This window comes from Frigoribacterium sp. PhB118 (genome assembly GCF_003751725.1).
Classification (GTDB): domain Bacteria; phylum Actinomycetota; class Actinomycetes; order Actinomycetales; family Microbacteriaceae; genus Frigoribacterium.
Window position 1 is genome coordinate 1 of record NZ_RKID01000007.1, and the last position, 57,387, is coordinate 57,387.

The following is a 57,387-nucleotide window of genomic DNA, read 5'->3' on the forward strand; positions in this document are numbered from 1 at the left end:
ACTCTCAGCGCCGATGGTACTGCAAGGGGGACCTTGTGGGAGAGTAGGACACCGCCGGACTCCTTTTAGTGCGAACAGCACACGAAACACCAGAAAGGCCCCTTCTTCGGAAGGGGCCTTTCTGCGTTTAACGCTGACCCACCCACCAACCCCGGTAAGATCGTCAGCGATGTCAGCTCCCTTCTCCACCGCTACCGGCACCGACGTGCGCGTGCGGTTCTGCCCCTCGCCCACCGGAACGCCGCATGTCGGCCTCATCCGCACCGCCCTCTTCAACTGGGCCTACGCCCGGCACACGGGTGGCAAGCTCGTGTTCCGCATCGAAGACACCGATGCGGCCCGAGACAGCGAAGAGAGTTACGAGCAGATCCTCGACGGGCTTCGTTGGCTCAACATCGACTGGGACGAGGGCATCGACGCAGGTGGGCCTCATGGCCCCTACCGTCAGTCTCAGCGCCATGACATCTATCGCGGGGTCATCGATCAGCTGCTCGAGCGGGGGCTTCTCTACGAGAGCTTCGCCACGGGTGAAGAGATCGAAGCTCGCAACATCGCCAACGGTCGCGACCCCAAGCAGGGTTACGACAACTTCGAGCGTGAGCTGAGCGACGCACAACGTGCGGCGTTCCGAGCCGAGGGGCGTCAGCCGGCACTCCGGTTGCGAGTGCCCGACCGCGACCTCAGCTTCGACGACCTCGTCCGCGGTGCGATCACGTTCCCGGCGGGATCGTTCAGCGACTTCGTCGTCGTCCGACCGAACGGAGTGCCTCTCTACACTTTCGTGAACCCGCTGGACGATGCTCTGATGGGCATCACCCACGTCCTGCGCGGTGAGGACCTCCTCTCGTCCACTCCCCGCCAGATCGCCCTCTACGAGGCGCTGGTCGAGCTCGGCATCACCACGTTCGTCCCTCGGTTCGGCCATCTGCCCTATGTCATGGGCGACGGCAACAAGAAGCTCTCGAAGCGCGATCCCGAGTCCAACCTGTTCCATCACCGAGACCGCGGCTTCATCCCCGAGGGCCTCGTCAACTACCTGGCGCTCCTGGGGTGGTCCTTGACTCACGATCGGGACGTGTTCTCGATCGACGAGATGGTCGCGGCGTTCGACGTCGTCGACGTGAACCCGAACCCCGCGCGATTCGACGTGAAGAAGGCCGAGTCGATCAACGGCGACCACATCCGACTGCTGTCCGTCGGGGACTTCACCGAGCGACTGCTGCCCTACCTCGACGGGGTCGTCAGCGTTCCGCCGACGGAGGCCGAGCGTGCCGTGCTCGTGCAGGCGGCGCCCCTCGTCCAAGAACGCATGACCCTCCTGTCCGAGGCTCGTGGCATGCTCGGCTTCTTGTTCGTCGCCGACGAAGACCTGGTCCACGAGGACGACGCGCTGGCCTCGCTGGGCGAGCGGTCCACCGAGGTGCTGCGCGCCTCCTTGGCTGCCCTCGAGGGCCTGGCCGACTGGACGCACGAGTCGATCCAGGCGGTCCTCAAGGAGGCGCTCGTCGACGGACTCGGCCTCAAGCCCCGCGTGGCCTACGGCCCGTTGCGGGTGGCGCTGTCCGGGCGTCGCGTGAGTCCGCCGTTGTTCGAGTCGATGGAGATCCTCGGCCGCGAGTCGACCCTTGCCCGACTCTCGGCTCTCGCCGACCGCTCATGACCGAGCGCTACGACGTCGCTGTCATCGGGGGCGGCCCCGCAGGGTTGAGCGCCGCGCTCAACCTCGTCCGCGCCCGCCGACGCGTCGTGCTGATCGACAGCAACCGGCCGCGGAACTCCGCCACGCTGCTCTCGCACGGGTACCTCACCCGCGACGGCATCTCGCCGCTCGAGCTCCGCAAGCTCGGACGCGACGAGTTCCTGGGGTACGAGGGGGCCGAACACCGGCAGACCCTGGCGACGAACGTCGTCCCGGTCGACGGCGGGTTCGAGATTTCGTGCGCGTTCCGTGGGCAGGAGTCGTCCGCGCTGGCAGGGACCGTGCTGGTGACGACGGGGCTGAGCGAGACCCTGCCTGAGATCGCCCAACTCCGAGCGTTCTACGGCACGTACGTCCACAGCTGCATCGAGTGCGACGGGTACGACAAGCGTGACCAGCCGCTCGCCCTGATCGGTGAGCACCCCGACCTCGTCGACCGCGCCCTGTTGCTCTCGCAGTGGACCGACGACCTCATCGTCTTCACGCACGGTTCGGACGTGGTGACCTCGGCGGACGAGGCTGCGTTGGCCGCCCGGGGGATCACCGTGGATCGTCGTCGCGTCATGAGCATCGACGGCGATCGTGACGGCATGCGTGGCGTCGTGCTCGAGGACGGCACGGTCGTGCCTCGGGCCGGTGGCTTCGTCCGCCCGGAGTGGTCGGCTGCGCTGGACTACGTCTCGGCGACGGGGGCCGACCTGGACGGCGACGGACTGCTCGTCGTGGACGACCATGGTCGCACGTCGGTTCCCGGGCTGTACGCCGCCGGCGAGAGCACCGCGCCCGGCCCCCAGCAACTCATCGTTGCCGCCGGCGACGGCGCCCGTGTCGCTGCCGTGATCAACCGGGACCTCATCGGTGGCCTCGAACACCTGGCAGATGCTGTACAGTAGACGTCGGTCCAGATGATGGGCCGACAGTGATGCAGACCTGACGGTTGTCATCATTGGGGTATGGTGTAATTGGCAACACGACTGATTCTGGTTCAGTTGTTCTTGGTTCGAGTCCAGGTACCCCAGCAATTTGATTCCCCCTGGCCTTGCGGCCCGGGGGAATTGCTGTTCGTGCCTGTCTCGCCGCCTCCGGCGGCGTGTTCGGCTTCGCCGAACGCGATCGTCCCCGCTTCGCGCCTCGGGGGCGAGTCGTCGGTGCGCGGTCGGGCGCCAGCAGCTAGGCCGGTTGGGGCTCTTCTGACTCGGAGCCGAGTGGGCGCCGTGGGCCGCGTCCTCGTCGGGCGAGAACCCTGGCGATGGGGCGCTCGACGCGACGGTGGATGACGAACGACAAAGCCACCAGGAGTGGAACCGACACGGCGACCGACAGCCAGCCGTCGATCCAACCCAGGCGCGCGAAGAGCTCGGGCACGGCCGGGGCCACCAAGGGGTGGAACAGGTAGAGCGCGTACGACGCGGCACCGCCGGTGAGCACCCAGGTCGGCGTCACGCGGCGAAGGGGACCTTCGGCCAGCACCGTCGCCGCCACGACAGCCGTGACGCCCGCGAATCGGGCTGGTGCGTTGCGCCCGAAGCCCCCGTCTCCGACGGACGTGGCGAGCACGACCGCCAGGGCCACCAGGGAGACCGCGAGCACGGCCCACAACCAGCCACGGCGGGCGGGACGCGTCAGCTCGGCGATCACCATGCCGATGAGGAAGAACAGGACGATGGGGTCGAAATAGACCGCCCATGCCGGGCGTGCGGCGTCGAAGGCCCACCACAGCGCCGAGCAGGTGACGAGCACCGCTCCGACGGTGGGCAGGACTCTGAGTCTGAGGGCCAGGCACAGGGCCACGAGGGCGTAGAACGCACACTCGAAGACGAGGGTCCAGCCGACGCCGAGGACGGGTTCGATGTTGCCTTCGGCGTTGCGGGTCGGGATGAAGAAGTACGACCCGAGCGTGTTGGCCGGCTCGAGGGTGGCGTGCAGCACGGCCGAAGGGACGAGTACCAACGTCAGCACCTTGAGGGTCGTCGCGAGCCAGTAGAGCGGGACGATGCGATCGAGTCGGCGACGCGCGAAGATGGCCCAGGCTCGCGGCGTGCCCTCGAGGCGACGGACGGTGTGCATCATGACGAACCCACTGATCGCGAAGAAGACGTCCACCCCGACCGATCCGTAGCTCCACGGGCGGAACGAGGGGTCGAGTCGTTCGTGGGCGTAGAACACGGTGTGGGTGACGACCACCAGGAGGGCCGCCACGAACCGGAGGCTCTGGATGCCCGAGAAGTGTTCGAGATCGCGGAGGGGTGCCTCAGGGGACAGGATCGGGGTCTGCACATGAGACATTTTACATGCGAATTATCCGAGACTCAGGGCTTGCCTCGCAAGACACCGGAGGCCCTCACCTGTGGTGAGGGCCTCCGGTGCCATGCAGGTTGGTGACTAGTCGCCGATGGTGGCTCCGAAGCGGGCCGGCAGAGTGCCACGGTGGGTGCTGCGCAGCTCGTCGATGGACACCGTGAAGACGTCCTGTACCTCGAGCGACCCCGACTCGCCGTCGGTCACGCCGATGCGGGCCACCGGGTAGCCACGGCCCTCGCAGAGGCCGCGGAAGCGGACGTCGTCCTCGCGGGGCACCGAGACGATCACGCGACCGGTCGACTCGCTGAAGAGCGCGGTCGCGACGTCGATGCCGTCCCGCTCGATGATCTCACCCAGCCAGACGCGAGCACCGACTCCGAAGCGCAGCACGGCCTCGGCCAACGCCTGTGCCAGGCCGCCGTCGCTCAGGTCGTGGGCCGCCGCGATCAACGACTGGTCGCCACCGGCGTGCAGGAGCTGCGCGAGCTGCGCCTCGGCCGCGAGGTCGACCGCCGGCGGTCGACCGCCGAGGTGGTCGTGGACCACGCCGGCCCAGGCCGATCCGTCGAGCTCGAGCGCCGTGGTGCCGAGCAGGTAGATGTTGTCGCCCTCGTCCTGCCAGCCGGACGGGATGCGTTTGGCGACGTCGTCGATCACACCGAGGACGCCCACCACGGGAGTGGGGTGGATCGGACGCGTGCCGGTCTGGTTGTAGAACGACACGTTGCCGCCCGTGACGGGGATCTCGAGCTCGAGGCAGCCGTCGGCCAGGCCCTCGACGGCCTGCGAGAACTGCCACATGACCTCGGGGTCCTCGGGACTGCCGAAGTTGAGGCAGTCGGTGACGGCGGCGGGCACGGCACCCGTGACAGCGACGTTGCGGTACGCCTCGGCCAGGGCGAGGCGTGCGCCCTGCTTGGGGTCGAGCTGGCAGTAGCGCCCGTTGGCGTCGGTCGCGATCGCGAAGCCGAGACCGGTCTCTTCGTCGACGCGGATCATGCCTCCGTCGTCGGGGAAGCTGAGCGCGGTGTTGCCCAGCACGTAGGTGTCGTACTGGTTCGTGACCCAGCTCTTGTCGGCCAGGTTGGGCGAGCCGAGCAGTTCGAGGAACTGCTCGCGCAGGACGGCGTTGCCCGTGGGGCGGGGCAGCGACGAGGCGCTGTCGGCCTGCAGGGCGTCGATCCACGTGGGGTAGGCGACGGGACGCTCGTACACCGGGCCGTCGACGGCGACCGTGCGGGGCTCGACGTTGACGATCTCTTCGCCGTGCCAGTTGATGACGAGACGGCCGGTGTCGGTGACCTCGCCGAGCACGCTCGTCTCGACGTCCCATTTCGCCACGACCGCGAGGAACGCGTCGAGCTTCTCGGGACGCACGACGGCCATCATGCGTTCTTGGCTCTCGCTCATCAGGATCTCTTCGGCGGTGAGCGACGGGTCGCGCAGCAGGACGTTGTCGAGTTCGATGAACATTCCGCCGTCGCCGTTCGAGGCGAGCTCGGACGTGGCGCAGCTGATGCCGGCTGCCCCGAGGTCTTGGATGCCCTCGACCAGTTCGTCGCGGAACAGCTCGAGGCAGCACTCGATGAGCACCTTCTCGGCGAACGGGTCGCCGACCTGGACGGCAGGACGCTTGGTGGGCCCGCCGGACGAGAACGTGTCGGAGGCGAGGATGGAGGCGCCGCCGATGCCGTCACCGCCGGTGCGCGCACCGAACAGGACCACCTTGTTGCCGACGCCCCGGGCGTTGGCCAGGTGGAGGTCTTCGTGGCGCAGGACGCCCACGGCCAGTGCGTTGACCAGGGGGTTGCCCTGGTAGACGGCGTCGAAGTAGGTCTCGCCGCCGATGTTGGGCAGGCCGAGGCAGTTGGCGTAGAAGCTGATGCCACCGACGACGCCGTCGACCACGCGGGCCGTGTCCGCCGCGTCGATGTCGCCGAAGCGCAGCTGGTCCATGACCGCGACGGGGCGGGCACCCATCGAGATGATGTCGCGGACGATGCCGCCCACGCCGGTGGCCGCCCCCTGGAACGGCTCGATGTAGCTCGGGTGGTTGTGCGACTCGACCTTGAAGGTGACGGCCCAGCCGCCCCCCACGTCGACCACTCCGGCGTTCTCGCCCATGCCGACCATGAGGTTCTTCTTCATGGCGGGCGAGACCTTCTGGCCGAACTGCCGGAGGTAGATCTTGCTCGACTTGTAGGAGCAGTGCTCGCTCCACATGACCGAGTACATGGCGAGCTCACCGCTCGTGGGGCGACGCCCCAGGATCTCGCGGATCTTCGCGTACTCGTCGGCCTTCAGGCCGAGGGCGCCGTAGGGCTGCTCGCGATCGGGCGTCGCCGCGGCGTTCGCCACGGTGTCGGGCACGTGGCCCTCGGGGCGGACGTCGATCATCTCGGCGTCGTGCGGGGCGCGGTCGGTCTGGTCGGTCACTTGGCGAGGGCCCTCTCGAGAACGGACGTGAAGAAGGTCAGGCCGTCGACGCCGCTCGACATCGCGGCGGGGGTGTCGGGGCCGAAGCCCTCTTCGACGGCGTGCTCGGGGTGCGGCATGAGGCCGACGACGTTGCCGCGCGCATTGGTGACGCCGGCGATGTCGTCCATCGACCCGTTCGGGTTCACGCCGACGTAGCGGAAGGCGACCTGCCCCTCGCCCTCGATGCGCTTGATGGTCTCGGCGTCGGCGATGAAGCGCCCGTCCGCGTTCTTGAGGGGGATGGTGATCTCTTGCCCCTCGGTGAAGCCGTTCGTCCAGTCGGTGCGGGCGTTCTCGACGACGAGACGCTGGTCGCGGCGGATGAACTGCTGGTGCGCGTTGCGGGTGTGCGCCCCCGGGATCAGGCGGGCCTCGGCGAGCATCTGGAAGCCGTTGCAGATGCCGAGGACGGGCATTCCCGCGTTCGCGGCGTCGACCACGTCGGCCATGATCGGCGAGAAGGAGGCGATCGCGCCGGCACGCAGGTAGTCGCCGTAGCTGAAGCCGCCGGGCAGGATGATCGCCTCGACGCCCTTCAGGTCGTGGTCGCCGTGCCAGAGGGCGACGGGCTCGCCGCCCGCGAGTCGGACCGCGCGCTGCGCGTCACGGTCGTCGAGGGAGCCTGGGAAGGTGACGACGCCGACGCGCATCAGAGGGCGGCGGGAGCGTCGGCGACGGTGATCGAGACGACGTCCTCGATGACCGAGTTCGAGAACATGTCGTCGGCGAGCTCGCGGACGTCCGCGAGGACGGCGTCGGTCACCTCGCCCTCGACCGTGACCTCGAAGCGCTTGCCGATGCGGACGTCGGTGAACGCCCCTTTGCCGAGACGGGAGAGGGCACCGGCGACGGCCTTGCCCTGGGGGTCGAGCAGTTCAGCCTTGGGCATGACCTCGACGACGATTGTGGGCACTGGTTTACTCCTGCAGAGGCGTCAACGGGTGGACGCGACGAGTCTACGGCAGCCGCGCGCGCCTCCTGGTGGTGCCGTTGTCGTGGAGGCATCGGCCGTCGCGGCGATGGTCAGCGGAATGCGGGCCACCTGTCAGCCGGATCATTGGTTCGCGCCGCAGAGTGTTCTCAGCGGACAGAGCGCGGGCCTCGTGATCGGGCCTTCTGTTCCGCGTCCGGTCCCGGGGTTCCTGATCCGCTCCGAGACCGCCGGACGCCCGGCCGAGCCCCCCGTCGGCCGGGCGTCTACCCCGTGTGGGCTGCGTCCGCGGGTCTGTCGGCGGCCCTCAGGGCGGACTCCGGGTCGACGTCGGGGCGCGACCGGCCGAGCAGCCAGACGGCCAGGGGCAGGCAGATCGCGCCCGCGATCGCGTTGCGCAGGTCGAGGCCCTCGTGCATCACGTCGAACGGCGGCCCGATGGCGAGCACCGCCGCCACCCCGATCGACCACCAGGAGGCGCGGCGCCGCCCCTCGGCGAACGCTCGCGGCGGCAGCTCGAACCGGGCGGTCGCCAGCGAGACCAGGCAGGTCAGCCCGATGACGAGGGCCCAGATCGGGAGGCGCGTCCACCACCAGGTGGCGGTCGAGGGTTGGGGGAGCGGCCCGCCCACGGCCAAGAGGACCCCGAGCACGGCGATCAACAGCGGGAGGTGCCAGAGGTAGATGGTCATGCCGCGGCTGCCGACGGCGAACACGACGGCGCGGGCCGCCGACGTGGACATGAGACGCGCCAGGGCGGGGTGCACGAGCGACAGGACGCAGATCTGCGCCACCCCGAGCACCATGAGCGGCACCGTCGGCGGGTTGAGGTTGCTCAGCATGTCGTCCGACCACGGCCCGGCCGTCGTCAGCGGGACCAGCGAGGCGTACGCCACGACGGCGACGACGAGCAGCACGGCCCGAGGGGTCCGACGGAACAGCCCGTCGGCGTAGGCGAAGCCGAGCTGCTGCACGAAGAGCCACACGAAGGCGAGGTTGAGGAGGCCGACGGCCGTGACGCCGGTGCCGTACCGCACCGCGTCGACCAGGACCGCGGCGACCACCAGGACGAACAGCGTCGCCCACGGGCGGGTCGTGTGCAGCCGGGCCATCACCGGCACGAGCAGCTGCGTGATGCCGTAGGCGGCGAGGAACCAGAACGGGGAGCCCACACCGGTCGCCACGACGTCGAGCAGTTCGGGATCGGCACCGAGCAGGGTCGCGACGGCGAGGGCGATCGCGAGGACGACGAAGACCGCGCTCGCGGGCCGGGCGAGGCGCAGGAGGCGACCGCGGACGAAGTCGCCGGCGTCGGCGCCGCGGCGCCGTGCCCCGGCCCAGGCCGTGGCGCTGGCGAACCCGCCCACCACGAAGAAGAGCGGCATGATCTGCCCGGTCCACGTCGAGAGCGGGAACCAGGACTGCTCTTGCAGGGGACGGTTCGCCACGACGGCGCCCGTCGCGTCGACGGCGACACCGACCATCATCACGTGGATCGCGACGACCAGCAGGACGCAGAAGACGCGGGCGAGATCCACCACGAGGTCGCGGCCCGGGGGGACGACGACGGACGGCGGTGTCGTGGCGGCGGTGCTCATGTCGACGACGGTAGCGACCCGTGGCCGCTCGGGTGTGGTTGTCCACAGGTGCGGCGCGTCCGAACCAGGGAACGTCCTCCGAGGTGGCCCGGATTGTTTTGATCTGATCAAAAGAGTGGTTCACTTGAGGCATGACCCATCCGACCGACGACCCCCGCGAGGCACTGCGCTCCGCCGGGTTGCGCGTGACCGAGCCCCGGCTCGCCGTGTTGCGCGCCCTCGAGCCGTCGCCCCACGCGGCCGCCGAGCAGGTCTTCGCCCGGGTCGCCCTCGACCTGCCCGGCACGTCGGTGCAGGCGGTCTACGGCGTCCTCAACGCGCTGACCGGTGCCGGGCTGGTGCGTCGCATCGAACCCGCGGGCTCGGCAGCGCTCTACGAGCTGAGGACGGGCGACAACCATCACCACGTGGTCTGCGGGGTGTGCGGCTCGGTCGCCGACGTGGACTGCGTCGTCGGCCACGCCCCCTGCCTCACCCCCTCGCACGACTCGGGGTACCTCGTGCAGACCGCCGAGGTGACCTTCTGGGGCCTGTGCCCGGCCTGTCGGGCGGCCGAGTCCGAGGGTGCGGAGGGCGACGAGCCGACCCGCGCCTCCTCGTCCGACCGCGTGGACGCGGCCGTCCCGGCGGTCTGATCGGCCCGCCCCCCTGATCTCACACGACGACGAACCACGAACGAAAGAGGACACATGACCGACGCCAAGAAGATCACCACCACCGACAACGGCGCCCCCGCCGCCAGCGACGAGTTCTCGCAGTCGGTCGGCGCCGACGGCCCGATCGTCCTGCACGACCACAAGCTGGTCGAGAAGCTCGCCAACTTCAACCGCGAGAAGGTGCCCGAGCGCATCGTCCACGCCAAGGGCGGCGGCGCCTTCGGCACGTTCGTCACGACGGCCGACGTCTCGCGCTACACCCGCGCCGCGCTCTTCCAGCCCGGCGTCGAGACCGAGATGCTCGCCCGCTTCTCGACCGTCGCCGGAGAACAGGGCAGCCCCGACACGTGGCGCGACCCCCGTGGCTTCGCGCTGAAGTTCTACACGAGCGAGGGCAACTACGACCTCGTGGGCAACAACACGCCCGTCTTCTTCATCCGCGACGGCATCAAGTTCCCCGACTTCATCCACTCGCAGAAGCGCCTGCCCGGCTCGCACCTGCGCGACCACGACATGCAGTGGGACTTCTGGACGCTCTCGCCCGAGTCGGCGCACCAGGTCACCTGGCTGATGGGCGACCGCGGCCTCCCCGCCTCGTGGCGCAACATGGACGGCTTCGGTTCGCACACCTACCAGTGGATCAACGCCGAGGGCGAGCGCTTCTGGGTCAAGTACCACTTCAAGACGAACCAGGGCAACAAGATCCTCACGCAGGACGACGCCGACCGCATCGCGGGAGAGGACGCCGACTTCCACATCCGCGACCTCTCCGAGGCCATCGACCGCGGCGACTTCCCCACCTGGACGCTGTCGGTGCAGGTCATGCCCTACGACGAGGCGGCCACGTACCGCTTCAACCCGTTCGACCTGACGAAGGTGTGGCCGCACGCGGACTACCCGCTCATCGAGGTCGGCACCATGACGCTGAACCGCAACCCCGAGAACTACTTCGCGCAGATCGAGCAGGCCGCGTTCGCCCCGTCGAACTTCGTCCCCGGCATCGCGACCAGCCCCGACAAGATGCTGCTCGCCCGCATCTTCAGCTACGCGGACGCCCACCGCTACCGCATCGGCGTCAACCACCAGCAGCTGCCGGTGAACACGCCCAAGACCGAGGTGCACTCGTACTCGAAGGACGGTGCCGCGCGGTACCACTTCAGCGAGGCGACGGCGCCGGTCTACGCACCGAACTCGGTCGGCGGTCCCGCGGCGGACCCGCAGGCCGCCGGTGACACCGGTGGCTGGGAGAGCGACGGCGAGCTCGTCCGCTCGTCCGTGACGTTGCACCCCGAGGACGACGACTTCGGCCAGGCCGGCACGCTCGTCCGCGAGGTGCTCGACGACGAGGAGCGCGACCGCCTGGTGCAGAACATCGTGGGCCACGTCTCGAAGGTCACCCAGCCCGCCCTGCGCGAGCGGGTCTACGAGTACTGGACCAACGTCGACCCCACCCTGGGCCTGCGCGTCCGCAAGGGCGTCGAGCCCGAGGCTCCCGGTTCGAACGAGGACCCGGCCGAGGTCGGCGTCCCGGCGTAGCCGCGAGTCGCGACAGACCGCAGGAGGCGCGGTGACCGTTCGTCGGTCACCGCGCCTCCTCGGCGTCTCCGGGCTTCGCGCGGTCTGGGGTGCCGCGCGGGTCAGACCATCTGGCCGTTCCAGTGCAGCTCGCCCTGCGGCCAGTCGGCGAGGGTGCGCGTGCCCTCCCGGAGCAGCCAGCCGTGGTCCTGGGTGACCAGCACGCCGGCGCCGTCGGCGCTGAACGCCGTGTAGTGCGCCGTGAGGCCGTCGAGCGGCAGCCACCCGCCGCGTCGGTAGAAGCCCTGGACGTCGTCCCCGGTCTCGAGCACGCCGAAGCCGCTGTCGAGCGACGTCAGCGCCGCGTCCACCCGGCGCAACAGCTCGCCCCCGAGGCCGGTGCCCTGGACGGCCGGTGAGACCGCGACCATGCCCACCGCGGTGACGAGCAGGTCGGCGTCGCCGACGGTGACGAACTGACGTCGCAGACCGGCGTGCGCGACCACGACGTCGCCCTGACGCGCGACGACCCGCAGCTCGGGTTGCATGCCCGCCCAGCTGCGGGCCCCGGCGTACCAGTGGTCGTAGCTCGGGAAGGCCCGGGCGAGCATCGCCGCGACGGCCTCGTGGTCGTCGAGCGTGAGGTCGCCCTCGGGGGTCGTGGAGAAGGTGGGGGAGTCGGCTGCAGGCATGCTCACCACCGTAGCCATCGGCGTCGCCGAGGGAGCCGCGCCAGCGGCTCTGCGACGCCAGCGCCGAGGGAGCCTGCGACCGAGGGCTAGGCCGACTGCGGTCGGACGGTCACCTGGAGCTGGTTCGACCAGGGATCGTCGAACCCGAGCACACGCCCGTCGTCGCGGGTGGTGACGCCGTGGTGCCCGAGGCGCTCGCCGAGGGCGCCCAGGTCGTCGGCCGTCGGCACCTCGATGCGCACCAGGCCGAGGCCCAGCGCCAGCTGACGGCGCCCGGCGCCGGCGCTGTTCCAGGTGTTCATCGCCATGTGGTGGTGGTAGCCGCCCGCGCTGACGAACAGTGCCTGCGGCCCGAAGCGCGTCGTCGTCTCGAAGCCGAGCTGCTCGACGTAGAACCGGTGGGCCGACTCGACGTCGCCCACGCTCAGGTGGACGTGGCCGACCGTGGCGGGACGGGATGCCGAGCCGGCCAGCGCCTCCTCGGTGACGTTCTGCTGCACGAACGCGTTCGGGTCGAGGGCGAGGGTGGCCATGTCGACCTGGCCGTGGGTCCAGGACCACTCGCTGCGGCTGCGGTCCCAGTAGAGCTCGATGCCGTTGCCCTCGGGATCGGTGAAGTAGAACGCCTTGCTGACGAGGTGGTCCGCACTGCCGGTGAACGTGCCGGGGTGACGGGTCGCGACGCTGTAGACGGCGGCGGCGAGGTCGGCCTCGGTCTCGAACAGGATCGCCGTGTGGAAGAGGCCGGCGTCACGCGGCCCGGCGTGTTTCAGCTCGGGAGCGTGCTCGAGGATGACGATCGGGGTCGCCCCTCGACCGAGCACCACGCGGCCCACGTCCGGCTCGGCGGTCAGCACCGTGAGGGTGACCGCGTCGCGGTAGTACGCGGTCATCGCGTCGAGGTCGGCGACCCGCAGGGTGACGGCTCCCATGCCGGTGTCGGCGGCGAGCAGGTCGGACGAGGAGGCGCGCGTCGCGTCGGTCGCGGAGGTGTCGGTCATGGGGGCCCTCGGTCTGGTCGGGTGGTCACCGGGTCGGTGACGTGTCATCGACAGGAACCGGCCGCTCGGGCCGGGCATTCCCGACCGACGGCGCACCGCGTTCCGTGCACGGCACCGGATCTCGACGCGGTGCCGTGCACGAAACGCGGTGTGGAGCCCGGGTCAGGACCCGGGATGCGGCCCGGGGGGTTGGCCCCGGGGCGTGGGGCCCGGGTCAGCGGGCGGTCAGGCGCTCGATCAGCTCGCGGTAGCGGGCGGAGGTGCGGGCGACGATGTCGTCGGGCAGGGCGGGGGCCTCGCCCGTGCCGTCCCAGTGCGCGGAGAGCCAGTCGCGGACGATCTGCTTGTCGAAGCTCTGGGTGCGGTCGCCCGAGGCGTCGACCTCGGCGTCCCAGAAGCGACTGCTGTCGCTCGTGAGGACCTCGTCGCCCAGGGTGATCTCGCCCGTGGCCCGGTCGGCGCCGAACTCGAACTTCGTGTCGGCGAGGACGACCCCCCGGGCCTCGGCCACGTCCGACGCCAGGCGGTAGATCTCGAGCGACCGGTCGCGCAGGGCCGCCGCGGTCCCGGCCCCCACGAGTTCGACGGTGCGCTCGAACGAGATGTTCTCGTCGTGCTCGCCGAGCGGAGCCTTGTACGCCGGGGTGTAGATCGGTTCGGGCAACCGGTCGCCGTTCGACAGCCCCTCGGGCAGCGGGATGCCGCAGACGGTGCCGTGCTCGCGGTACTCGGCCCAGCCGCTGCCGACCAGGTACCCGCGGACGACGCACTCGACGGGGAACATGTCGAGCGGCTTCACGAGCATGGCGCGGTCCCGGACCTGCGCGGGCAACGAGACGGAGGCGGTGGTCGGGTCGACCAGGTGGTTGGGCACGGTGGTGAGCTGGGCGAACCACCAGAGGCTGAGCTGCGTGAGCAGTGCTCCCTTGCCCGGGATGCCGGGCTCGAGCACGTGGTCGAAGGCGCTGACCCGATCGCTCGCGACGACGAGCACGTACTCGGTGTCGGCGAGGGTGGCGGCGTCGCCGACCGAGCCGGCGACCGGTGCCGGGACGTAGAGGTCGCGCACCTTGCCCGAGTACACCGGCGTCCACCCGTCGAGGTGGCGAGGGGCGGCGTCGAGGCCGGAGGCGGAGGGCGTCGTGCCGTCGGGGGCGGTCATCGGGCGACCCGCTCGGCGATGTCGTGGCGGTACTGGCCGCCCTCGAGCTCGATGCGGGAGAGGGCGTCGTAGACGCGACCCCGGGCCTCGGTGAAGTCGGCCCCCTCGGCGACGACGCTGAGCACGCGCCCTCCGGTGGCGATGAGCTGGTCGTCGAGTCGAGCCGTCGCGGCGTGCGCGACGTGGACCCCGGCGACGGCGGTCGCGTCGTCGAGACCCCGCAGCGGGCGACCGCTCACGGCGCCTTCGGGGTAGCCCTCGCTCGCGAGGACCACGGTCACCGCGACGTCGGACGAGAACCGCGGCGACTCGTGGTTGCCCAGCGATCCGGTCGCCGCGGCGAGCAGCAGCCCGCTGAGCGGCGTGACCAGACGGGGCAGGACGACCTGCGTCTCGGGGTCGCCGAACCGGGCGTTGAACTCGATGACGCGCACGCCCCGCTCGGTCAGGATGAGCCCGGCGTAGAGGAGACCGATGAACGGCGTTCCCTCGGACTCGAGCTGCCGCACCGTCGGGGTGGCGATGGCGTCGAGCACCTCGTCGACGAAGTCCTTCTCGCTGCCGAAGCGGTCGGCGAGCCAGGGCAGCGGCGAGTAGGCACCCATGCCGCCCGTGTTGGGACCGGCATCGCCGTCGAGCAGACGCTTGTAGTCCTGCGCGGGGCTGAGCGGCACGACCGTGTGGCCGTCGCTGAGGAAGAACAGGGAGACCTCGGGACCCTCGAGGAACTCCTCGACGAGGACGGGCCCGTGTTGCAGCCAGTAGGTGGTGTGCTCGACCGCCGCGTCGCGGTCGTCGGTGACGAGGACGCCCTTGCCGGCCGCCAGCCCGTCGGCCTTGACGACGTACGGGGAGCCGAAGTCGTCGAGCACGCCGAGGGCCTCGTCGAGGGTGCCCACGCGCGTGGCCCGCCCGGTCGGTACGCCGGCTTCGTCCATGATGCGTTTCGCGAAGGTCTTGCTGCCCTCGAGCGCCGCGGCCTTCTTGCCCGGCCCGAAGACCGGGATGCCCCGGGTGCGGAGGGCGTCGGCGACACCGGCGACGAGCGGTGCCTCGGGCCCGACGACGACCAGCTCGACGTCGTTCTCGAGGGCGTACTCGGTGACGACCGCGCCGTTCGACGGGTCGAGGTGCACGATGCCGACCTGGTCGGCGATGCCCGCGTTGCCGGGGGCCGCGGTGATCTCGTGGCCCGCGTCTTCGCGCAGCAGGGCGGTGATGATGGCGTGCTCGCGAGCACCGGAACCGAGGACGAGGATTCGCACGCGCCACAGCCTACCGAGGGCGTGCGGCGATGCCGAGTCCGTCATCCGGGCCGGGCCGGGGAGGGCTGGCGCGGGTGGGCCGGGCCGGGGCGAGACGAGGAGGCGCGGGTAGCGTGGGCGCATGGCCAGGGCACGGATCGAGGACGCGGCGGGATCGGCCGCGGTGGGCGAGGTGCGGGCGGCGCTCGCCGCCGACGAGACCGCGCCACGGCCGGTGACCGCCATGGCCGTCCGTTGGTTGCTGCAGGTGCTCGCCGACGGCGAACCCGGTGCGACGGTCGAGGTGCGCGTCCCACCGTTCGGCGCGGTGCAGTTCCGCGAAGGACTCAGTCACACGCGGGGCACGCCGCCGAACGTCGTCGAGACCGACGCCGCCACCTTCGTGCGACTCGCCACCGGCGATCTCAGCTGGCAGGAGGCGCGGGCCGGGGCCCTCGTGTCGGCCTCCGGCAGCAGGGCGGACCTGACCGGCTACGTGCCGATCGCCTGGCAGCGGGGCTGACCCGCGCCTCCTCGGCGGTGCCTCCGCCGTGGTCGCTCCTCGAGGGGCCCTGCTCGACGTCGAGAGGGGCGGCGGCGGTGGTCGGCCTCCTCTGGGATGATGGGCGGGTGACGAACGCACCCGACGACCAGCAGCGACCCGAGCCCGTCGTCGAGCCCTCGGCCGATCGCGCAGCGGAGTCGATCGTCGAACGCGACGAGGTCACCGTGCGTCGGGCACCCAAGGTGCCCGTGTTCTTGATCATGGGTGCGGCGCTCGGCGTGGTCGTGTCGCTGATCGTCACCTCGCTCTTCCCGTTCGACTCGGGCGAGGGCGTCGCGCAGACCTACGGGTACATCTCGCTCTGGGGGCTCACCATCGGCGGGGCCGTCGGTTGCGTCGTGGCCATCGTCGCCGAGCAGGTGACCAGCCGTGGGGCGAAGCGGGTCCAGGTCGAACGCGAACGGCTCGAGATGCCGATCGACGACGAGGTCGACACGGCGCCCCGCCAGGTCACCGACGGCGAACACGACCGCGACTGACCTCGCCTCGCCTCGCCGAGCCGATCCGAGCCAGGCCTCGCCGAGCCGAGCCAGGCCTCGCCGAGCCTCGCCAGGCCTCACCGAGCCGCGCCAGGCCCCGCCTACCTGCCGCGTGCCCGGCTGACGGCCCGGGTCAGGCCCCGCGAGCCCGCCGCAACCTGGTGAGCAGCTCGGGGCCGCGGGCGTCGAGGAGGCGGCCGCCGCGTCGGATGCCGATGATCGTCAGCACGAGACCCAGGACGACGCCGACGACGAGCGTCGCGAGCCCGAGGATCACCGAGCCCTGGACCAGCGCCACGACTCCGAGCACGAGCTCGGGCAGCGACAGCACGAAGACGATCGCCCACGAGGCGTAGAGCCCGAGGGTCGAGGTGACGTTGGCCCCGGGCGGTGACTTGAAGGGGCTCTCGCCCGCCGCCGGGACGGGCATCAGGTACAGCGCCGAGGCCACGCTCGACACGCCGAACCCGGTGAGCAGCAGCCCCAGGCCGATGCCGAGCAGGGCCGGGGCCACGTCGAATCGGCCCACCACGGCCAGGGGGACGAGCGTGGCGAGCACGACGGAGGGCACCGCGAACAGCGAGAGAGTGAGGACGCGACCTGCGCGGTCGGCCGCACCCGCCAAGCCGGTCGACAGGTGTGCGGCGAAGGCCGTGCCGTCGTACGAGACGTCGGCGGCCAGCGTGATGGCGAGGAGCGCGGCCACGGCCGGACCGATGGCGTACAGCGGCCAGGTCGTCTCGAGGGAGAACGACAGGAAGATCGCCAGGACCGGCATCAGCGGGACGACGATCAGCGACCCGCCGTACCGCGGGTCGCGCAGCCAGTAGACGGCCGTCCGGGCGGCGACCGCACCGGTCGGCGTCGCGGGGAACCGGGCGAAGGGCCCGAGGCCCTTGGACGCCGCGGTGGCCGTGACGGCCGGGGGAGCCACGAGCGCCGTCGCCAGTCCACGTCGCCAGAGCAGGAGGAGCACCCCCAGGGTGACCAGGGCGATGAGGGCCTTGAGGGCTGCCTCGCCCGGTCGGCCGAGGGCGACGTCGCCGGGGATCGACCAGGCGGCGCCGAGCGGGCTCCACGACAGGGCGTGAGCGACACGGGGCAGGTCGTCGCCGACGGAACTGATCCCCTGGCCGACCAGGCCGATCAGCGGCCCGGCCAGGATGAGGGGCACGAAGATCGCGACGCTCATCAACTCGCGGTAGCGACGTTTGGCACCTAGCGCGCTGGTGGCGGTCTCGACCGCGCGGGACGCCGCGACGCAGACGAAGACGCCGAGCACCCCGCAGAACGGCGCGAGGACGGCCGAGAGAGGGTGGTGCAGCCAGCTGAAGGTCGTCGCGAGGGCGGCGACGAGCGTGACGATGCCCGGGATGCCCAGCAACCCGGTGACGAACAGGGCGACGAGGAGCCTGTCGGCGGGCAGGGGGAACGGGCGCAGCTTCGAGACGCTGAGGGTCTGGTCGTAGCCCCGGGCGACGAAGGGCACGACGATCCAGCCGACGACGGCGAGGGACCCGCCGAGCACGCCGGCCGTCCAGGCCCAGCGCTCGGGCGCGAACGAGAGTGCGACGAGGCCGACCACGACGGCGGCGAGCACGCCGAGGCCGTAGAGCCCGCCGATGACGGCCGCGACGATCTGCCAGGTGCTGCGCTTGAAGCCGTTCAGCAGCACCCGCCAGCGCAGGCTCAGGAGGTGCGCAACCACGACGGCCCCTCGTTGTGCTGACGGCCGCCGACGAGTTCGACGAAGCGGTCTTCGAGGGTGGAGCCGGCGCGCACGTCGTCGGTCGTGCCGGCCGCGAGCACGCGCCCGGCCGCGATGACGGCGACGTGGTCGCACATGCGCTGGACGAGGTCCATCGAGTGGCTCGACACGATGACCGTGCCGCCGTTCTGCGTGTATCCGTGCAGGATGTCGCGGATGTTGGCGGCCGAGATCGGGTCGACCGACTCGAACGGCTCGTCGAGGACGAGGAGGCGCGGGGCATGGACGAGCGCGCAGGCGAGCGCCACCTTCTTGGTCATGCCCGCGGAGTAGTCGACGACGAGCGTGCCGCCGGCCGAGCGCAGGTCGAGCAGGTCGAGCAGGTCACCGACCCGCTGGGCCGTCGTCTCGCGGCTCATGCCGTTGAGCAGGCCGTGGTACGTGACGAGCTGCTCGCCGGTGAGGCGGTCGAACAGCGAGATGCCGTCGCTCAGCACGCCCACGAGCGACTTGGCGTGCGTCGGGTCGGACCAGACGTCGACGCCCAGGACCGCGATGCTGCCCGAGTCGGGACGCAGCAGACCGGTCGCCATCGAGAGCGTGGTCGTCTTGCCGGCGCCGTTCGGGCCGACGAGGCCGAAGAACGAGCCCGTCGGCACGGTCAGGTCGATTCCGTCGACGGCGACCTTGTCGCCGAACGCCTTGCGCAGACCGGTGATCTGCAGGGCGGACGCCGGGGGCGTCGCGGTCGGTTCGGGGCGGGGCATGCCGACGTCGCTCATGGCCCCCAGCCTAGGGACGCCTGCCGACACGGCACCTCCCCCGGCGGGTGGAAGCAGGGGCGAGGTGCGGGTGGCGACGGCGGCGCGACTCAGCTGAGTTGGTTGGCCTCGACCCAGGCGAGGTACTCGGGGCTGACGGTGCCGGTGACGTACTCGCCCGTGAAGCAGCTCATCTCGAGCTCGGTGACGTCGCTGCCCTCGGTGATGGCGGCCTGCATGTCGGCGACCTCTTGGTAGATGAGGTGGTCGGCACCCAGTTCGCGGGCGATCTCGGGGATCTTGCGGTCGTGGGCGACCAGCTCGTGCCGCGACGGCATGTTGATGCCGTAGACGTGGGGGAACCGGACCGGGGGAGCGGCCGAGGTGAACGTCACCTTGTTCGCTCCGGCGGCGCGGGCCATCTCGACGATCTCGCGCGAGGTCGTCCCGCGGACGATCGAGTCGTCGACGATCAGGATGTTCTTGCCCTTGAACTCGCTCGACATCGCGTTGAGCTTCTGGCGCACCGACCGCTTGCGCTCGGCCTGCCCCGGCATGATGAAGGTGCGGCCCACGTAACGGTTCTTGTAGAAGCCCTCGCGGTACTCGATGCCGAGCTTCTGGGCGACCTGCATGGCCGCGGGGCGTGACGAGTCGGGGATCGGCATGACCACGTCGATGTCGCCGATCGGCGAGTGCGCGGCGATCGTGTCGGCCAACCGGTTGCCGAGGCGCAGGCGGGCGTCGTAGACCGAGATGCCGTTCATGATCGAGTCGGGGCGGGCCAGGTAGACGTACTCGAACGAGCAGGGGATGAGGCGCGGACTGGCGTGGCACTGCTTCGACACCATCTGGCCGTCGAGCGAGATGAAGACGGCCTCGCCGGGGGCGACGTCGCGGACGATCTCGTAGCCGCCCGACTCGAGGACGAGCGACTCGGAGGCGGTGATCCACTCTTCGCGGACGCCGTCGGCGGCGAGACGGCGGCCCAGGACCAGCGGGCGGATGCCGAAGGGGTCGCGGAAGGCCAGCAGGCCGTGGCCCGCGATCATGGCGATCGCCGCGTAGGAGCCCTGCACCCGGTCGTGCACGCGGGAGACCGCGGCGAAGATCTGCTCGGGGTCGAGCTCGCTGCCGTTGACCTGCTCTTGCAGCTCGTGCGCCAGCACGTTGACCAGGAGCTCGGTGTCGCTGTTCGTGTTGAGGTGGCGACGGTCGACGTGGAAGAGCTCGCTGGTGAGCTCGCGGGTGTTCGTCAGGTTGCCGTTGTGGATCAGCACGATGCCGTAGGGCGCGTTCACGTAGAACGGCTGCGCCTCTTGCTCGTTGCTGGCCGCGCCCTTGGTGGCGTACCGCACGTGACCGAGGCCCATGTTGCCGAGCAGGGCGCGCATGTCGCGGGTGCGGAAGCCCTCGCGCACCTGCCCCTTGGTCTTGTGCACGTGGAAGATGCCGCCCTCGGCGGTCGCGATGCCGGTGCTGTCCTGCCCTCGGTGCTGCAACAGGAGGAGCGAGTCGTAGACGAGTTGATTTGCTGGCTCGTGCGCGACGAGACCGACGATGCCGCACATGCGGATCTGGCTCCAGACCGTAGAGTTGGGGTTACCGCGACAGTCTAGAGCGACACCGAACGGATGAACGAATGGCGACCTCCTCTGCCCACTCGACCAGCGCCTCCTACGCCGCAGCGGGGGTCGACACGGCCGCCGGCGACCGGGCGGTCGAGCTGATGAAGGCGGCCGTCGGCGCCACGCACGGCCCCGGTGTCGTCGGTGGCGTGGGCGGGTTCGCCGGGCTGTTCGACGTGTCGTTCCTCAAGGACTTCGACAAGCCGTTGCTCGCGACGTCGACCGACGGCGTCGGCACGAAGGTCGCCATCGCCCAGGCGCTCGACAAGCACGACACGATCGGGCAGGACCTCGTGGGCATGGTCGTCGACGACATCGTCGTCGTCGGCGCCCGGCCGCTGATCATGACCGACTACATCGCCTGCGGCCGCGTGGTGCCGACCCGCATCGCCTCGATCGTCGAGGGCATCGCCCGCGCGTGCAGCGCGACGGGGACCGCCCTCGTCGGCGGCGAGACGGCGGAGCACCCCGGCCTGCTCGGGCCCGACGACTACGACGTGGCCGGCGCCGCGGTGGGTGCGGTCGAGTCGGGGCGCCAGCTCGGCCCGCACCTCGTCGGCGACGGCGACGTCGTGCTCGCCCTCGCCTCGTCGGGCGTCCACTCGAACGGCTTCTCGCTCGTGCGCCACATCCTGGCCTCACGCGACGTCGGCTACGACGACACCCTGCCCGAGTTCTCGGGCACCGTCGGCGAGGCACTGCTCGAACCGACGCGCCTGTACACCTCGCCCCTGCTGCGCGTGCTCGACGACCCTGCGCTCGACGGCGCGATCCACTCGCTCAGCCACGTCACCGGGGGCGGCATCGCGGCCAACCTCGCCCGCGTGCTCCCCCTCGGGTCGTGGACCGAGGTCGACCGTTCGACCTGGTCGCCGCTGCCCGTCTTCCGGGTGCTGAGCGACCTGGCCGGCTCGACCCTCGAGTCGAGCGAGGGCACCTGGAACCTCGGCATCGGCATGATCGCCGTCGTGGCCGCCGGACAGGCCGACTCGGTCACCGCGGCCCTCGAGGCCGACGGCATCGCGACGTGGCCCGTCGGCACCGTCTCGACGCGGGCGCGTGACCTGTCCGGCTTCGAACAGGGCGCCAAGGGGGTCGACGGAGGCGCGGTGCGGCTCGTCGGGTCCTACGCGGGCTGATCGCCGGCGACGTCGCGTGGCGTTCGTCCGGCGGCGGACGTACCATGAACCCACGCCCCTGCCGGGCGTCCTGACGACGACGTCAGACCGGACGACGAAGGAGTCGACCCATGAGCACCACCCGCATCCCTCTCTCCACCGTCTCGCGCGCGGCGGTCGCCGCTCCGCGCAGCGCCCGGATCAGCCGCGTCCCCGCCCAGCCCGCGCCGCTGCGTTCGTCCGCGTCACCCGTCACCGGCGGGCGCAAGGTCGCTGCTCTCACGGCCGGCGGCATGATCCTGCTGTTGGTCGTGGGGCTGTTGCCCGCGGTCGCGACGCTCGTCGGCGGCTGAGCCGCGCCTCCTGACGGCGGTCCCGGCGCCCGGTCGGCCCGTCACCCGGTGAGCTGGTGACACACGACGACGGCCCCTCGAGATCGAGGGGCCGTCGTCGTGTGGCGTGCGTGGTGCGGACTCAGAGGACGCAGAACTCGTTGCCCTCGGGGTCGGCGAGGACGACCCACGACACGTCCGTGTCGTCTTGGCCGACCTGTGCGCGGACGGCCCCGAGCGACTCGAGCCGCGCGACCTCGTCGGCCTGCGTCGCCTCGCGGCTCTGGCCGTCGACCGGAGTCGGACGGAAGTCGAGGTGCAGACGGTTCTTGACCGTCTTGGCCTCGGGGACGCTCACGAAGAGGAGCCCCGGCAGCGTGTCGGCCGTCGGACGGATCTCGGGCTCGTCGTCGTCGACCGAGACGAACACCCACCCGAGGGCGTCGGCCCACCAACTGGCGAGCCCGGACGGGTCGCTCGCATCGACGACGACCTGCTCCCAGGCGAGGGACGAGGACGAAGAGGTCATCAGCCAGCCGGCCTCAGGCGCTCTTGTTCTGGTCGTGCTCGGTGTCGTATTCGTCGTCGAAGTCGTCGGCCCATTTGTCGACGTATTCGTCGCCGGAGTCGTTCTTCGTCGCCAACTCTTTTTCGAGTGCACCGTAGTTGGTGTCAGGGCTGAAGTACTTCAGCTCTCTGGCGACCTTGGTGTGCTTGGCTTTTTGACGGCCGCGCCCCATGCGTGACCCCCTCTGAACTCGGCCCGGAAACGGTGTCGGACGACCCGGGAACTGCCGACAGGATGCTGGTGAAAAACTGGACCGATCTTATCATGTACCCCTAGCCCCGGCTGCCGCCTCGGACGGGCATGATGGTCCGGATGACTGCAGGGGGCGAAGGCGAGCGGACGAGGGTCCTCGTGATCGGTGCGGGCCAGGCCGGGTTGTCGGTCTCGTGGTACCTGCGCCGGCTCGGACTCGAGGTGGGTCGCGATCTCGTCGTCCTCGACCGGGGCCCCGGAACCGGAGGCGCGTGGCAGCACCGCTGGGAGAGCCTGCGGCTGGGTGCCGCGCACCGGGTGCACGACCTGCCGGGCATGGCCGAGCTGGGGCTGGGGTTCGCCGACGCCGACCGGTCGGCCCCGGCGCGTGACGTCGTCGCCGACCGGTACGCCCGGTACGAGGACGCGCTCGGGCTCGACGTGCGGCGCCCGGTCGAGGTGACCGGGGTGACCGGGCTGGGCGACGGGTTCTCGGTGCGGTGGGCGGGGCGCGCCTCCTCGGGGGGCGCTCCGGCTGCGGCGACAGGGCCGGGGTTCGGCGCTCTGCGGGCCGAGGTCGTCGTGAACGCGACCGGCACCTGGGGCGCCCCGTTCGTGCCGTGGTACCCCGGGCGCGACACCTTCCGCGGGCGTCAGCTGCACACCTCGGACTACCGGGCGGCCTCCGAGCTCGAGGGGCTCGACGTCGTCGTCGTCGGCGGCGGCACGAGCGCGATCGGTTTCGTGTTGGAGCTCGACGGCGTCGCGGCCTCGACGACGTGGGTGACCCGCCGGCCGGTCGACTGGCTCGACCAGGGCGAGCTCGACGTCGAGTCGGCCGTCGCGGCGGTCGCCGCGCAGGACCGCGCGGCACGGGCGGGGCAGGCGCTGCCGAGCATCGTCAGCGGGACGGGCGTGCCCCGCACCCGGCGCTTCGTGTCGGGCATCGAGCGCGGCGTGCTGGTCGAGCGGCCGATGTTCGCGACCGTCGAACCCGACGGGGTGCGGTGGGCCGACGGCACCTCCGCCCACGCGGACGCGATCGTCTGGGCGACCGGGTTCCGTCCCGAGCTGCGGCACCTGGCGCCGCTCGGCCTGCGCTCGGCCGACGGGGGCGTGAGCGTCGAGGGCGGCGCCTCCACCCTCGACCCGCGGCTGTTCTTCGCGGGCTACGGGCCGCAGGCCTCGACGATCGGGGCGAACCGGGCCGGCCGGGCGATCGCCCGTCAGGTGGTCGCGCGGTTGTCGGAGAGCGACGCCGAGCGCCGACGGCAGGGGTGACGCAGGCGATGCCCGTGCGCGGGCTCGCCCGCGTTCGGCGGGAGGGTGCGCGCACCATCGGCGGCGGGGCGAGCGGTCATGGGTGGCGGGGCGGGCGCACGGCGTGCGTGGCGGACCAGACGGCGACGGCGGCTGCGGCGGACCAGGCCTGGGGGCGGCACGAGGCGGGGTACGGCACGGGCGACGGCATCTCGCGGGCCGGGTCGCCCGAGTGGAGCTCGGGCATCCGGTAGTCGAAGGTCGGCGCCGCCGCGAGCAGGCCCTCGGCGAGCACCGCGGCCTCGTCGGCGAACCCGGCCCGGGCGAGGCCCTGCACCGCGATGGCCGTGTCGTGGGTCCAGACGCTGCCCCCGTGGTAGCTCAGGGGCCAGTAGCCGGCGCTGTCGGTCGACATCGTGCGGAGGCCGAAACCGCTGGACAGCTCGGGCGAGACGAGGCGGGAGGCGACCAGCGCCTCCTCGTCCGGGTCGAGCAGACCCGTGCCGAGCAGGTGCCCGAGGTTGCTCGTGACCGTGTCGACCGGCCGCTTGGCCGCGTCGAGGGCGATCGCCGGGTAGGCGCCCGCGTCGTCGTCGACCCAGAAGGAGGCGCGGAACCGGTCGCGCAGGCGCCCCGCCCAGTCGCGCCACGCGTCGCCGCCCGCCCGACCGAAGGCGTCGAGCAGGTCGGCCCCGTGCACGGCCGCCTCGTACGCGTAGGCCTGCACCTCGCAGAGCGCGATCGGCCCCTCGGCGAGGGTTCCGTCGCGCCACTGGACGCTGTCCCCGGAGTCCTTCCAGCCCTGGTTCGCCAAGCCGTGACCGGTCTCGTCGACGTACTCGAGCAGCAGGTCGCCGTCGCTGTCGCCCGAGTCGCGCATCCAGGCGAGGGCTGCGTCGAGGTGCGGCAGCAGTGCCTCGACCTCGGCCTGCGGCAGGCCCCAGCGCCAGGCGTCGTGCAGCAGGCAGATCCAGAGCGCGGTCGCGTCGACGGTGCCGTAGTAGAGCGGGGGCAGGCTGACGTCCTCACCGGGGATCGTCAACGTCCGTTGACGGAGTTCGTGCATGATCTTGCCCGGCTGCTCGGCCGTCCCTGGCACGTGTCGAGTGCCCTGGAGGCCCGCGAGCACCCGCAGGGTGCCCCCCGCGACCGTGAGGTCGAGGGGCAGGGTGAAGCGGGCGGCCCAGAGCGAGTCGCGGCCGAAGAGCGTGAAGAACCAGGGCGCACCTGCGGCGTAGAACACGTCGTCGGGTGCCGTCGTCGTGGTCAGGCGGAGCGCCGCCAGGTCGTCGCGGGCACGGTCGACCCAGCGGGCGAGCCGGTCGTCACGCGGTGCCGGGTCGAGGTCGGCCCAGTGCGGCGGCGTCGGCACGCCCCGGACGACGGCGTCGGGGGCGGTCGCGACCAGGTCGAGACCGACCGTCACGGAACCCCGGGCGGGGACGACGGCGACCCACTCGACGACGAGGCCGGCGGGGGTGTCCCGCACCGCGCCTCCTCGGGCCTCGAGGTCGACCCGGACTCCTTCTGCCCGCCAGGAGGCGCGGGTGCCGTCGGACGTGAGCGTCGCGTCGCGCACGGGCGCGCCCACGATCCCGGCCTTCACGTGGTCCATGGGGGAGGCGTCGGGTCGGAGGGTCGCAGCCAGGGTGACCGTGAGCTCGCGGTCGAGCCGGGAGGTGACCGTGTGGCGCTCGTGGACGCCCGTGGTCGTGACGTCACGGAGCGAGCTCAGGCGGACGTCGGGGTCGGCTCCGGCGTCGTCGAGGCCACGCAGCAGCGACTCGAAGCGGACCGACGAGGCTCCGAGGGGCACCGTGGCCACGTGCTCGGGGACGAGACCGTCGACCGTGACGCCGTGCCCGGCGACGAGACGCACGTCGCCGAGGTAGACGCCGTGGATCGTCGCCGCGCCCATCGACCCGTCGGCGGCCGACCACGCCTGGACGGGAGCCCTCAGCACGACGGTCTCGGCGGCGAGGAACGGCTGGAGGCCGGGTGTCGGGGTCGACCGGTCGGCGTGGTCGGAATCGAGGGGGGAGGTCTGGGTCATCGGGGGCTCCTGGGGCTCCGGGTGGCGGGCGTGGGGTGCGACGGGGTGGGCGTCGCGGCGTGCATCACTCTTTGACGGCCCCGGCGCTGGCGTTCATGATGCGGCGCTGGAAGACGAAGAAGACGACGGCGACCGGGATCGTCATGACCGCGGCGGCCGCGAGCTTGATCGGGTACTTCGACCCCTGGCTCAGCTGCCCCGAGGCGAGGCTCGCGACGCCCTTGGTGAGGGTGGTCAGCTCGGGCGACTGGGTCGACACGATGAAGTGCGAGAGCTCGTTCCACGACCCCTGGAACGACAGGATGATGATCGTCACGAGGGCCGGGCGAGCCATGGGCAGGACGATCGACCAGAAGACCCGGAAGGTGCCGGCGCCGTCGATGCGCGCCTGCTCTTCGACGCTGCGGGGGATCGACTCGAAGAAGTTCTTCATGATGAAGACCCCGGCGGCGTCGGTCAGCAGCGGCACGATCATGCCCGAGTACGAGTCGTACATGCCGAGCTGGTTGATCACCAGGAACTTCGGGATGAGCAGCACGACCGTCGGCACCGCCATCACGCCGATCAGCAGCACGAAGATGACGTTGCGCCCCCGGAACTGCAGCCGCGCCAGGGCGTAGCCGGCCAGCGAGTTGAAGAAGACCCGCCCGAGCGTCACCACGATCGTCACGATCGCGGAGTTCTGGAACCAGGTCGGGAAGTCGCTGTTGAGGAACAGCTGGCGGTAGGCGGCGACCGTCGGCGTGATCGGGATCAACGCCAGCGGGTCGGAGGCCGCCTCGGGGTCGGTCTTGAACGACGTCGCCACGTTGATCAGGAACGGCAGGATGTAGATCGCCGCGATGACGATCAGCACGGCGTAGAGCACCGAGGTGCCGGCGATGCGTCGCGTGCTGCGCGGCTCGCGCCCGGCCGGGTGAGGTGGGGCCGGGGGAGGCGCGACCGGCGAGGAGGGGTTCGTCCGGTCGGCGATCGGTGCGGTCGTGGTCATCGCTCGACTCCTGTCGTGTAGAGCCGGGTGCGTCTCTTCGACACGGCCCGTTCGCGCAGCACGATGCGCTGCAGGATCGTCAAGGCGACGATGATGACGAACAGCACGAAGGCGATGGCCGCGCCGCGACCCCACTCCTGTTCGCCGAACGCCGAGGTGTACGAGAGGTAGGCGGGCGTCAGCGTGGTCTTCTGCGGGCCGCCCTGGGTGCCGGTGTAGATCTGGTCGAAGACCTGCCAGGTGCCGATGAGGCCGAGGGTGAGGACCGTGAAGAGCGTCGGTCGCAGTTGCGGCAGCGTGATGCGCCAGAAGCGCTGCCAGCCGCTCGCGCCGTCCATCATCGCGGCCTCTTGGACGTCGCCACCGAGGTTCTGCAGGGCCGCCAGGAAGAGCAGCATGAACGTGCCACTGGTGGTGAAGACGGCCATCAGGATGAACGCGGACATCGCGACCGACGGCCCGGCCAGCCAGTCCCACCAGCTGACGCCGAGGGCGGTGTGGTCGGCCAGCAGGGCCGGGGGCTGCGTGACGCCGACGACGGCGAGCAGGTTGTGCAGCACGCCGCTGGCGTCGTTGAACCACGCGGGCCCGGTGATGCCGACGAACGAGAGCAGCTTGTTCACCGCGCCGCTCTGCGAGAACAGGAACAGCCACAGGACGGTGATGGCGACCGAGCTGGTCACCGACGGGAAGTAGAACGCGGTGCGGAAGAACCCGCGGCCGCGCAGCACCTGGCGGTTCACCAACACGGCGAGCAGCAGGGCCACAGCGGTCTGGATCGGCACGACGAGGATCACGTACCAGGCGTTGTTGCGCAGGCTCAGGCCGAAGTCGCGCTCGGCCAGGCCGCCGCCGCCGAGCAGGTCTCGGTAGTTCTGCGCCCCGACGAAGCCGACGCCGGCCGCGAAGGGGGAGCCCCGGCCGGTCCAGTCCGAGACGCTGACCCAGAGGGCCATCAGGACGGGCACGGCCAGGAAGAGGCCCAGGACGATCAGCACGGGCGAGACGAACAGCCAGCCCGAGAGGCCCTCGCCGCGCGAGACGGCGCTGCGCCGGCGGGGGGCCTTGGTCGAGATCGCGGTCATGGGGACTGCCTTTCGTGCGCTGTCTCGGGTCGATGGGTCGCGCCTCCTCGGATGATCGCCGACGAGGCGCGGCCGCGGGGGAGGCGGGGAGCGGGACCGGGGAGGGACGGAGGCGCGACCGCCCTGGGGAGGACGCGTCGCGGCCCAGGCCGCCCCCGTCGGGTGGGGAGTGCGAGGCACCGCGCCGGGGGAGGCGCGGTGCCCCGAGGGTTACTGGAGGATCGCCTCGAAGTTCTTCTGCGCGGACTCGAGGATCGTCTTCGGGTCGCCGTCCTTCAGGCCGGAGAGCTGCGAGTTGAAGTCGCTGATCACGGCGGCGGACCCGTCCTGCGTGGGCGTGCCCTGGGCGAACTCGACCGAGTCGAGGAACGCGGCCTGGTCGGGGTTGTCGGACTTCCAGGTGTCGGCGGCCGACTGGATCGAGGGCATGACGCCGAACGCGTCGGCGAAGGCGAGCTGCTGGTCGGTGCTCGTCAGCTGCTCGACGAGGTCGACGGCGGCCTGCTGGTTGGGGCTGTCGGCGGCGATGCCCCAGCAGTTGGTGAACTGCAACGTGCCCTGGCCGCCGGGGCCGGCGGGCAGCTCGGCCACCTGGTACGACACGTCGGGGTAGTCGTTGGTGAGTGCGCCGGTGATCCAGTTGCCCTCGATGGTCATCGCCGCCTTGCCCGTGCCGAAGGCCTCGCCGCCCCAGCCCGCGCCGAGGTCGCTCGAGAACGCGGCGTCGCCGCTGGTCAGCAGGTCTTTCACGTAGGTCAGCGCCTCGACGTTCTCAGAGGAGTCGAGCGTCGCCTCGGTGCCGTCGGCGGTGGTCACCGCGCCGCCGGCCTGCGCCATGAACGCGCCCACCCGGGCGTACTCGGGGCTGAAGGCCAGGCCCACGTGATCGGCCGTCGTGAGCTTCGCGGCGACCGCCTTCAGCGAGTCCCAGTCGGTCGGGACGTCGGCGTCGGTCAGGCCGGCCGCGGCCCACATGTCGGTGTTGATGATCAGGCCGAGGGTCGAGAAGTCCTTGGGCGCGCAGTAGAACCGGTCGTCGAGCGTGAAACTGTCGACGAGGGTCGGGAAGAAGTCGCCCTCGTTGGCGAGCTGGTCGCCGTAGGCCAGCAGGCTGCCGTTGCCGGCGAAGCCCGCGAGCGTGTCGGTCGAGACGTAGAACACGTCGGCCGGCTCGCCCGAGGCGAAGCCCTGGCTGAGCTGCTGCGGCAGGTCGGAGGCCACGCTGACCTCGGCGCCGGTGCCCGAGTCGTCGGACCAGCTCGCGACGGCGTCGGTGACGGCCTTCGTCTCGGCGTCTCCGCTCGAGCCGATCAGCACGGTCAGCGAGTCGTCGCTGCTGGTGAGGGCGCCGTCGCTGGCGGCGCCCGACCCCTCGCTGAAGCCGGAGCCGCAGGCCGTGAGGGCCAGGGCCGAGATGGTGGTGAGGGCGGCTGCTGCCGCCAGGCGGGTCGTGCGTCGTCGCATGGTGGGCCTCTCGTCGCGTCGTTGCGATGGTGCGGGTGCTGTGGTCGGGGTGTGGTGCCGGGGTGGCGCCTCGGGATGGAGCGGGGGCGGACGTGCGATTTGATCGATCAAATCCGTGTCGTCAGAGTAGGCAGGCCGCCCCGTGGGTGTCAAGACCGGAGAGCCCAGAGGTACCCGGGCGCTGGGGTAACGTGACCCGAGGCCGCCGACCGGCGCCGGGGTGGAGGGCACGATGACTCGGGTTCCGACACCGCGCCTCCCGACCGTCAGCGACGTCGCCTCGGTCGCGGGGGTGTCGCGGCAGACCGTCTCGAACGTGCTGAACGCGCCCGACATCGTCCGACCCGACACGCGGGGCCGGGTCGAGCGGGCGATCGCGGACCTCGGCTACCGGCCGCACGCGTCGGCGCGACGATTGCGCACCCGCAAGAGCTCGACCATCGGCATCCGGCTCGACCCCGTGCAGAACGGCATCTCGGGCGCGGTGCTCGACCGGTTCCTGCACGCGGTCACCGAGCAGGCCGACGCTCGCGACCACCGCATCCTGCTGTACACGGCGGCCGGGCCCGACGACGAGATCGCCCAGTTCCGCCGCCTGCTCGACGGCGCCGACGTCGACGGGTTCGTGCTCACCTCGACGTTCTTCGACGACCCGCGCACCGAATGGCTGATCGACGCCGGCGCCGACTTCGTCACCTTCGGTCGGCCCTGGGGGATCGACGACATGGGCGACCCGCAACACCGCTGGGTCGACGTCGACGGACGCGCCGGCCTCGCCTCGACGACCGACGACCTGCTCGACCGGGGTGCGACGCACGTGGCCTTCCTCGGCTGGCCCGCCGGCTCGGGCGCCGGGGACGACCGGAGGCGCGGGTGGCGCGAGGCGCTCGCGTCACGGGGCACGCTCGATCCGGCCTCGATCGACGCGCTCGACCTGGCCGTCGAGGACTCGGTGCCGCTCGCCTCGGCTGCGGTCCGGTCGGTGCTCGACGCGGGAGTCGCGGTGGACGCCGTGGTGTGCGCGAGCGACACCCTCGCGCTCGGGGCATCGGTCGTGCTGGGATCGTCGGTGCCGGTCGTGGGCTACGACGACACCCCGGTCGCCTCGGCGCTCGGCCTGTCGAGCGTCGAGCAACCACTCGTCGACGTCGCAGGAGCCGTGCTCTCGCTGCTGCTCGACGACAGCGAGCCGCGGCACCGGCTGCTGCGGCCCCGCACCGTCTGGCGCTGACGCTCCCGGGCGCCGGCGCTACTTCTTCTTGCGGGGGGAGGTGCCGGTCGAGTTGCGGGCGGCCGAGCGGGCCTTGCGTGCGGCGGCGCCGCCTCCGCGGTTGCCGGCCGCCGAGCCCGGTGCGCGCGGGGTCTGCTTCGGGCCAGGTTTCGTGCCGTTCTGCGCGGGCTGGACGTCGAGGCCCCGCTGCACCGCGCCTCCTTCGACCGCCGCCCCGGCGCGGCCGTCCGGGCCCGCGTCGGCGCCCAGTGCCCCGCCGGCGGCGCCCGACCGGCGACCGGCCGGCTCGAGCACGCGGCGCGGCACGGGGCGGGGGCGGATCGGCTCGCCACGGCGGTCCTGGCCGGGGATCGGTCGCGATCGACGCCCGTAGAGCACCTCGGACGAGTCGAGCAGCCACGGCACGAGCGAGATCGTCACGCCGTGCACGAGCATGAGCTTCTGGCGGATGCGGCGGCTCTTGTGGTTGTGCAGCGCGGCCTCCCACCAGTGGCCGACGATGTAGATGGGCGTGTAGACGGTGACGACCTCGCTGCCGTGCTCTTCACGGTGGGCCTTGATGTACTTGATCAGCGGCATGCTGATGTCGCGGTACGGCGAGGCGACGATGCGCAGGGGCACCTCGATGTCCTGCTCGGCCCACTGACGCTGCAGGAGCGCCGTTGCTTCGTCGTCGATGCCCACGTGGATCGCCTCGAGCGACTCGTGGCGTGCGGCGATGGCGTAGTCGAGGGCCTTCAGCACGGGCTTCTGCATGGTGCCGACCAGCACGATCGCGTGGTCGCCGTGCGAGCCGAACTGCGTCGTGGCGTCGGGCTCGATCTCGACGAGCACGTCCCGGTAGTAGCGGTTCACGCCGAGCATCAGCACGAAGAGGATCGGCATGATGACGAACACCAGCCAGGCGCCGTGCGTGAACTTGGTCACCGTCACGACGATCAGCACCGACGCCGTGAGCAGGGCGCCGAAGGCGTTGATGCCGCGGGCGCGGTACACCGCTCCACGGTCGGCGCATCCCTCGCGCAGCATGCGGGTCCAGTGGACGACCATGCCGGTCTGGCCGAGCGTGAACGAGACGAAGACGCCGATGATGTACAGCTGGATCAGCCCGGTGACGCTGGCCTGGTAGACGAGCAGGATGGCGCAGGCCACCAGCGCCAGCACGATCACGCCGTTCGAGTAGATCAGTCGGTCGCCGCGCGTGTTGAGCGCCTTGGGGGCGTACTGGTCGCGGGCCAGGATCGACCCGAGCAAGGGGAACCCGTTGAAGGCCGTGTTCGCCGCCAGCAACAGCACCGCCGCGGTGCAGGCCTGGATCACGTAGAAGGGGATGCCGAACAGCGACCCGCCGAAGACCGCGCTCGCGATCTGCGCGACGAGGCTGCGCTGCGGCGTGGTGGCGCAGTCGACGAACCCCTGGAGGTCGCAGGCGTCCTCGGCGTAGTGCACCTTGGCGATCAAGGCGACGGCGACGAGGCCGGCGAACAGGACGATGGCGATGCTGCCCATCAGCACGAGGGTCTTCTGGGCGTTCTGCACCTTGGGCCGCCGGAACGCGGGCACGCCGTTGGCGATCGCCTCGACGCCGGTCAGGGCCGAGCAGCCGCTCGAGAACGCCCGCAGCAACAGCAGGATGAAGGCGGCCTGCGTCAGCTGGTCGGCCTGCACCGTGTACTCGGCGCTCTCGGCGACGGGCGGGTCGCCGAGGGCGGTGCGCACCAGGGCGATGACGATCATGACGAAGACGCTCGACACGAAGAGGTAGGTGGGGATCGCGAAGGCCTTGCTCGACTCGCGCACGCCCCGGAGGTTGACGGCCGCCAGCAGGACGACGAAGAAGATCGCGAGCTCGACGCGCACCGGCGCCAGTTCGGGCACGGCCGAGATGATGTTGTCCACGCCCGAGGCGACCGAGACGGCCACCGTCATGACGTAGTCGACGAGCAGCGCCGAGGCGACCACGAGCCCGGCCTTCTCGCCGAGGTTCTTGTGGGCGACCTCGTAGTCGCCGCCGCCCGACGGGTACGCCTTGATCAGCTGACGGTACGACGCCACCACGACCAGCAGCAGGACGACGACCGCGACGGCCACCCACGGCGCGAGGGTCAGGAACCCGAGGCCGCCGATCAGCAGGATCATCAGCAGTTCTTGCGGCGCGTAGGCCACCGAGCTGAGCGGGTCGCTGGCGAAGATCGGCAGTGCGAGGTGCTTCGGGAGCAGCTGCCCCTCGAGCTTCTCCGAGGGGAGGGGTTCACCGATCAGCCAACGCTTCGGCGACCGGGTGTCGTTGGTCACGAGCGGCGACTCTACTCCCGTGCGAGGGCCTGTCAACTTCGCTCGTGGACGATTTATTCCCGGTCAGCGCGGGTCGGTCCGAACTGGTTCGTACCGGCCGCGGCTCAGGCAGGCGAGGAGGCGCGGGCCGGGGCGACCACGGAGGTCGCCACCCGGCGCCGGGCGAAGAGCGGCAACGTGATCGCCACGAGCGGGCCGATGAGCAGGGCCTCGGCCGCCGTGCCGATGCCGACCTGCCCGCCGAGCAGCCACCCCGCCGCGAGGACCGTGAGTTCGATGACGGTGCGCGCGACGCCCACCCGCCAGCCCAACCGGGCGTGGAGGCCGAGCATGAGCCCGTCGCGAGGGCCCGGCCCGAAGTCGGCTCCGATGTAGAGGCCGCTCGCGACGGCGAGCAACAGCAGGCCGCCCGCGAAGGTCAGGCCTTGTGCCCACCACTCGGTCTGCTGCGGCAGGACGCGCAGGCCGAGGTCGGCGACCGGACCGATCATCAGGGTGTTGGCGATCGTGCCGAAGCGGGGTCGCTGGCGCAGGGGGATCCAGAGCAGGAGCACGACGAGGCTCGTGACGAACGTGACGGTGCCGAACGTCAGCCCGGTGTGGCGGACGAGCCCCTGTGACAGCACGTCCCACGGGGCGACGCCGATGCCCGCGCGGACCATGAGGGCGATGGCGAAGCCGTAGGCGGTGAGGCCGACGAACAACTGCAGCAGGCGACGCGAGAGGAGCATGGGGTCGATCCAATCGCTCGACTGGCCTGGTGGCAAGGGTCCAATCCGCCTAGGGTGGCCGCGTGACCAACCTCGACCACGGTGCCACCACGGTCTCGTCGCGGGCGCTCGGCGTCCTGCTCGACTCGTGGCGCGCCTCCTCGGTTCCCGGCTACCTGGCGCTCGCCGACCGCATCCGCCTGCTCGTGCTCGACGGCCGGCTGCCGGTCGGCACGCGCCTGCCGTCCGAACGCGACCTGTGCGCGCACCTCGGGGTCAGTCGCACGACCGTGGCCGCGGCCTACGCCGCCCTCCGCGACTCGGGGCACGTCGACAGCGTGCGGGGCAGCGGCAGCGTCGTCCGGCTGCCGGCCCGCGCCTCGGTGCCGCGTCCGACGACGACCGAGGGGCTGCTCGACCTGACGAAGGCGGCGCTGCCCGCGGTCGACGGCATCGCCGAGGCGGCGCAACGGGCGGCGGGGCGGCTCGGAGCGTACCTGGACGACCCGGGCTACGACCCGGTCGGGCGGCCGGTGCTGCGCGAGGCGATCGCCGAACGGTACCGACGGCGGGGGCTCGAGACGAGTGCCGACCAGATCGTCGTGACCCTCGGGGCGCAGCACGCGATCTCGCTGCTCGCCCGCGTGCTGGTCTCGCGCGGCGACCGGGCCGTCGTCGAGGCGCCCGGCTACCCGCACGCCTTCGAGGCCCTCCGCGGCGCCGGCGCCCGCCTGGTGCCGGTCAGCGTCACCGTCGACGACGGCTGGGACGAAGCGGCGCTGATGCAGACCCTGCGGCGCACGAGCCCGCCGGTGGCCTACCTGATGCCCGACTTCCACAACCCCACGGGCGCGACGATGCCCGCCGACCAGCGGGCGCGCGTGCTCGAGGCGGCGGCCGCCGAGGGCACCGTCGTGATCGCCGACGAGACCATGGCCGAGATGGCGATCGACGACCGTCGCGACGCCCCCTCGCCGATGGCCGCGTACGGACGCGCGGTCACGATCGGCTCGGTCGGCAAGTCGCTCTGGGGTGGGCTGCGCATCGGCTGGATCCGTGCCGAGCGTTCCCTCGTCGAGCGGCTCGTGCGCGCCCGCTCGGCGGGCGACCTGGGCACCCCCGTGCTCGAGCAGCTGGTGGTCGCCGAGCTGCTCGGCGACTTCGACCGCGTGCTGGAGGCGCGGGCCGGCCACCTGAGACGAGGTCGCGACCGCGTCGTCCACGGCCTGAGGGAGGCGTTCCCGTCGTGGCAGGTGCCGTCGCCGGCGGGCGGCCTCACCACCTGGGTGGGGCTCGGGGCGCCGGTCAGTTCGCAGCTCACCCTCGCGGCCCGCCGGGAGGGCCTGCTGCTCGCGGCCGGCCCGGTGTTCGGCATCGACGGGGCGTTCGAGCGGTTCCTCCGCGTGCCGTTCTCGTACGCCGACAGCGACACCGACCGGGCGCTCGCGGCCCTGCGCGCGGCGTGGGACGGGGTCGACGGGGTGCAGGCGCCGACCTCGCCCCTGCTGGCCGAGGTGGTCTGAGCCGGGTCCTGCGGTCGGCTCGTCCCCGTCACGGTGACCAGGCAGGGATCTGCACAGCGTGAATGGAACCGCCGCCAGTTCCCAGAGAGGCTGGTGACAATGGAGGTGCGGTGCACGTCGTTCACCGCGCCTCCTCCGCTCTCCCTCTCACCACCGGAGCACCGTGCACCTGCTGTCCGTCTTCAGCCTGCGCAACCGCGCGCTGATCGCCCTCGTCACCATCGTCGTCGCCGTCTTCGGCGGCATCGCCCTCACCTCGCTCAAGCAAGAGCTCGCGCCCAACGTGCAGTTCCCGCAGATCGCGATCGTCAGCTCGTACCCGGGGGCCACGCCCGAGGTCGTCAACGAGGACGTCTCGACCCCGATCGAGCAGGCCGTCCAGATCATCCCCGGGCTCGAGGGCACCTCGGCGACCTCGAGCACCTCGCAGAGCACGGTCTCGGCCGAGTTCACCTACGGCACCGACCTCGACTCGGCCGAGCAGAAGATCCAGTCGGCGATCAACCGGCTCTCGCTGCCCGACTCCGTCGACACCCAGGTGGTCACGGGCAGCCTCGACGACCTGCCCGTCATCCAGATCGCCGTCACCGGCTACGACTCTGCCGACTCGCAGGCCCTCGTCGACCGGCTGACCACCGTCACGGTGCCCGACCTGCAGAAGCTCGACGGCGTCCGCGAGGCCTCGATCTACGGCGACGCCGGCCAACGCGTCACCATCTCGCCCGACCAGACGGCGCTCGCCGCCGCGGGGCTGACCACGGCCGCCTTCCAGGACGCCCTCGACGCCAACGGCACGCTGATCCCCGGCGGCACCCTCACGCAGGACGGCAAGACGCTGTCCATCCAGGCCGGTCAGAGACTCACGAGCGTCGACGAGATCCGCGCCCTGCCGCTCCTCGGCGGCACCTCGGCCACGACGATCGGCGACGTCGCCGACGTGCAGCTGACCGGCGCACCCGTCACCTCGATCAGCCGCGTCGACGGGCAGGACGCCCTCACGGTCGCCATCACCAAGACCCTCGACGCCAACACCGTCGACGTGTCGCAGACCGTTCGCGACGCCATCCCGGGCCTCGCCTCCGACCTGGGTGACGGCGTGGAGCTGTCGGTGGTGTTCGACCAGGCGCCGTTCATCCAGCAGTCGATCGACGCGCTCGCCGAAGAGGGGCTGCTCGGCCTCGTGTTCGCCGTGATCGTCATCCTGGTCTTCCTGCTGTCGATCCGGTCGACCATCGTCACCGCCATCAGCATCCCGACGAGCGTGCTCATCACGTTCATCGGGCTGCAGGCGGCGGACTACACCCTGAACATCCTGACCCTGGGTGCGCTGACGATCGCGATCGGCCGCGTAGTCGACGACTCGATCGTCGTCATCGAGAACATCAAGCGGCACCTCACCGCGGGCGTCGACCGGCTCGAGGCGATCAAGGTCGGCGTCCGCGAGGTGGCGGGTGCCATCACCGCGTCCACGGTCACGACCGTCGTGGTCTTCCTGCCGCTGGCCTTCGTCGGCAACATCACCGGCGAGCTGTTCCGGCCGTTCGCCCTGACGGTCACCATCGCGCTCGTCGCGTCGCTCTTCGTCGCGCTGACGATCGTGCCCGTGCTGGCGTACTGGTTCCTCCGGGCACCGAAGGCCCACAAGCACGCGCCGGGGGGCGAGGCCGCCGCCGTCGAGGGGGCGACGGTCGAGTCGTTGACGACCCGCGCCTCCGACCCGTCCGACACCCGACCGCTCGACCGCCTGCGTCGCGCGTACGTCCCGGTGCTGCGGGGCACCCTGCAGCGTCCGGTCGTGACGATCCTCGTGGCGTTGCTCATCCTCGTGGGCACGGGCGCCGTCATCCCCTTCATGAAGACGAACTTCCTCGGGGCGAGCGGGCAGAACACGTTCAGCGTCACGCAGACCCTGCCGCCCGCGTCGAGCCTGCAGACGCAGTCCGACGCCGCCGACCGGGTCGAGCAGGTGCTCGAGGGCGTCGACGGCATCGAGACGGTGCAGCTGACCATCGGCTCGAGCGGGACGTCGATCGCGAGCTTCCTCGGAGGATCGGGCGACAGCACCGTCACCTACTCGATCACCACCGACGAGAGCGCCGACCAGGACGCCCTGCAGGCCGACGTCCGGTCCCGGCTGGACGACGTCACGGACGCGGGCGAGATCGAGGTCTCGGCGTCGAGCGGCTTCGGCACGAGCAACGACATCACCGTCGACGTCACGGCACCCGACCCCGACAGCCTGCAGACCGCGACGGACGCCGTGCTGAAGAAGGTGCAGGGGCTTCCCGGCACCGCCGAGGCCAGCTCCAACCTGCAGGCGGCCCAGCCGGTCATCGGCGTGCAGGTCGACCGCGTCGCGGCCGCGGCCCTCGGTTACAGCGAGGTCGCCGTGGGGGGCATCGTGTCGCAGGCCATCCAGCCCTTCCGGGTGGGGTCGCTCGAGATCGACGACAGCTCGGTCGACGTCTACACGGTCGACCCGACGCCGCCGGCGACCATCGACGAGCTGAAGGCCCTCGAGCTGCCGAGCCCGACCGGGCCCGTGCGCCTCGACTCCATCGCCACGGTCGAGCAGACGACCGGGCCGACCTCCGTCACGACGACCGACGCGGTACGTTCGGCGACCGTGACGATCACGCCGTCGAGCGACGACCTCTCGGCCGCCGGCACCGAGGTGTCCGACGCCGTGGCCGCCGTCGACCTGCCCGACGGGACCGACGCGACCATCGGTGGGGCGACGGCCGACCAGGCCAACGCCTTCTCGCAGCTCGGCCTCGCCGTGCTGATCGCGATCCTGATCGTCTACATCGTGATGGTGGCGACGTTCCGCAGCCTGATCCAGCCGTTGCTGCTGCTCGTGTCGATCCCGTTCGCGGCGACCGGGGCGATCCTGTTGCAGCTCGCCTCGGGCGTGCCGCTCGGGGTGGCATCGCTGATCGGCGTGCTCATGCTCGTGGGCATCGTGGTGACCAACGCCATCGTGCTGATCGACCTCGTGAACCAGTACCGCGAGAAGGGTCTGCGCGTGCGCGAGGCGCTGCTCGAGGGAGCGTCGCGGCGGTTGCGGCCGATCCTCATGACGGCGGCGGCCACGATCTTCGCGCTCACCCCGATGGCGCTCGGTGTGACCGGGCACGGCGGCTTCATCTCGCAGCCGCTCGCCATCGTCGTGATCGGCGGGCTCGTGTCGTCCACCCTGCTGACGCTCGTGGTGCTGCCCGTCATCTACTACCTGTTCGAGCGCATCGGCGAACGCCGGGCCGATCGACGGGCGGCGGAGTCGGGCGAGGGCGCCGCGGGTGCCGAGCGTGCCGAGGGTGCCGAGACGGCTGCCGCCCGGGGGTGACCTCGGTCGGCGTGCCCGAGGAGGCGGGGCTTCCGGTTCGGGGGAGGCTCGGGTATCGTAGATGGGTCGGCTCAAGACACCGCGCCTGTGGCGCGAGCACATCGGCACCTGGTGGTGCCGATCATGCACAGCATTGAACAGCACGAGGGTTTGTAAGTCTTGTGGGCCGGATTCCCGTCGAGTCACGACGGGATGAATTCACGATTGTGAACGGTCCTGGTCAATGGCTGCCCGGGTATTTCTTCGCGTCATCTCTGACAAGCCCGGAAAGAACTCCTCCATGTCTCCTTACGACAACTCCCGCCCGCGCACCGACCGCACCGGCGGTGCCCCCAAGGCCGGCTCGAAGAGCCCCAAGCACCGCGGCCACCGCGCCGACGAGGCCGGGGCCCCTGCCCCCAAGAAGCGCTGGGACGCCAGCGAGCGCGCCGACCGCGGACGCCGCGAGTTCGGCACCCGTGACGGCGGCGGCAACCGTGCCCCCGGCGCGGCCCGCTCCGACGACCGCCGCCCCAACTGGGAGCCCCGCGAGAAGCCGGCCGGCGGCAACCGCTTCGGCAACCGAGACTTCGACAGCCGCAACGGCGAGCGTGGCCGCGACGCCGCTCCTCGCTTCGGCCGTGACGGTGGCCGCGAGGCCGCCCGCGGCTACGGCCGCGACGGTGGCCGCGACGCCGCCCGGGGCTCCGACCGCGGACCCCGCTCGTGGGACCGCTCGGACCGCCCCGCACGCGACGATCGCGCTCCCCGCGACGACCGTGGCGCTCGCAGCTACGACCGCAGCGACCGCCCGGCCCGCGACGACCGTGCCCCTCGTTCGTACAACCGGAACGACCGCCCGGCGCGCGACGACCGCGCCCCTCGTTCGTACGACCGGAACGACCGCCCGGCGCGCGACGACCGCGCCCCTCGTTCGTTCGACCGCAGCGACCGCCCGGCGCGCGACGACCGCCCCCAGCGCTCGTACGGTGACCGTCCCGAGCGCGGTGGCCGCGCCTCCGGTGGTTTCGACCGCGACGCCCGCCCGGCCCGCAGCTTCGACCGGAGCGACCGCCCGGCGCGCGACGACCGCGCGCCCCGCAGCTTCGACCGCACCGACCGCCCCGACCGCCCGGCACGCGTCGGCGACCGCTCGAGCGACTTCTACCCCAAGCGCGACGCGGCGACCCACTACTCGCCCGAGGACGACGTCAAGCTCGAGAAGCTCAAGGCCGAGGTCGTCACCGCGGCCGACGTCGAGGGCGTGAGCTTCGGCGACCTGGGCCTCGGCGACAACATCGAGCGTCAGCTGGCCTCGATGGGGGCTGCGGCTCCCTTCGCGATCCAGGCCGCGACGATCCCCGACGTGCTCGCCGGTCGTGACGTGCTCGGCCGTGGCCGCACGGGTTCGGGCAAGACGATCGCCTTCGGCGCGCCGCTGGTCGAGAAGCTGATGGAGAACAACGGCGCGAAGAACCGCAAGATGGGCCGCAAGCCCCGCGCGCTGATCCTCGCCCCGACCCGTGAGCTCGCCATGCAGATCGACCGCACCGTGCAGCCCATCGCCCGCTCGGTCGGCCTGTTCACCACGCAGGTCTACGGCGGCGTGCCCCAGCAGCGCCAGGTCGGTGCCCTCAACCGCGGCGTCGACATCGTGATCGGCACCCCCGGCCGCATCGAGGACCTCATCGACCAGGGTCGTCTCGACCTGAGCGAGGTCGTCGTGACCGTGCTCGACGAGGCCGACCACATGTGCGACCTCGGGTTCCTCGAGCCGGTGCAGCGCATCATCCGCGAGACCGCGACGGTCCGCCCCGACGGCGCCCGCGCCCAGAAGCTGCTCTTCAGCGCGACGCTCGACAAGGGCGTGGCGAAGCTCGTCGACGAGTTCCTGGTCGACCCGGCCGTCCACGAGGTCGCCGGCGAGGACCAGGCCAGCGCCACGATCGACCACCGCGTGCTCCTGATCGAGCAGCGCGACAAGACCGCGGTCATCGAGCAGCTCGCCTCGGGCGGCGGCAAGACCCTGGTCTTCGCCCGCACCCGCGCCTTCGCCGAGCAGCTCGCCGACCAGCTCGAGGACGCCGGCATCCGCTCGACGAGCCTGCACGGCGACCTGAACCAGGCCCGCCGCACGCGCAACCTCCAGCTGCTCACGAGCGGCAAGGTCAACGTGCTCGTCGCGACCGACGTCGCCGCCCGTGGCATCCACGTCGACGACATCGAGCTCGTCGTCCAGGCCGACATGCCCGACGAGTACAAGACCTACATGCACCGCTCGGGCCGCACCGGCCGCGCGGGCAAGGAGGGCACCGTCGTCACGCTCATCACGCGTCAGCGCCGCCGTCGCATGGAAGAGCTGCTCGACCGCGCCGAGATCGACGCCGAGATGATCGAGGCCCGCTCCGGCGACCGCCTGATCGACGAGCTCGCGGGAGTGCAGGCGTAGCGAGCCCTCCCCGGAGGCTCACACCGCGCCTCCTGCTCTCGGACCCCGTTCCGGACGACGGACCCCGCATCGCGTGGGTCGATCGTTCGGAACGGGGTTCTTCGTCGTGCGGACGCCGTGCGAGGCGGACGAGCCGAGGAGGCGCGCCGCCGGCCCGCGGCGGACGTCCCGTGGACGGGGGCGCGGCGGGCAGGCCGCACGCCCCCTAGTCTCTCGATGTGCCCCCGACCCGCGACCGCCCCGGCCTGCTGCGCGTGCGCCTGGGGAACCGGAGGCGCTGGCACGTCGTCGACCCGTCGCTCGACGCGGCGGCGGCCGATGCGGCGGTGGCCGAGCTGCGGCGGCGGAACTCCGGGACGTACGTCGGGCCGGTGCGGAGGGTGGTGCGGTACGCGCCGCTGCTCGCGTTCGTGCTGGTGGTCGTGGCGGGTGGCGCGGGCATCGACGACGTGGTCGATGCGTTGCAGCTGACCGAGGCGCTGGCGGAGGGGACCGTCAACCTCGTCGGCGGGATCGTCCTGTTCGGCGCCGCTGGTCTCGCCGCGAGGGGGGTGTGGGCGGTGACGACTCCCGACCTGCCGGTACCGGTCACGGCGCCCGGCATCGTCGAGGTGGACGACGACGTACTCGGGTGGGTCACCGACGAGACGCTCGCCTCGGACGTGTGGCGACTGAACGAGGCCGTGTCGTTGTACACGGAACTCGTCGAGGCCTCGTGGACGGTCGAGGAACTCCTCCACGGGTACGTCGACGTGGACGGCGACGGAGCACTGGAATTCGTGGGCGACCCGGGACCTCAGCTCGAGTTACCACTCGACCGCCGCACGGACGCCCGGCCGCTCGTCGCCCTCAGCTCGGCGATCGGCGACGCCGCCGAGGCGCTCCGCGTCGTCGCGGGACCGCTGGGGTTCGACCCCGACCCCGTGCTCATGAGGGACGACGCGGCATGACGGCCTTCGTGAGCGTCGCCCGCGCAGGCGACGAGACCCATTACCTCGTCACCGATCCGTCCGTCCCTCTCGACGCCGCCTTGGAGGTCGTGCGTCGCCGGGCCTTCGTCTCGAACGGTTCGGCGGGCAGGCGCGTGGCCTCCTGGGCAGGCGTGACGCTCGGGGTGGCCGTCGCCTGGTGGCTCGCCTGGGACGTGGCGGGCTTGCGGGAACCACCGTCGTTCGTCGTGCCCGTGGCCGCCGGAGCATCCGCGGGCGCGGCGACGTCGGCGGGTCTCCGTGCCCTCGCCCGCTGGATCGGCGGGCTCGGGACGCGCGGACGGGTGCGTGCCGGGCATCGCTCACGAGCAGAGACGCCCGGCGTCCTCGAGTACGTGCCCGTCGAGGTGCGGCAGTGGGCGGATGCCGGGCACGCCCCCGTGGCGGACGTCGTGGACCTCGCGAGAGCCTGCGTGGCCACGCGATCCGCGCTCACGTCGATCGAGTTGTGGCGCGAGGCGACGTCCGACGGCAGCTGGCCACACGCGGACGCCGTCGTCGGTCCGGTGCTCGCCGCCGAGTACGAGGCGCGCCGGGCCGAGCTCGACGAAGTGGCCGCACGGCTCGGATTCACGGTGCCGACCGACTTCCCGCCGTCCCTCGAGGACTGAACCCGCGCCTCCTGCGTTGGTGAGACCCCGGAAAGTCGTCGAGACACCCGCGCGCGCAAGAGGGTCTCGGCGGATTGCTGGCATTCGGTGGGGCGGCCGGCAGGCGGGCGGCTAGCGGCGGTCGAGCAGGCCGCGCACGTAGGAGGCCTGGCCGAGGTGTTGCACGCAGTCGTTCAGGATGCTGACGAGACGGGCGCCGGCCGTGACCGGAGGGTCCCAGGCCTCGTCGACCACGTCGTCGTACGAGGCGCCGTCGAGGTCGTCGAGGTAGCCGCGCGTCCGCAGCGTCACGGCCTCGAGGTAGCCGATCAACAGCTCGGCGTCGACCCGCACCGCGGCCACGTCGGCCGGGGGCATGCCGTAGCCCATCTCGGCGGGCGAGAACGGCAGCGCGAACGACTCGGCCCAGCCGTCGGCCGTCCAGACCTGCTCCGACGCGGCGAGGTCGGCGATCTGGACGTCCTGCCCCCGCGCGGTGTGCCAGACGAGCCAGGCGATCGTGTTCGCCTCGTCGTCGGGGCGCCAGGCGAGGTCGTCGACGGAGAGGTCGGCGACCGCCCGCACGGCGATGGCGGGGAGGCGCGAGAAGGCTTCGACGAGGACGTCCGAGGGGGTCATCGACCCACCCTACGACCGGCCGCGTGCGCCCGTGCAGGTCGCGCGGACCATCCCGACGGCACCGAACCACCGATGTGGCGTCGAACCACCGGAGTGCGTGGTTCGACGCCACATCGGTGGTTCGACCCGGCGGTGGCGGCGTGGTCGCTCAGCCGACGGCGTCGTCGCCGGCCGCGGCGCGCGTCAGCGAGTCGCCGATCGCGCGCATCGCCGCCGCGAGGAAGTCGAGGTGGTTCGGGTCGACCGCGTCGCGGAACGCCCGGCGGTAGAAGTCGTGGATCTGGTCGATCGCCTCGCGCCCGGCCGGGGCCAGTTCGAGCAGCACGCTCCGCCGGTCGGAGGGGTGAGGCTGGCGCGAGATGTACCCGCCGCTCTCGAGCCGGTCGACCAGGCTGGTCGTCGCCCCGGTCGACAGCTCGAGGAACTCGGCGGCGCGCTTCGGGGTCGTGTCGTGGTCGGTGGCGATGAAGGTCAGGCAGCGGAGGTCGGTGGTGCCCATGCCGAAGTGGTCGGCGACGACCTTCTGCACGCGCTCGCCCTGTCGCTGCAGCGACGCGTACGCCGAGAGCACGAGGGTCACGTCGAACTGGCCCTCGTCGTCGAGGGGCGGAGGGGAGCCGGCGGGCGGCTGAGGGGAGACGTCGGACATGGTGGGCTCTCTGCTGGCGGGACGGCGACGCGAGGACGGAGCGAAGACGAGGAGGCGCGGCGACGGACGCCACGGAGGCCACGATACCTCGCCGAGTGAGTTGTTCGAGCTTCGAATCACCCACCCCCGCGCAGCGAATGCCCAGCGCGCGGTCGTTGCCTTCCCCTTGTCGGGCGAGTATCTTCAAATCCAAGCAACTCGACGGCGGTATCGTCGCTCGGGCAGCTCGACCCGCCGCCGATGGTTCTCCCCCTGTGATCGGCGGTGGCCCGCACGGCCCGTGGCCCTGCGCGGATCGGGGTGGTGGTCGACCGTGAACCGACCGCCACCTCCCAGGGGCGGAGGCGGCCCGACCGCCCCCGCCCCGGGGCGCCGCCCCCTACCTCGCGATCGGGTTCGCCAGCGTCCCGGCGAAGATCAGCGACGACGACTGCGCCGCGAGGTCGACCATCTGGCGCGTGTCGCGCAGCTGCAGCCGGTTGAGGCAGGAGTGGTCGAAGCGCGCCGCCCGCAGGTCGACCGACCCCGGCAGGTCGGAGTGCTCGTCGGCGTGCCGTTCGACGCATTCGGCCACGAGCGCCCAGAACCGGGCCGCGCGCAGCACGCCGTCGCCGTCGAGGATGGCGGCCAGGTGTCGGAACACCCCGTCGAACACGTCCGTGAACACCGCCAACGCCTTCTCGCGGTCGTCGACCGGGTGCACGGTCCGCCGCACCGCCTCGGGGACCTCGCGCGGGGCGACGACGACGATCTCCTCGCCGATGTCCTTCATGAACGCGGCCGTCGGCACGCACCCCTCGAGCACGAGGATGACGTTCTCGCCGTGCGGCATGAACGCCAGGTCGTGTGCCCGCAGGCAGTGCACCACCGGTCGGAGGTAGGCGTGCAGGTACGACCGCAGCCAGTCCTCGGCTGAGAGCCCCGAGGCCTTCACGAGGGCCGAGGCGAGTGCGTCGCCGGCGCCGTCGCGGTGCAGCAGCGCCGCCATCGTGGCGAGCCGCTCACCCGGGCCGACCAGCGGCACCGGGCTCTCGCGCCAGAGCGCGGCGATCATCTTCCGGTGCGGCGACGACGTCGTCGTCCGGTGGTAGGCGTCACCGGTGTAGCCGACGGAGGCGCGCTCCCTCAGGACCCGGAACCGCGCCTCCTGCAGGGTCGCGTCGGTGTGCACGAGGTCGTGCACCCAGTCGTTGATCGCGGGCGTCGGCCTCATGTAGGCCGGCGAGAGGCCGCGGACGAAGCCCATGTTCTGGATCGCCAGCGCCGTCTTGACGTAGTGCCGGTCGGGCCGGCTGCGGTTCGCGAAGGTGCGGATCGACTGCTGCGCCTGGTACGTGTCGTCGCCCTCGCCGAGCAGCACGAGGTCACGCCGGGCGACGTCGGGGGCGAACGAGATCGAGACGCGGTGCTGCCACTGCCACGGGTGCACCGGCAGGTAGTGGAACCCGGCCGGGTCGAGGCCCTTCGCGGCGAGGGTCGCGTCGAACCGGGCGACGCTCCCGGGGCCCAGCTCGGCCTGCCACAGCGTCCTCTCGTCGAGTCCTGCCCCGAGTGCGAGGTGCGTCACCGACCGACGCGCCGCCAGCCAGACCAGCCGGACGGGAGCCGCGGCCTCGGGGGAGAAGGCGTGGAACTCGTCGAGTCCGAGGCCGATGCGCCCGGCGTTCGCGACGAAGCCCGGGTGCCCCTCGGTCATCGCCGCCTCGACCGTCTGGAAGTCCGCGGTGGTCAACCGCTCGGCGGTCGGGCCGCCCCGGTGACGTTTGTAGGCGGCGCTCGCCAGGGTCGACGAGACCTCCTCGAGGTAGGTGGCGAGCAGCGACTCGGGGATGCCGAGCAGGTCGTCGAGCTCGACGACCAACGCGAGGGCGTCGAGGGGCTCGGGGCGGCCGTCGATCGCGCGGGTGACCGACGCCTCGTCGATCGCCCAGTGCTCGAGGGCCAGCCGGCGGGCCGTGAACCGGTAGTCGATCCGGTGACCGTCGTGGTCGAGGGCGACCCGCCAGGCGCCGTCCGTCGCGGCGTCGTCGTCGTCGACTGCGGGGGAGGTCGCGGCGTCGTCGGCCACCGGGGCGATCAGCCGCTCGTGGGCGAACTCGCTCAGCGCCTTGGTCACCAGGTGCCGATGGGCCCAGTCCACGGGGCCGGGCGCGAGGTGCGCCGCCGCCCGGTCGTGTCGCGTCAGGACCGAGAGCCGCGCAGTCTTGTCGGGCAGCTCGACGTCGCCGAGTGCCCGGAACCCCACCTCGTCGTTCTTCGCCGCGATGCGGTCGTTGGTCACGTCGGGCTCGACGACGATGCGCCTCGCCCGCTCGATCTCGAAGACGAAGTCGACGACGCTCGCCATGACGGCGCTGGTCAGGCCGTGCACCCGCTGCCCTCGCGGGGGAGCGACGAGCAGGTGCATGCCCACGTCTCCGGGCTCGGCGTCGTGCACCTCGGTCAGCAGCACCTCGGCCGGGTCGTAGGTCTCGACGAAGAACGTCGGCTCGCCGTCGACCCGCCCGAGCCAGGCCTGCTGGTGCGGGTCGGCGTCGATCGCGGCCAGGTAGGCGCGCACCTCGTCGGTGCTCAGGCCCGCCATCTGCCAGGCGGCCGATGCCGGGTGCGCCAACCACCGGCGGAGGCAGACGGCGTAGGGGTCCGCGGCGAACGGCTCGATCGTGACGAGCCCGCAGGAGGCGCGGCGCGAGAACGCCACGCCCGTCGCCCCCTCGTCGGTGCGGGACGGCGCTGCGGATGCCGCGGGCGCTGCGGGTGCCGCGGGGGAGGCTTCGGGCGCGAGCGCCTCGGTGTCGTGGGTGGTGCTCATCGGGTGACACGCGCCTCCTCGGTCGGTGTCGGTGTCGGCGTCGGCCCGTCGGGCCGGCCGAAGGTCTGGAAGGCGATGCGGCGCTCGATCGGGTAGGCCTCGCGGCCGGTGATCGAGGCGATGATGCTCGAGTTGCGCCAGGCGCCGAAGCCGAGGTCGGGGGCGGTGAGGCCGTGGGTGTGCTCCTCGGCGTTCTGGACGAACAGCCGTCCCCGGCCCCCGTCGATCGAGTAGTCCCGGGCCACGGCGAGGCGGCCGAGGTCGTCCCGGTCGACGCGGTCGCCGAGGGCGTCGAGGAACGACGGCAGCCGTGCGGCGTAGCCCGTCGCGACGACGAGCGCGTCCGTGCGGCGGGTGGTCGTCGTCGTGCCGAGCTGCGCGTGCCGGACCGTGATCTCGAGCTGCTCGTCGGCGTCGACCCACCGGGCGTCGACCAGCTCGGTCTCGGTCAGCAGGGTCGAGTCGACCGGCCCGTCGACGCTCAGCCGGTAGAGCGTGTCGTACACGTCGTCGACGAGGTCGCCGCTGATGCCCTTGTAGAGGCTGCGCTGCTCGCGGCCGAGGCGGTCGCGGGTCTCGCGCGGCAGCGAGTGGAAGTGGTCGGTGTACTCCGGGCTCGTGAGCTCGAGCGTGAGCTTCGTGTACTCCATCGGGAAGAACCGCGGCGAACGGGTGACCCAGTCGAGCCGGTGCCCCGGTCGGTCGCCGACGCGGGTCGTGTCGAGCAGATCGCGGTAGATCTCGGCGGCCGACTGTCCGCTGCCGACGATCGTCACCGAGTCGGCGGCGCGCAGGCGGTCGCGGGCCGTCAGGTAGTCGGCGCTGTGCACGACCCGGCCGTGGGTGTCACCCCGGCCGTGGGTGTCGCCCCGGCCGGCGAGGCGCTGCAGCGGCTCGGGGAGGCGCGGCTCGGTTCCCACCCCCAGCACGACGTGTCGGGCGTGCCAGGTCTCGACGGCCTGGTCGGCAGCACGTCGCGAGGTCACGACGTACGTCCCGTCGGGCTGCTCGTCGACGCTCGTGACGCGTCGACCCCACCGCAGGGTGTCGAGCTGGTCGGCGACCCAGCGGCAGTAGGCGTCGTACTCCGCGCGGAGCGGGGAGAACTCCTCCCGGATGTAGAACGGGTAGAGCCGCCCGGTCGCCTTCAGCCAGTTCAGGAAGCCGAAGCGCGAGGTCGGGTCGGCCATCGTCACGAGGTCGGCCAGGAACGGCACCTGGATCGTGGCGCCCTCGATCATCATGCCGGGGTGCCAGGCGAAGCCGTCGTTCTCGTCGAGGAACACCGCGTCGACGTCGTCGAGCGGGTCGGTCAGGGCGGCCAGGCCGAGGTTGAACGGGCCGAGGCCGATGCCGACCAGGTCGTGGAGGCGCGGGGCGTCGCGGGGGGCGTCGCGCGGGGCGGTGGCGGCTACGGCTGCCGTGGTGGCGGCGGTCATCGGGCGACCTCCGTCCCGGCGGCGACGAGGGCGGGGGCGTCGCTCTCGAGCAGGGCCCACGAGGAGGCGCGGACCAGCTCGAGCACGCCCCTCACGTCGTCGAGACCCGCGTCCGGGTTGAGCAGCGTCAGCTTGAGGCAGGGACGCCCGTCGACCACGGTCTTCGCGACGATCGCCCTGCCGGACTCGAAGAGCACGCGTCGGACGAGGGGGACGAGCCGGTCGGCGGTGGCGTCGTCGACGCCGGCCGGCTGCCAGCGGAACAGCGCCGTGCTGAGCTGGGTCTCGGCGAGCAGCACGAACTCGTCGTCGCCCCGCAGCAGGTCGTGGGCGCCGGTCGCGAGGTCGATCACCCGGTCGACCAGCTCGCCGACGCCGTCGGCGCCGAGGGCGCGGAGCGTCGCCCAGAGCTTGAGCGCGTCGAACCGTCGGGTGGTCTGGAGCGATTTCGAGACCTGGTTCGGTTCGGGGTCGGTGAGCGGGTTGAGGTAGTCGGCGTGCCAGGCGACCGGGTCGAGGTCGTGCCCGTCGCGCACGATGAGGGCGCTCGACGACACCGGCTGGAAGAACGTCTTGTGGAAGTCGACCGTGACCGACCGGGCGTGCTCGATGCCGTCGAGCAGGTGCCGACGCGTCGGCGACACGAGCAGGCCACCGCCGTACGCCGCGTCGACGTGCAGCCAGACGCTCGTGCGGTCGCAGACCTCGGCGACGGCGGCGAGCGGGTCGAGGCAGCCGCGGTCGGTCGTGCCGGCGGTCGCGACGACGGCGACCGGCAGGTGTCCGGCCTGCACGAGGGCGTCCAGGGTGACCGCGAGGGCCTCGGGTCGCATCCGACCGGCGTCGTCGGTGGGGACGGTCACGACGGCGTCCTCGCCGAGGCCGAGCAGCCGAGCCGACTTCTGCACGCTGAAGTGGCTCTCGGCGGTGGCGACCACGACCATGCGGCCGAGCAGGTCGTGCAGTGCCGTGGCGCGCGGGACGGGTCGGTGGCCGGGGGCGGCGGTGCCCCGCAGCCGCGCCTCCTCGTCCCTCGCGTCGGCGCGGGCGCGCGCCGTGGCGTGCTCTCGGGCGAGCAGCAGGGCGTGCAGGTTCGACTGCGTGCCGCCCGAGGTGAAGACGCCGTCGCGGGTGGCGGGGTCGAAGCCGATGCGCTCGGCGGTCCAGTCGACGAGTCGTCGCTCGATCAGGGTGCCGACGGCGGACTGGTCGTAGGTGTCGACGGAGGGGTTGACCGCGGCGAGCACGGTCTCGGCGGCGACCGCCGGGAGCGCCACCGGGCAGTTGAGGTGCGACTGGTAGGCGGGGTCGTGGAACCAGACGGCGTTCGCCGTGAAGAGCTCGTCGACCTCGCGCAGGGCGTCGTCGACGCCGGTGCCCGGGGCGTCCAGGTCGACGGCGTCGACGAGGTGTTGCAGGTGCGCACGGCTCTCGCCCGAGAAGGGTTGGCGCGTCGTGCGGAAGCGGTCGGCGATCCGGGCGACGGCGGCGCCGGTGAGGCGCTCGTACTCGTCGGCGGTCGAGGTGGTCAGCAGTGCGGACGCGTGGCGTTCGGACACGGGTCTCCTTCGGATCGTGGAGCGGTGGGGCAGGGCGCGGTGTCGCGCGTCGTGCGGGTCGTGCTGGTCGTGCGGATGGTGCGGGTGGTGCTGGTCATGCGGGTCGTGCGGGTGGCTCGACGTCGGCGTGCCCGTCGGAGGCGTGGTCGACGACGTCGGATGCGACCCGCGGTTCGTTAGGTTAGCCTTACCTTATGTCGACCCGCCGTCCGCCCGTCAAGCCCGCCGACCCCCGAGTGCACCGGCTCGAGGTGCTGCGTTCCGAGCGCGTCTCGCCGAGCTTCCAGCGCGTCACCGTCGTCGGCGACGACCTGCACGAGTTCGGCGGCATGGGCTTCGACCAGTGGTTCCGGCTGTTCCTGCCGGTGCCCGGCAGCGACTCGTTGAGGCTGCCTCGGGCGACCACGTCGCTCTGGTACGCGCAGTACCTGGCGATCCCCGAGGCCGAGCGGCCGCACTGCGCGAACTACACGGTGCGCGAGTTCCGGCCGGCGGGTCCGGCGGGTGCGGGTGCGGGTGCGGGGGCGGCCGGCGCGGGTGCCGGTGCGGCCGGTGCGGCCGGTGCGGGTGCGGCGTCGCGCGCCGAGCTCGACATCGACTTCGTGCTGCACCGCGGCGAGTCCGGCGAACTCGAAGGAGGCGCGGCGATCTGGGCCTGCGCCGCCCGCCCCGGTGACGCCCTCGGCCTGCTCGACCAGGGCGTGCTCTTCAACGCCCCCGACGACGCGACCGAGATCCACCTGGTCGCCGACGAGACCGGGTTGCCGGGGACGGAAGGCATCGTGCGGTCGCTGCACCGCGCCTCCGTGGGGTCGGTGATCCAGGAGGTGCCGACCCGGGCCGACGTGCGGCCGCTCGACGCGCCCGACGGCGTCGAGGTGACGTGGGTGGTGCGGGACGAGCTCGACGCCCGGGCGCTCGGCGCATTGGGGTCCGGCAGCCGGCCGCTCGGCGGCGACGACGACGCAGACGGTCGGGGTGCCGGGGGTGCCGGGGGTGCCGAGGGTGCCGGGGGTGTCGCGCCGGGGGAGGGGGCGCTCGCCGCACTGCTCTCGCGGTCGGCGGCCGACCCACGGGCCTACGCCTACGTCGTGGGCGAGTCCGCGCTGGCGACCGGCGGGCGGCGGCACCTGCACGCGGCGGGCCTGCCGAAGAACCGCATCACGTTCTCGGGGTACTGGAAGCGCTGAGTCCGGGACCCGTCGGCGAGGTCGCACCACCGTCGCGTCGGGGAACCACCTTCTCGCGTGGTTCGACGACGCGACGGTGGTGCGACGTGGTCGTGGTCGCGGACGAGGGCGCTCGAGGGCGAGCCGGTCACGAGGCCTCGGTCACCAGTCGCGGTCACCAGCACCGGTCACCAGGCCGCGGGCAGCGGGTCGCCGGCCGCGGGCGGGTGCTCGACGAGGGCGACGGCGTCGTCGCGGTCGACGTGGCCGGGGAAGTTGTAGCGCGCGAACCGGCCGGTCGGGTCGTGGATCGAGGTCGGCATGGCGACGGAGGTGCGGCGCAGCGCCTCCGCCAACACGGCGGTCGAGGTCGGGTCGAGGGTCGCGTCCTTCCGGTCGCGCAGGATGAAGTCGACCCGCGCCTCCTTGGCGGTCAGGCGGAGCACGAGCACGCGGCCGCCGTTGCCGACCGGGGCCGTCGTCAGGACGGCACGGTCGACCCTGGCCAGGGGGACGGGGCGGCGGGTGCCGGCGCGCAGCTGCCCGGAGTCGAGGTCGATCCAGGGCTGCGGGGCCCGGGCGTTCCGGATCACCGTGATCAGCGCGAAGATCCCGACCGTCACCCCGACGGCCACCAACAGGGCGAGATCCCACCGGAAGCTGATCTCGGCGATGCGGAAGACGAACTGGACTGCCTGGATCGCCGCGAAGAAGGCGAACGCGGTCGTCGCCCCGACCCACGTCGACCACCAGCGGCGCTCGCCGACGCGCACCCAGCCGTGCGGGAGCTCGGTGGGTGCCGGTTCGGCGGGTGCCGGGTCGTCGGGAGGCGCGGGCGCGTCGTCGGGATCGCTCACCTCGCTGACGCTAGCGCGTCCCGGGGGCGCGAGTCGCACCGTCGACTGAACGTCGCACCGCGAACATCGGCGGTGCGACGTTCAGCGGACGGTGCGATGCGAATCCCCGCGCGGCGCGGCGCGCGGCGCGGGGGAGCCGAGGAGGCGCGGGTCAGCCCCGCAGGACGCGCACCTCCCAGGGCGCGAGCGTCAGCCCGCCCCCGCCGGGCACGTTGCCGATCACGACCTGCGGCACGGACCGGCGCCGCAGCGCCGGGTGGAGCGCCGGGTCGAGCTCGTACGCCTCGCCCGACCAGTTCGCCAGCACGAGCAGCTGCTCGTCGCCGAGCGTGCGGGTGAACGCGTAGAGCCGCTCGTCGTCCGGAGCGAGCAGCTCGAACGACCCGAGCGCCACCACGGGCGACTCGTGCCGCAGCGCGATCAACCGCCGGTAGTGCTCGAACACCGAGCGGTCACCCGCCGCACGGTCGGCGTCGACGTTCACGGTGTCGTGGTTCGCGACCACCTCGATCCACGGGGTGCCGGTGCTGAAGCCCGCCGCCGCGCCTCCTGACCACTGCACGGGGGTGCGCGCGTTGTCGCGGCTGCGGAAGCGCAACGCCTCGAGCAGGTACTCGGGGTCGGCCCCCGCCGCGACCGAATCGTCGAACCAGTTGATCGACTCGATGTCGCGGTACTGCTCGACCGCGGTGAACCCGGCGTTCGTCATGCCGATCTCGTCGCCCTGGTAGACGTACGGCGTGCCCCGGTGCAGGTGCAGCACGGTGGCGAGCAGCGTCGCGGACTCGAACCGGTACCGGCCGTCGTCGCCGAAGCGCGAGACCGACCGCGGCTGGTCGTGGTTGCCGAGGTAGAGGCTGTTCCAGCCCTGGTCGGCGAGGCCCTCCTGCCACCGCGACAGCGAGCGCTTGAGCGCCACGAGGTCGAACGGGAGGTTGTCGAACTTCGAGGCCGGTCCGTGGTCGAGGCCGACGTGCTCGAACTGGAACACCATGTCGAGCTCGTGCCGGTCGGCGGCCGTGAACAGCCGGGCGTCGTCGACCGTCACCCCCGGCATCTCGCCCACCGTGATCAGCTCGCGGCCGGTGCGGTCGGCGAAGACTTCGCGGTGCATCTCGCGCAGGTGGTCGTGGATCTGCCCGCCCATGACGAAGTGCGAGGCTCCGGGCGCCAGCGACGAGGGCTCCTTCGCGATGTGGTTGATCACGTCCATGCGGAACCCGTCGACGCCCCGGTCGAGCCAGCGGTTCATCATGTCGTAGACGGCCCGGCGCAGGTCGGGGTTCTCCCAGTTGAGGTCGGGCTGCTTCGACGCGAACATGTGCAGGTAGTACTGGCCGGTGGGCTCGTCGAGGGTCCAGGCCGGGCCGCTGAAGGCGCTGCGCCAGGCGGTCGGGTGGGTGCCGGCCCCGGGCGTGCCCGCGGCGTCGGTCCCCTCGCCCGACGGCAGCGGGTCGCGCCAGAGGTACCAGTCGCGCTTGGGGGAGTCGCGCGACGACCGGGCCTCGACGAACCACGGGTGTTCGTCGCTCGTGTGGTTGACGACGAGGTCCATGACCAGCTTCATGCCGAGTGCGTGCACCTCGTCCATGAGGGCGTCGAACTCGGCGAGCGTGCCGAACAGCGGGTCGACGTCGTCGTAGTCGCTGATGTCGTACCCGTTGTCGGCCTGGGGCGAGCGGTAGATCGGCGACAGCCAGATCACGTCGACCCCGAGGTCGTGCAGGTGACCGAGCCGCTGCCGGATGCCGCCGAGGTCGCCGACCCCGTCGCCGTTCGAGTCGGCGAAGCTGCGCGGGTAGATCTGGTAGACCGTCGCGGTCGTCCACCAGGCGGGCGGGGTGGTGACGGGCGGGGCGCCGTGCGCCGCGCCTCCCGCGGTCGTGGGGGTGGTGTCGTTCGTCGTCGAGTCGCTCACGCGCCCAGCCTGTCACGGCCGGCCTCGGCCGCGCCGCCGCGCCGAGATCCTCGGGGTCCCGGGGGCTCAGGAGGCGCGGGGACGGAGGCGGGGAGGCGCGGGTAGGGGGTCAGGGAGCGGCGCGGCCGAGCTCGCGTTCGAGCAGCTCGAGGTCGATCTTGACGTGCTCGCGGGCGATGGCCGCGGCGTCCGCCGCACGCCCGTCGCAGATCGCGGCGACGAGCGCCTCGTGGTCGGCGAGGGCGCGCAGCTCCATCTCGCGCATGCCGTCCGGCCCGCCCCAGAGGTGCGCCGGCGCCGAGATGCTCACGCGGGCCTCGAGGTCGAACAGCACCCCGCGCAGCGTGGCGTTGCCGGCGGCCTCGGCGATCGCGACGTGCAGCGCCTCGTCGGCCTTCTGCGACGCGAGACCCGACGCGGCGCCGCGGTAGCCCTCGAGCCGGTCGTGCAGCCGGTCGACGTCGTCCGGGGTGCGGTTCTCGGCCGCGGCCTCGGCGACGACGCCGTGCAGTCGGCTGATCGCCTCGCTCGTGTCGCGCAGGTCGGACCAGCGCGCGGCGAGCGTGCGGCGCACGACGTCGGTGCCCGACCCCGGTGCCGGCGCCTGGACGAACGAGCCGCCGCCGCGCCCGCGTTGCGTCACGATCAACCCCTGCTCGACGAGTCGGGCCAGGGCGGCCCGCACGGTCATGCGGCCGACCCGCAGCGAGGCGGCGAGGTCGCGCTCGGCGGGCAGGCGCGAGCCGGGTAGGTACTCGCCGATCGTGATGGCCGTGACGAGGCGGTCGGTGAGGTCGTCGACCCGGGTCGTGGGGGCGAGAGGGGCCCCGAGGGCGCCACCGAGGGCGCCGTCGACCGCGACGTCCGAGCGCGCGCCGCCCGCGCCTCCTCGGCTGTCGTCCTGGCCCATCGCGTCCCCGTCCCGGCTCGCCGACCCGTCGTGCGTGCAGCCGTCGAGGTCTCGTCGTGTTACGAGCAGATTAAGGCATCGCGAAAGGTCTTGTCGCGAGACCTTAGCCGGGTGCATGCTCACCCGCATGTCCACGATCACCACCGGCACCGCCGCCTTCCATGACGCCGAGACCTGGTACCGGGTCACCACGCCCGACGAGCCGCGCGAGGGTGCGCTGCCCCTCGTCGTGGTGCACGGCGGCCCGGGGATGGCCCACGACTACCTTCGCAACCTCGAGGCCCTCGCCGACGAGACCGGCCGCACCGTCGTGCACTACGACCAGCTCGGCTGCGGCCGCAGCACCCACCTGCCCGACGCGCCCGTCGACTTCTGGCAGCCCAGCCTCTTCGTCTCGGAGTTCGAGAACCTCGTCGCGCACCTCGGCCTCGAGCGGTATCACCTGCTCGGCCAGTCGTGGGGCGGCATGCTCGGGGCCGAGATCGCCGTGACGACACCGGACGGGTTGGCGAGCCTGGCCATCTGCAACTCGCCCGCGTCCATGCAGCTCTGGGTCGAGGGCGCCGCCGAGCTGCGCGACCAGCTGCCGACCGACACCCAGGAGGCGCTGGCACGCCACGAGGCGGACGGCACGACCACCGACCCCGAGTACCTCGCCGCCACCCAGGCGTTCTACGAGCGGCACGTCTGCCGCGTGGTGCCCATGCCGCAGGACTTCGTCGACAGCGAGGAGCAGATGGAGGCCGAGCCGACGGTCTACCACACGATGAACGGGCCGAACGAGTTCCACGTCATCGGCACGCTGCGCGACTGGACCGTCGTCGACCGCCTGCCGGCGATCACGACGCCGACCCTCGTCGTCGCGGGCGAGTTCGACGAGGCGACGCCCGCCACCTGGCAGCCCTTCGTCGACGGCATCGCCGACGTCCGGTCGCACGTGTTCGCCGGTGCCAGCCACTGCTCGCACCTCGAACAGCCCGAGGAGTTCCGGGCCGTCGTCGCGCCGTTCCTGGCGGCGCACGACGAGCTGCGCGACGCCGCACGCGCCTCCTGACCGGCGCGGGCCGCGCCTCCTGAACCGACGCGGCCCGCGCTTCCCGCCCCCCCGACCTGCACCCCGACCGCACCCGCACCCGCACCCCCCCCGACCCGACCCGCACCCGCATCCGCACCGACCCGATCCGCACCCGAGCGAGAGAGCACACCATGTCCCTGCCCACGAAGGCCGCCTCCAGCGGTGAGCTGAGCAACCAGCAGCAGCTCGAGCAGTACGGCTACAAGCAAGAACTCAAGCGGTCGGTCTCGACCGTCGACCTGCTCATCTACGGCTTGATCTTCATGGTGCCGATCGCGCCCTGGGCGATCTTCGGCACCGTCTACAACGCCTCCTCGGGCATGGTGCCGCTGGTGTACCTGGTGGGCCTCGTCGCCATGATCTTCACCGCGCTCGCCTACGCGCAGATGGCCAAGTCGATCCCGCTCGCCGGGTCGGTCTTCTCGTACGTCGGGCGGGGCATCCACCCCGTGGCCGGGTTCTTCGCCGGCTGGGCCATCCTGCTCGACTACCTGCTCGTGCCGACGCTGCTCTACGTCTTCGCCGCCGAGTCGATGATCGGCATCTTCCCGGGCACCGCCCGCTGGATGTGGGCGCTGATCTTCGTCGCCGTCAACACCGCCGTGAACCTGCTCGGCATCAGCTCGATCAAGCTGATGAACCGGGTGTTCCTCGCCATCGAGGTCGTCTTCATCGTGATCTTCGTCATCATCGCGGTGACGGCGCTCAACGGCGGCACGATCCCCGGTGCCGAGTTCACGACCGACCCGATCTGGGACTCCAGCAAGGTCACCGCCCCCCTGATCGCCTCGGCGTTGTCGATCGCCGTGCTGAGCTTCCTCGGCTTCGACGGCATCTCGACCCTCGCCGAGGAGAGCACCGGCAAGCGCGGCGGAGCCGGCAAGGCCATGATCATCGCGCTCTTCATCGTGGCGTTCTGCTTCATCCTGCAGACCTGGCTGGCCAGCGCGCTGGCCGGCGGCCGCGACTCGTTCCCCGAGGGCGAGGCCGGGAACGCCTTCTTCGACCTCGTGCGCGAGGCGTCGAACAGCGGGTGGGCGACGGCGTTCTTCGTCGTCAACGTCTTGGCCGTCGGCATCGCGAACGCCATGGCCGCCCAGGCCGCGACGTCGCGTCTGCTGTTCTCGATGAGCCGCGACGGGCAGCTGCCGGCGTTCCTGTCGAAGATCAACACGCGTCAGGTGCCGCAGGCCGCGATCCTCGTCGTGTCGGCGCTCTCGGCCGTGCTCGTGTTGTTCTTCGTCGGCCAGATCGACGTCATCTCGTCGCTGGTCAATTTCGGGGCGCTGTTCGGCTTCATGCTGCTGCACGTGTCCGTCGTGGTGCACTACGTCGTGAAGAAGAAGTCGCGCAACTGGTTGCTGCACCTCGTCGTGCCCGTGGTCGGGTTCCTGATCATCGGCTACGTGCTGGTCAACGCGGCACCCGAGGCCAAGATCGGCGGGCTCGTCTGGCTGGTGCTCGGCGCGGGCGTGTTCCTCTACTACCGCAGCCGAGGAGGCGCGGCGCCGTCGCTCGGGCAGGGTGCGGACGAGCCGGCGGTCACGTCGGTGCCCGCGGCCGACTCGGAACGGCGCGACGCATGACCGCCGAGGACGCCGCCCGCGACGGGATCGACCACTTCCTCGGCAAGGAGCACGGTCGCCCCGGTTTCACGGCCACGGTGCCGCCGGCCCTGCGCATCGAGCCGGGCACCGGCGAACGCATCGGGTTCGAGACGAGCGACGCGGTCTACGCCGAGCTGCACCGACACCACGACCTCGCGAA

At 71.8% G+C, this 57,387-nt stretch carries 47 protein-coding genes and 1 tRNA gene (1 of these 48 only partly in view); 20 read left to right on the top strand and 28 right to left on the bottom strand.

Features of this window, described 5'->3' with window-relative positions; translation table 11 throughout:
* The first annotated feature begins 169 nt into the window (after positions 1–169).
* The 3 genes from gltX (at position 170) to EDF21_RS15660 (ending at position 2,718) form a co-directional block, all read left to right on the top strand.
* Entirely contained in the window at positions 170–1,660 is a 1,491-nt protein-coding gene (gene gltX, locus EDF21_RS15650; protein WP_123572015.1) for a glutamate--tRNA ligase, read from the top strand.
* A complete protein-coding gene (locus tag EDF21_RS15655; protein ID WP_055978131.1) occupies positions 1,657–2,592 on the top strand; it encodes an NAD(P)/FAD-dependent oxidoreductase in 936 nt (311 codons plus the stop codon). The genes gltX and EDF21_RS15655 overlap by 4 nt, the downstream gene beginning before the upstream one ends.
* A 54-nt stretch (positions 2,593–2,646) precedes the next feature.
* A tRNA-Gln gene (locus tag EDF21_RS15660) sits at positions 2,647–2,718 on the top strand.
* Positions 2,719–2,869: 151 nt separating this feature from the next.
* On the opposite strand, the gene EDF21_RS15665 is transcribed toward EDF21_RS15660, so the two are convergent.
* From EDF21_RS15665 to EDF21_RS15685, 5 genes are all read right to left on the bottom strand, one after another.
* On the bottom strand, positions 2,870–3,976 hold the full coding sequence (locus EDF21_RS15665; protein WP_158612942.1) for an acyltransferase: 1,107 nt from the start codon (positions 3,974–3,976) through the stop codon (positions 2,870–2,872).
* Between the two features lie 105 nt (positions 3,977–4,081).
* Positions 4,082–6,397, bottom strand: coding sequence for a phosphoribosylformylglycinamidine synthase subunit PurL (gene purL / locus EDF21_RS15670; protein ID WP_055978197.1), 2,316 nt, complete (start codon positions 6,395–6,397; stop codon positions 4,082–4,084).
* Between the two features lie 35 nt (positions 6,398–6,432).
* Positions 6,433–7,128, bottom strand: a complete 696-nt coding sequence (gene purQ / locus EDF21_RS15675) for a phosphoribosylformylglycinamidine synthase subunit PurQ (protein WP_054144901.1) — start codon at positions 7,126–7,128, stop codon at positions 6,433–6,435.
* Positions 7,128–7,391 carry a phosphoribosylformylglycinamidine synthase subunit PurS gene (purS, locus tag EDF21_RS15680; protein ID WP_043597439.1) on the bottom strand — a complete coding sequence of 88 codons (264 nt, stop codon included), beginning with the start codon at positions 7,389–7,391 and terminating at the stop codon, positions 7,128–7,130. Before purS ends, purQ begins: the two co-directional genes overlap by 1 nt.
* A 284-nt stretch (positions 7,392–7,675) precedes the next feature.
* On the bottom strand, positions 7,676–9,007 hold the full coding sequence (locus EDF21_RS15685) for an acyltransferase (RefSeq protein WP_123572017.1): 1,332 nt from the start codon (positions 9,005–9,007) through the stop codon (positions 7,676–7,678).
* Positions 9,008–9,138: 131 nt separating this feature from the next.
* Between EDF21_RS15685 and EDF21_RS15690 the strand changes: the two genes are divergently transcribed.
* Complete coding sequence (locus EDF21_RS15690; protein ID WP_123572018.1) at positions 9,139–9,642, top strand: Fur family transcriptional regulator; 504 nt, start codon at positions 9,139–9,141, stop codon at positions 9,640–9,642.
* Between the two features lie 54 nt (positions 9,643–9,696).
* Positions 9,697–11,199, top strand: a complete 1,503-nt coding sequence (locus EDF21_RS15695) for a catalase (RefSeq protein WP_056049517.1) — start codon at positions 9,697–9,699, stop codon at positions 11,197–11,199.
* Between the two features lie 101 nt (positions 11,200–11,300).
* On the opposite strand, the gene EDF21_RS15700 is transcribed toward EDF21_RS15695, so the two are convergent.
* The 4 genes from EDF21_RS15700 to purD form a co-directional block, all read right to left on the bottom strand.
* Complete coding sequence (locus EDF21_RS15700; protein ID WP_123572046.1) at positions 11,301–11,870, bottom strand: GNAT family N-acetyltransferase; 570 nt, start codon at positions 11,868–11,870, stop codon at positions 11,301–11,303.
* Positions 11,871–11,956: 86 nt separating this feature from the next.
* Positions 11,957–12,871 (bottom strand): VOC family protein, encoded by a 915-nt coding sequence (locus tag EDF21_RS15705; RefSeq protein ID WP_233568549.1) that lies wholly within the window; start codon positions 12,869–12,871, stop codon positions 11,957–11,959.
* A 214-nt stretch (positions 12,872–13,085) separates the two neighbouring features.
* Positions 13,086–14,033, bottom strand: coding sequence for a phosphoribosylaminoimidazolesuccinocarboxamide synthase (locus EDF21_RS15710; protein ID WP_123572019.1), 948 nt, complete (start codon positions 14,031–14,033; stop codon positions 13,086–13,088).
* On the bottom strand, positions 14,030–15,298 hold the full coding sequence (gene purD, locus EDF21_RS15715) for a phosphoribosylamine--glycine ligase (protein ID WP_123572020.1): 1,269 nt from the start codon (positions 15,296–15,298) through the stop codon (positions 14,030–14,032). The genes EDF21_RS15710 and purD overlap by 4 nt, the downstream gene beginning before the upstream one ends.
* A gap of 121 nt (positions 15,299–15,419) precedes the next feature.
* Between purD and EDF21_RS15720 the strand changes: the two genes are divergently transcribed.
* Both EDF21_RS15720 and EDF21_RS15725 read left to right on the top strand, forming a co-directional pair.
* Complete coding sequence (locus EDF21_RS15720) at positions 15,420–15,800, top strand: sterol carrier family protein (RefSeq protein WP_123572021.1); 381 nt, start codon at positions 15,420–15,422, stop codon at positions 15,798–15,800.
* A gap of 107 nt (positions 15,801–15,907) precedes the next feature.
* Positions 15,908–16,321, top strand: a complete 414-nt coding sequence (locus tag EDF21_RS15725; RefSeq protein ID WP_148053729.1) for a hypothetical protein — start codon at positions 15,908–15,910, stop codon at positions 16,319–16,321.
* 133 nt (positions 16,322–16,454) lie between these two features.
* Here the strand turns inward: EDF21_RS15725 and EDF21_RS15730 are convergent, their stop codons facing one another.
* The 3 genes from EDF21_RS15730 to purF all read right to left on the bottom strand — a co-directional run bounded on the left by EDF21_RS15730 (position 16,455) and on the right by purF (position 20,361).
* On the bottom strand, positions 16,455–18,029 hold the full coding sequence (locus EDF21_RS15730) for a transporter (protein WP_123572023.1): 1,575 nt from the start codon (positions 18,027–18,029) through the stop codon (positions 16,455–16,457).
* Positions 18,011–18,811 carry an ABC transporter ATP-binding protein gene (locus EDF21_RS15735; RefSeq protein ID WP_233568550.1) on the bottom strand — a complete coding sequence of 267 codons (801 nt, stop codon included), beginning with the start codon at positions 18,809–18,811 and terminating at the stop codon, positions 18,011–18,013. Before EDF21_RS15735 ends, EDF21_RS15730 begins: the two co-directional genes overlap by 19 nt.
* An 89-nt stretch (positions 18,812–18,900) precedes the next feature.
* Positions 18,901–20,361: an amidophosphoribosyltransferase gene (purF, locus tag EDF21_RS15740; protein WP_056049492.1), complete on the bottom strand. Its 1,461-nt coding sequence runs from the start codon at positions 20,359–20,361 to the stop codon at positions 18,901–18,903.
* 71 nt (positions 20,362–20,432) lie between these two features.
* Here purF and purM point away from each other — a divergent pair, with 71 nt between their 5' ends.
* Both purM and EDF21_RS15750 read left to right on the top strand, forming a co-directional pair.
* Positions 20,433–21,557: a phosphoribosylformylglycinamidine cyclo-ligase gene (purM, locus tag EDF21_RS15745; protein WP_123572024.1), complete on the top strand. Its 1,125-nt coding sequence runs from the start codon at positions 20,433–20,435 to the stop codon at positions 21,555–21,557.
* A 110-nt stretch (positions 21,558–21,667) separates the two neighbouring features.
* Entirely contained in the window at positions 21,668–21,889 is a 222-nt protein-coding gene (locus EDF21_RS15750) for a hypothetical protein (protein WP_123572025.1), read from the top strand.
* Between the two features lie 121 nt (positions 21,890–22,010).
* Here the strand turns inward: EDF21_RS15750 and EDF21_RS15755 are convergent, their stop codons facing one another.
* Positions 22,011–22,397 carry a VOC family protein gene (locus EDF21_RS15755; RefSeq protein WP_123572026.1) on the bottom strand — a complete coding sequence of 129 codons (387 nt, stop codon included), beginning with the start codon at positions 22,395–22,397 and terminating at the stop codon, positions 22,011–22,013.
* 13 nt (positions 22,398–22,410) lie between these two features.
* Positions 22,411–22,608 carry a DUF3073 domain-containing protein gene (locus tag EDF21_RS15760; RefSeq protein ID WP_056227242.1) on the bottom strand — a complete coding sequence of 66 codons (198 nt, stop codon included), beginning with the start codon at positions 22,606–22,608 and terminating at the stop codon, positions 22,411–22,413.
* Between the two features lie 140 nt (positions 22,609–22,748).
* Here EDF21_RS15760 and EDF21_RS15765 point away from each other — a divergent pair, with 140 nt between their 5' ends.
* On the top strand, positions 22,749–23,909 hold the full coding sequence (locus tag EDF21_RS15765) for an NAD(P)-binding domain-containing protein (protein ID WP_123572027.1): 1,161 nt from the start codon (positions 22,749–22,751) through the stop codon (positions 23,907–23,909).
* A 76-nt stretch (positions 23,910–23,985) separates the two neighbouring features.
* Here EDF21_RS15765 and EDF21_RS15770 read toward each other — a convergent pair whose 3' ends face one another.
* The 4 genes from EDF21_RS15770 to EDF21_RS15785 form a co-directional block, all read right to left on the bottom strand.
* Positions 23,986–25,941, bottom strand: coding sequence for a glycogen debranching N-terminal domain-containing protein (locus tag EDF21_RS15770; protein ID WP_123572028.1), 1,956 nt, complete (start codon positions 25,939–25,941; stop codon positions 23,986–23,988).
* Positions 25,942–26,005: 64 nt separating this feature from the next.
* Entirely contained in the window at positions 26,006–26,932 is a 927-nt protein-coding gene (locus EDF21_RS15775) for a carbohydrate ABC transporter permease (RefSeq protein WP_123572029.1), read from the bottom strand.
* Positions 26,929–28,017 (bottom strand): carbohydrate ABC transporter permease, encoded by a 1,089-nt coding sequence (locus tag EDF21_RS15780; RefSeq protein ID WP_043597416.1) that lies wholly within the window; start codon positions 28,015–28,017, stop codon positions 26,929–26,931. The genes EDF21_RS15775 and EDF21_RS15780 overlap by 4 nt, the downstream gene beginning before the upstream one ends.
* A 210-nt stretch (positions 28,018–28,227) precedes the next feature.
* Positions 28,228–29,481 (bottom strand): extracellular solute-binding protein, encoded by a 1,254-nt coding sequence (locus EDF21_RS15785; RefSeq protein WP_123572030.1) that lies wholly within the window; start codon positions 29,479–29,481, stop codon positions 28,228–28,230.
* A gap of 232 nt (positions 29,482–29,713) precedes the next feature.
* Here EDF21_RS15785 and EDF21_RS15790 point away from each other — a divergent pair, with 232 nt between their 5' ends.
* Complete coding sequence (locus EDF21_RS15790; protein WP_043597449.1) at positions 29,714–30,712, top strand: LacI family DNA-binding transcriptional regulator; 999 nt, start codon at positions 29,714–29,716, stop codon at positions 30,710–30,712.
* Positions 30,713–30,730: 18 nt separating this feature from the next.
* Here EDF21_RS15790 and EDF21_RS15795 read toward each other — a convergent pair whose 3' ends face one another.
* Both EDF21_RS15795 and EDF21_RS15800 read right to left on the bottom strand, forming a co-directional pair.
* On the bottom strand, positions 30,731–33,007 hold the full coding sequence (locus tag EDF21_RS15795; protein ID WP_082460630.1) for an APC family permease: 2,277 nt from the start codon (positions 33,005–33,007) through the stop codon (positions 30,731–30,733).
* Between the two features lie 104 nt (positions 33,008–33,111).
* Entirely contained in the window at positions 33,112–33,738 is a 627-nt protein-coding gene (locus EDF21_RS15800; RefSeq protein ID WP_056049470.1) for a YitT family protein, read from the bottom strand.
* A gap of 62 nt (positions 33,739–33,800) precedes the next feature.
* On the opposite strand from EDF21_RS15800, the gene EDF21_RS15805 reads away from it, so the two are divergent.
* The 5 genes from EDF21_RS15805 to EDF21_RS15825 all read left to right on the top strand — a co-directional run bounded on the left by EDF21_RS15805 (position 33,801) and on the right by EDF21_RS15825 (position 42,614).
* Complete coding sequence (locus EDF21_RS15805) at positions 33,801–35,240, top strand: PLP-dependent aminotransferase family protein (protein WP_123572031.1); 1,440 nt, start codon at positions 33,801–33,803, stop codon at positions 35,238–35,240.
* A 163-nt stretch (positions 35,241–35,403) separates the two neighbouring features.
* Positions 35,404–38,586, top strand: coding sequence for an efflux RND transporter permease subunit (locus EDF21_RS15810; RefSeq protein WP_123572032.1), 3,183 nt, complete (start codon positions 35,404–35,406; stop codon positions 38,584–38,586).
* A gap of 280 nt (positions 38,587–38,866) precedes the next feature.
* Positions 38,867–41,014: a DEAD/DEAH box helicase gene (locus tag EDF21_RS15815; protein WP_123572033.1), complete on the top strand. Its 2,148-nt coding sequence runs from the start codon at positions 38,867–38,869 to the stop codon at positions 41,012–41,014.
* Between the two features lie 218 nt (positions 41,015–41,232).
* Positions 41,233–41,964 (top strand): hypothetical protein, encoded by a 732-nt coding sequence (locus EDF21_RS15820; protein ID WP_123572034.1) that lies wholly within the window; start codon positions 41,233–41,235, stop codon positions 41,962–41,964.
* Complete coding sequence (locus tag EDF21_RS15825; RefSeq protein WP_123572035.1) at positions 41,961–42,614, top strand: hypothetical protein; 654 nt, start codon at positions 41,961–41,963, stop codon at positions 42,612–42,614. The genes EDF21_RS15820 and EDF21_RS15825 overlap by 4 nt, the downstream gene beginning before the upstream one ends.
* Positions 42,615–42,725: 111 nt before the next feature.
* On the opposite strand, the gene EDF21_RS15830 is transcribed toward EDF21_RS15825, so the two are convergent.
* The 5 genes from EDF21_RS15830 to EDF21_RS15850 form a co-directional block, all read right to left on the bottom strand.
* The gene (locus EDF21_RS15830) at positions 42,726–43,232 is read right to left on the bottom strand and encodes a DinB family protein (protein WP_123572036.1); all 507 of its coding nucleotides are present in this window, start codon (positions 43,230–43,232) and stop codon (positions 42,726–42,728) included.
* Positions 43,233–43,380: 148 nt separating this feature from the next.
* Positions 43,381–43,881 carry a MarR family winged helix-turn-helix transcriptional regulator gene (locus EDF21_RS15835; RefSeq protein ID WP_123572037.1) on the bottom strand — a complete coding sequence of 167 codons (501 nt, stop codon included), beginning with the start codon at positions 43,879–43,881 and terminating at the stop codon, positions 43,381–43,383.
* Between the two features lie 379 nt (positions 43,882–44,260).
* Positions 44,261–46,693 carry a GNAT family N-acetyltransferase gene (locus EDF21_RS15840; protein WP_199736417.1) on the bottom strand — a complete coding sequence of 811 codons (2,433 nt, stop codon included), beginning with the start codon at positions 46,691–46,693 and terminating at the stop codon, positions 44,261–44,263.
* Positions 46,690–48,132 carry a lysine N(6)-hydroxylase/L-ornithine N(5)-oxygenase family protein gene (locus tag EDF21_RS15845; protein WP_123572038.1) on the bottom strand — a complete coding sequence of 481 codons (1,443 nt, stop codon included), beginning with the start codon at positions 48,130–48,132 and terminating at the stop codon, positions 46,690–46,692. Before EDF21_RS15845 ends, EDF21_RS15840 begins: the two co-directional genes overlap by 4 nt.
* Positions 48,129–49,691 (bottom strand): pyridoxal-dependent decarboxylase, encoded by a 1,563-nt coding sequence (locus EDF21_RS15850; RefSeq protein ID WP_123572039.1) that lies wholly within the window; start codon positions 49,689–49,691, stop codon positions 48,129–48,131. Before EDF21_RS15850 ends, EDF21_RS15845 begins: the two co-directional genes overlap by 4 nt.
* Before the next feature lie 194 nt (positions 49,692–49,885).
* Here EDF21_RS15850 and EDF21_RS15855 point away from each other — a divergent pair, with 194 nt between their 5' ends.
* Entirely contained in the window at positions 49,886–50,881 is a 996-nt protein-coding gene (locus EDF21_RS15855; protein WP_123572040.1) for a siderophore-interacting protein, read from the top strand.
* 167 nt (positions 50,882–51,048) lie between these two features.
* Here EDF21_RS15855 and EDF21_RS15860 read toward each other — a convergent pair whose 3' ends face one another.
* The 3 genes from EDF21_RS15860 to EDF21_RS15870 all read right to left on the bottom strand — a co-directional run bounded on the left by EDF21_RS15860 (position 51,049) and on the right by EDF21_RS15870 (position 54,545).
* Positions 51,049–51,717, bottom strand: coding sequence for a hypothetical protein (locus EDF21_RS15860; protein ID WP_148053730.1), 669 nt, complete (start codon positions 51,715–51,717; stop codon positions 51,049–51,051).
* A gap of 151 nt (positions 51,718–51,868) precedes the next feature.
* The gene (locus tag EDF21_RS15865; RefSeq protein WP_123572042.1) at positions 51,869–53,635 is read right to left on the bottom strand and encodes an alpha-glucosidase; all 1,767 of its coding nucleotides are present in this window, start codon (positions 53,633–53,635) and stop codon (positions 51,869–51,871) included.
* A gap of 109 nt (positions 53,636–53,744) precedes the next feature.
* The gene (locus EDF21_RS15870) at positions 53,745–54,545 is read right to left on the bottom strand and encodes a FadR/GntR family transcriptional regulator (protein ID WP_056049431.1); all 801 of its coding nucleotides are present in this window, start codon (positions 54,543–54,545) and stop codon (positions 53,745–53,747) included.
* A 127-nt stretch (positions 54,546–54,672) separates the two neighbouring features.
* Here EDF21_RS15870 and EDF21_RS15875 point away from each other — a divergent pair, with 127 nt between their 5' ends.
* The 3 genes from EDF21_RS15875 to EDF21_RS15885 all read left to right on the top strand — a co-directional run.
* Positions 54,673–55,599, top strand: a complete 927-nt coding sequence (locus EDF21_RS15875; RefSeq protein WP_233568551.1) for a proline iminopeptidase-family hydrolase — start codon at positions 54,673–54,675, stop codon at positions 55,597–55,599.
* Positions 55,600–55,751: 152 nt separating this feature from the next.
* Positions 55,752–57,206, top strand: coding sequence for an APC family permease (locus EDF21_RS15880; RefSeq protein ID WP_123572044.1), 1,455 nt, complete (start codon positions 55,752–55,754; stop codon positions 57,204–57,206).
* Positions 57,203–57,387, top strand: partial view of an acetamidase/formamidase family protein gene (locus tag EDF21_RS15885; protein ID WP_123572045.1) — the beginning only. The gene runs 766 nt beyond the window's last position; the window shows 185 of its 951 coding nt (coding positions 1–185); it begins with the start codon at positions 57,203–57,205; its stop codon lies off the right edge, out of view. The genes EDF21_RS15880 and EDF21_RS15885 overlap by 4 nt, the downstream gene beginning before the upstream one ends.

Bases quoted from the DNA above. Each gene is read 5' to 3' on its own strand.
- EDF21_RS15830 (WP_123572036.1), bottom strand. From the start codon at position 43,232: ATGACCCCCTCGGACGTCCTCGTCGAAGCCTTCTCGCGCCTCCCCGCC.
- EDF21_RS15835 (WP_123572037.1), bottom strand. From the start codon at position 43,881: ATGTCCGACGTCTCCCCTCAGCCGCCCGCCGGCTCCCCTCCGCCCCTC.
- EDF21_RS15710 (WP_123572019.1), bottom strand. From the start codon at position 14,033: ATGACCGCCCCCGACGGCACGACGCCCTCCGCCTCCGGCCTCGACGCC.
- EDF21_RS15845 (WP_123572038.1), bottom strand. From the start codon at position 48,132: ATGACCGCCGCCACCACGGCAGCCGTAGCCGCCACCGCCCCGCGCGAC.
- EDF21_RS15755 (WP_123572026.1), bottom strand. From the start codon at position 22,397: ATGACCTCTTCGTCCTCGTCCCTCGCCTGGGAGCAGGTCGTCGTCGAT.
- EDF21_RS15870 (WP_056049431.1), bottom strand. From the start codon at position 54,545: ATGGGCCAGGACGACAGCCGAGGAGGCGCGGGCGGCGCGCGCTCGGAC.
- purF (WP_056049492.1), bottom strand. From the start codon at position 20,361: ATGTGCGGCATCGTCGGTCTCGTCGCGCACGAGCCAGCAAATCAACTC.
- EDF21_RS15770 (WP_123572028.1), bottom strand. From the start codon at position 25,941: ATGACCCAGACCTCCCCCCTCGATTCCGACCACGCCGACCGGTCGACC.
- purM (WP_123572024.1), top strand. From the start codon at position 20,433: ATGGCGACCTCCTCTGCCCACTCGACCAGCGCCTCCTACGCCGCAGCG.
- EDF21_RS15695 (WP_056049517.1), top strand. From the start codon at position 9,697: ATGACCGACGCCAAGAAGATCACCACCACCGACAACGGCGCCCCCGCC.
- EDF21_RS15760 (WP_056227242.1), bottom strand. From the start codon at position 22,608: ATGGGGCGCGGCCGTCAAAAAGCCAAGCACACCAAGGTCGCCAGAGAG.
- EDF21_RS15790 (WP_043597449.1), top strand. From the start codon at position 29,714: ATGACTCGGGTTCCGACACCGCGCCTCCCGACCGTCAGCGACGTCGCC.
- EDF21_RS15685 (WP_123572017.1), bottom strand. From the start codon at position 9,007: ATGAGCACCGCCGCCACGACACCGCCGTCCGTCGTCGTCCCCCCGGGC.
- EDF21_RS15840 (WP_199736417.1), bottom strand. From the start codon at position 46,693: ATGAGCACCACCCACGACACCGAGGCGCTCGCGCCCGAAGCCTCCCCC.
- EDF21_RS15720 (WP_123572021.1), top strand. From the start codon at position 15,420: ATGGCCAGGGCACGGATCGAGGACGCGGCGGGATCGGCCGCGGTGGGC.
- purL (WP_055978197.1), bottom strand. From the start codon at position 6,397: ATGATCGACGTCCGCCCCGAGGGCCACGTGCCCGACACCGTGGCGAAC.
- EDF21_RS15690 (WP_123572018.1), top strand. From the start codon at position 9,139: ATGACCCATCCGACCGACGACCCCCGCGAGGCACTGCGCTCCGCCGGG.
- EDF21_RS15785 (WP_123572030.1), bottom strand. From the start codon at position 29,481: ATGCGACGACGCACGACCCGCCTGGCGGCAGCAGCCGCCCTCACCACC.
- EDF21_RS15815 (WP_123572033.1), top strand. From the start codon at position 38,867: ATGTCTCCTTACGACAACTCCCGCCCGCGCACCGACCGCACCGGCGGT.
- EDF21_RS15775 (WP_123572029.1), bottom strand. From the start codon at position 26,932: ATGACCACGACCGCACCGATCGCCGACCGGACGAACCCCTCCTCGCCG.
- gltX (WP_123572015.1), top strand. From the start codon at position 170: ATGTCAGCTCCCTTCTCCACCGCTACCGGCACCGACGTGCGCGTGCGG.
- EDF21_RS15855 (WP_123572040.1), top strand. From the start codon at position 49,886: ATGTCGACCCGCCGTCCGCCCGTCAAGCCCGCCGACCCCCGAGTGCAC.
- EDF21_RS15875 (WP_233568551.1), top strand. From the start codon at position 54,673: ATGTCCACGATCACCACCGGCACCGCCGCCTTCCATGACGCCGAGACC.
- EDF21_RS15765 (WP_123572027.1), top strand. From the start codon at position 22,749: ATGACTGCAGGGGGCGAAGGCGAGCGGACGAGGGTCCTCGTGATCGGT.
- EDF21_RS15825 (WP_123572035.1), top strand. From the start codon at position 41,961: ATGACGGCCTTCGTGAGCGTCGCCCGCGCAGGCGACGAGACCCATTAC.
- EDF21_RS15780 (WP_043597416.1), bottom strand. From the start codon at position 28,017: ATGACCGCGATCTCGACCAAGGCCCCCCGCCGGCGCAGCGCCGTCTCG.
- EDF21_RS15705 (WP_233568549.1), bottom strand. From the start codon at position 12,871: ATGACCGACACCTCCGCGACCGACGCGACGCGCGCCTCCTCGTCCGAC.
- EDF21_RS15655 (WP_055978131.1), top strand. From the start codon at position 1,657: ATGACCGAGCGCTACGACGTCGCTGTCATCGGGGGCGGCCCCGCAGGG.
- EDF21_RS15880 (WP_123572044.1), top strand. From the start codon at position 55,752: ATGTCCCTGCCCACGAAGGCCGCCTCCAGCGGTGAGCTGAGCAACCAG.
- purQ (WP_054144901.1), bottom strand. From the start codon at position 7,128: ATGCGCGTCGGCGTCGTCACCTTCCCAGGCTCCCTCGACGACCGTGAC.
- EDF21_RS15750 (WP_123572025.1), top strand. From the start codon at position 21,668: ATGAGCACCACCCGCATCCCTCTCTCCACCGTCTCGCGCGCGGCGGTC.
- EDF21_RS15700 (WP_123572046.1), bottom strand. From the start codon at position 11,870: ATGCCTGCAGCCGACTCCCCCACCTTCTCCACGACCCCCGAGGGCGAC.
- EDF21_RS15800 (WP_056049470.1), bottom strand. From the start codon at position 33,738: ATGCTCCTCTCGCGTCGCCTGCTGCAGTTGTTCGTCGGCCTCACCGCC.
- EDF21_RS15735 (WP_233568550.1), bottom strand. From the start codon at position 18,811: ATGAGCGACGTCGGCATGCCCCGCCCCGAACCGACCGCGACGCCCCCG.